The 45217-nt window shown below is 39.7% G+C and carries 39 protein-coding genes, 1 tRNA gene and 2 pseudogenes; 28 read left to right on the top strand and 14 right to left on the bottom strand.

Annotation, left to right across the window (positions count from 1 at the left end; translation table 11 throughout):
- Nucleotides 1-95: 95 nt before the first annotated feature.
- Nucleotides 96-171 (top strand) — tRNA-Val (locus AVJ20_RS13505).
- A gap of 97 nt (nucleotides 172-268) precedes the next feature.
- Nucleotides 269-730 (top strand): DUF2750 domain-containing protein, encoded by a 462-nt coding sequence (locus AVJ20_RS13500; RefSeq protein WP_111885580.1) that lies wholly within the window; start codon nucleotides 269-271, stop codon nucleotides 728-730.
- Nucleotides 731-782: 52 nt separating this feature from the next.
- Here AVJ20_RS13500 and AVJ20_RS13495 read toward each other — a convergent pair whose 3' ends face one another.
- The 4 genes and pseudogenes from AVJ20_RS13495 to yccS all read right to left on the bottom strand — a co-directional run bounded on the left by AVJ20_RS13495 (nucleotide 783) and on the right by yccS (nucleotide 7360).
- Nucleotides 783-1553, bottom strand: coding sequence for a YdcF family protein (locus AVJ20_RS13495; RefSeq protein ID WP_111885579.1), 771 nt, complete (start codon nucleotides 1551-1553; stop codon nucleotides 783-785).
- Nucleotides 1554-1657: 104 nt separating this feature from the next.
- Nucleotides 1658-4360, bottom strand: coding sequence for a PepSY domain-containing protein (locus tag AVJ20_RS13490; RefSeq protein ID WP_111885578.1), 2703 nt, complete (start codon nucleotides 4358-4360; stop codon nucleotides 1658-1660).
- Nucleotides 4361-4546: 186 nt separating this feature from the next.
- A pseudogene (locus AVJ20_RS13485) lies at nucleotides 4547-5106 on the bottom strand (YcxB family protein).
- Between the two features lie 85 nt (nucleotides 5107-5191).
- A complete protein-coding gene (gene yccS / locus AVJ20_RS13480; RefSeq protein ID WP_078191437.1) occupies nucleotides 5192-7360 on the bottom strand; it encodes a YccS family putative transporter in 2169 nt (722 codons plus the stop codon).
- A gap of 135 nt (nucleotides 7361-7495) precedes the next feature.
- Here yccS and AVJ20_RS13475 point away from each other — a divergent pair, with 135 nt between their 5' ends.
- From AVJ20_RS13475 to AVJ20_RS13435, 10 genes and pseudogenes are all read left to right on the top strand, one after another.
- Nucleotides 7496-8698, top strand: coding sequence for a multidrug effflux MFS transporter (locus tag AVJ20_RS13475; RefSeq protein WP_111885577.1), 1203 nt, complete (start codon nucleotides 7496-7498; stop codon nucleotides 8696-8698).
- A 640-nt stretch (nucleotides 8699-9338) separates the two neighbouring features.
- Entirely contained in the window at nucleotides 9339-10673 is a 1335-nt protein-coding gene (locus tag AVJ20_RS13470; protein ID WP_111885576.1) for a DcaP family trimeric outer membrane transporter, read from the top strand.
- A 628-nt stretch (nucleotides 10674-11301) separates the two neighbouring features.
- The gene (gene gltS / locus AVJ20_RS13465; RefSeq protein ID WP_078192244.1) at nucleotides 11302-12543 is read left to right on the top strand and encodes a sodium/glutamate symporter; all 1242 of its coding nucleotides are present in this window, start codon (nucleotides 11302-11304) and stop codon (nucleotides 12541-12543) included.
- A 63-nt stretch (nucleotides 12544-12606) separates the two neighbouring features.
- A pseudogene (locus AVJ20_RS13460) lies at nucleotides 12607-14081 on the top strand (alanine/glycine:cation symporter family protein).
- 242 nt (nucleotides 14082-14323) lie between these two features.
- Nucleotides 14324-15316: a patatin-like phospholipase family protein gene (locus tag AVJ20_RS13455; RefSeq protein WP_111885575.1), complete on the top strand. Its 993-nt coding sequence runs from the start codon at nucleotides 14324-14326 to the stop codon at nucleotides 15314-15316.
- Between the two features lie 386 nt (nucleotides 15317-15702).
- Nucleotides 15703-15879 (top strand): hypothetical protein, encoded by a 177-nt coding sequence (locus AVJ20_RS18435; RefSeq protein ID WP_171319286.1) that lies wholly within the window; start codon nucleotides 15703-15705, stop codon nucleotides 15877-15879.
- 280 nt (nucleotides 15880-16159) lie between these two features.
- Entirely contained in the window at nucleotides 16160-16681 is a 522-nt protein-coding gene (locus AVJ20_RS13450; protein ID WP_078192241.1) for an acyl-CoA thioesterase, read from the top strand.
- A 196-nt stretch (nucleotides 16682-16877) separates the two neighbouring features.
- Nucleotides 16878-17474, top strand: coding sequence for a TetR/AcrR family transcriptional regulator (locus AVJ20_RS13445; RefSeq protein ID WP_111885574.1), 597 nt, complete (start codon nucleotides 16878-16880; stop codon nucleotides 17472-17474).
- On the top strand, nucleotides 17471-18676 hold the full coding sequence (locus tag AVJ20_RS13440) for an MFS transporter (protein ID WP_111885573.1): 1206 nt from the start codon (nucleotides 17471-17473) through the stop codon (nucleotides 18674-18676). The genes AVJ20_RS13445 and AVJ20_RS13440 overlap by 4 nt, the downstream gene beginning before the upstream one ends.
- Nucleotides 18676-19569, top strand: a complete 894-nt coding sequence (locus tag AVJ20_RS13435; RefSeq protein ID WP_111885572.1) for a LysR substrate-binding domain-containing protein — start codon at nucleotides 18676-18678, stop codon at nucleotides 19567-19569. Before AVJ20_RS13440 ends, AVJ20_RS13435 begins: the two co-directional genes overlap by 1 nt.
- 120 nt (nucleotides 19570-19689) lie before the next feature.
- Here the strand turns inward: AVJ20_RS13435 and AVJ20_RS13430 are convergent, their stop codons facing one another.
- The gene (locus AVJ20_RS13430) at nucleotides 19690-20598 is read right to left on the bottom strand and encodes a DUF4349 domain-containing protein (RefSeq protein WP_111885571.1); all 909 of its coding nucleotides are present in this window, start codon (nucleotides 20596-20598) and stop codon (nucleotides 19690-19692) included.
- 215 nt (nucleotides 20599-20813) lie between these two features.
- On the opposite strand from AVJ20_RS13430, the gene AVJ20_RS13425 reads away from it, so the two are divergent.
- Complete coding sequence (locus AVJ20_RS13425) at nucleotides 20814-21422, top strand: glutathione S-transferase family protein (protein ID WP_111885582.1); 609 nt, start codon at nucleotides 20814-20816, stop codon at nucleotides 21420-21422.
- 176 nt (nucleotides 21423-21598) lie between these two features.
- On the opposite strand, the gene AVJ20_RS13420 is transcribed toward AVJ20_RS13425, so the two are convergent.
- The 3 genes from AVJ20_RS13420 to AVJ20_RS13410 all read right to left on the bottom strand — a co-directional run bounded on the left by AVJ20_RS13420 (nucleotide 21599) and on the right by AVJ20_RS13410 (nucleotide 24571).
- Nucleotides 21599-22102, bottom strand: coding sequence for a hypothetical protein (locus AVJ20_RS13420; RefSeq protein WP_162689769.1), 504 nt, complete (start codon nucleotides 22100-22102; stop codon nucleotides 21599-21601).
- 299 nt (nucleotides 22103-22401) lie between these two features.
- Nucleotides 22402-24006, bottom strand: coding sequence for a bifunctional 3-(3-hydroxy-phenyl)propionate/3-hydroxycinnamic acid hydroxylase (locus AVJ20_RS13415; RefSeq protein WP_111885569.1), 1605 nt, complete (start codon nucleotides 24004-24006; stop codon nucleotides 22402-22404).
- A gap of 343 nt (nucleotides 24007-24349) precedes the next feature.
- On the bottom strand, nucleotides 24350-24571 hold the full coding sequence (locus AVJ20_RS13410) for a hypothetical protein (protein ID WP_078191424.1): 222 nt from the start codon (nucleotides 24569-24571) through the stop codon (nucleotides 24350-24352).
- A gap of 568 nt (nucleotides 24572-25139) precedes the next feature.
- Here AVJ20_RS13410 and AVJ20_RS13405 point away from each other — a divergent pair.
- From AVJ20_RS13405 to AVJ20_RS13390, 4 genes are all read left to right on the top strand, one after another.
- Nucleotides 25140-26153, top strand: a complete 1014-nt coding sequence (locus AVJ20_RS13405) for a CobW family GTP-binding protein (protein WP_111885581.1) — start codon at nucleotides 25140-25142, stop codon at nucleotides 26151-26153.
- Nucleotides 26154-26218: 65 nt separating this feature from the next.
- Nucleotides 26219-26749, top strand: a complete 531-nt coding sequence (locus tag AVJ20_RS13400) for a YaeQ family protein (protein WP_111885568.1) — start codon at nucleotides 26219-26221, stop codon at nucleotides 26747-26749.
- A gap of 505 nt (nucleotides 26750-27254) precedes the next feature.
- The gene (locus tag AVJ20_RS13395) at nucleotides 27255-27593 is read left to right on the top strand and encodes an FKBP-type peptidyl-prolyl cis-trans isomerase (protein WP_078191421.1); all 339 of its coding nucleotides are present in this window, start codon (nucleotides 27255-27257) and stop codon (nucleotides 27591-27593) included.
- A gap of 187 nt (nucleotides 27594-27780) precedes the next feature.
- Complete coding sequence (locus tag AVJ20_RS13390) at nucleotides 27781-29577, top strand: diguanylate cyclase domain-containing protein (protein WP_111885567.1); 1797 nt, start codon at nucleotides 27781-27783, stop codon at nucleotides 29575-29577.
- A gap of 143 nt (nucleotides 29578-29720) precedes the next feature.
- On the opposite strand, the gene AVJ20_RS13385 is transcribed toward AVJ20_RS13390, so the two are convergent.
- A complete protein-coding gene (locus tag AVJ20_RS13385) occupies nucleotides 29721-30167 on the bottom strand; it encodes a GNAT family N-acetyltransferase (protein ID WP_078191420.1) in 447 nt (148 codons plus the stop codon).
- A gap of 435 nt (nucleotides 30168-30602) precedes the next feature.
- Between AVJ20_RS13385 and AVJ20_RS13380 the strand changes: the two genes are divergently transcribed.
- Nucleotides 30603-31091, top strand: coding sequence for a hypothetical protein (locus AVJ20_RS13380; RefSeq protein ID WP_111885566.1), 489 nt, complete (start codon nucleotides 30603-30605; stop codon nucleotides 31089-31091).
- Here the strand turns inward: AVJ20_RS13380 and AVJ20_RS13375 are convergent.
- From AVJ20_RS13375 to AVJ20_RS13365, 3 genes are read right to left on the bottom strand one after another with little or no spacing between them, the layout of a single operon-like run.
- Nucleotides 31073-31636 carry a TetR/AcrR family transcriptional regulator gene (locus AVJ20_RS13375; RefSeq protein ID WP_111885565.1) on the bottom strand — a complete coding sequence of 188 codons (564 nt, stop codon included), beginning with the start codon at nucleotides 31634-31636 and terminating at the stop codon, nucleotides 31073-31075. The genes AVJ20_RS13380 and AVJ20_RS13375 overlap by 19 nt on opposite strands.
- 50 nt (nucleotides 31637-31686) lie before the next feature.
- Nucleotides 31687-32577, bottom strand: coding sequence for an alpha/beta fold hydrolase (locus AVJ20_RS13370; protein WP_111885564.1), 891 nt, complete (start codon nucleotides 32575-32577; stop codon nucleotides 31687-31689).
- 54 nt (nucleotides 32578-32631) lie between these two features.
- Entirely contained in the window at nucleotides 32632-33417 is a 786-nt protein-coding gene (locus tag AVJ20_RS13365; RefSeq protein WP_111885563.1) for a crotonase/enoyl-CoA hydratase family protein, read from the bottom strand.
- A 222-nt stretch (nucleotides 33418-33639) separates the two neighbouring features.
- Here AVJ20_RS13365 and pnuC point away from each other — a divergent pair, with 222 nt between their 5' ends.
- The 4 genes from pnuC to AVJ20_RS13350 all read left to right on the top strand — a co-directional run bounded on the left by pnuC (nucleotide 33640) and on the right by AVJ20_RS13350 (nucleotide 35844).
- Nucleotides 33640-34230: a nicotinamide riboside transporter PnuC gene (gene pnuC / locus AVJ20_RS13360; protein ID WP_111885562.1), complete on the top strand. Its 591-nt coding sequence runs from the start codon at nucleotides 33640-33642 to the stop codon at nucleotides 34228-34230.
- Between the two features lie 263 nt (nucleotides 34231-34493).
- Nucleotides 34494-34793: a hypothetical protein gene (locus AVJ20_RS13355; RefSeq protein WP_111885561.1), complete on the top strand. Its 300-nt coding sequence runs from the start codon at nucleotides 34494-34496 to the stop codon at nucleotides 34791-34793.
- Between the two features lie 210 nt (nucleotides 34794-35003).
- Entirely contained in the window at nucleotides 35004-35180 is a 177-nt protein-coding gene (locus tag AVJ20_RS18375; RefSeq protein ID WP_162689768.1) for a hypothetical protein, read from the top strand.
- A gap of 166 nt (nucleotides 35181-35346) precedes the next feature.
- Nucleotides 35347-35844, top strand: coding sequence for a DUF2505 family protein (locus tag AVJ20_RS13350; protein WP_078192225.1), 498 nt, complete (start codon nucleotides 35347-35349; stop codon nucleotides 35842-35844).
- 406 nt (nucleotides 35845-36250) lie between these two features.
- Here the strand turns inward: AVJ20_RS13350 and AVJ20_RS13345 are convergent, their stop codons facing one another.
- A complete protein-coding gene (locus AVJ20_RS13345; protein ID WP_111885560.1) occupies nucleotides 36251-37531 on the bottom strand; it encodes an MFS transporter in 1281 nt (426 codons plus the stop codon).
- A gap of 378 nt (nucleotides 37532-37909) precedes the next feature.
- Here AVJ20_RS13345 and def point away from each other — a divergent pair, with 378 nt between their 5' ends.
- The 6 genes from def (at nucleotide 37910) to AVJ20_RS13315 (ending at nucleotide 43277) form a co-directional block, all read left to right on the top strand.
- Entirely contained in the window at nucleotides 37910-38392 is a 483-nt protein-coding gene (gene def / locus AVJ20_RS13340) for a peptide deformylase (RefSeq protein ID WP_111885559.1), read from the top strand.
- A gap of 188 nt (nucleotides 38393-38580) precedes the next feature.
- Nucleotides 38581-39792 (top strand): GGDEF domain-containing protein, encoded by a 1212-nt coding sequence (locus AVJ20_RS13335; RefSeq protein WP_111885558.1) that lies wholly within the window; start codon nucleotides 38581-38583, stop codon nucleotides 39790-39792.
- Between the two features lie 17 nt (nucleotides 39793-39809).
- Complete coding sequence (locus AVJ20_RS13330) at nucleotides 39810-40262, top strand: hypothetical protein (RefSeq protein WP_111885557.1); 453 nt, start codon at nucleotides 39810-39812, stop codon at nucleotides 40260-40262.
- 64 nt (nucleotides 40263-40326) lie between these two features.
- Nucleotides 40327-41604, top strand: a complete 1278-nt coding sequence (locus AVJ20_RS13325; RefSeq protein WP_111885556.1) for a glutaminase — start codon at nucleotides 40327-40329, stop codon at nucleotides 41602-41604.
- Nucleotides 41605-41694: 90 nt separating this feature from the next.
- Nucleotides 41695-42732, top strand: a complete 1038-nt coding sequence (locus AVJ20_RS13320; RefSeq protein ID WP_111885555.1) for a molecular chaperone DnaJ — start codon at nucleotides 41695-41697, stop codon at nucleotides 42730-42732.
- Between the two features lie 170 nt (nucleotides 42733-42902).
- Complete coding sequence (locus AVJ20_RS13315; RefSeq protein ID WP_111885554.1) at nucleotides 42903-43277, top strand: endonuclease domain-containing protein; 375 nt, start codon at nucleotides 42903-42905, stop codon at nucleotides 43275-43277.
- 100 nt (nucleotides 43278-43377) lie between these two features.
- Here AVJ20_RS13315 and AVJ20_RS13310 read toward each other — a convergent pair.
- Nucleotides 43378-45217 (bottom strand): ATP-dependent nuclease (locus tag AVJ20_RS13310; RefSeq protein ID WP_111885553.1); only part of this gene is annotated, 1840 nt, incomplete at its 5' end.

The raw sequence follows: 45217 nt of genomic DNA, 5'->3' as shown, positions 1-45217 counted from the left end.
ATCTTAAAAATCTCTGTTCAAGAGAATGCCTTTAGAAAAATCTTTGATTTTTCTCTTGCGCTCAGACAAGGCTTCGCTTTGTTACTCTTTGCTCAGGGCGCTTAGCTCAGTTGGTAGAGCGTCTGCCTTACAAGCAGAATGTCGGCGGTTCGATCCCGTCAGCGCCCACCATATTCTTCTATAGAAACTTCTTTATCCAAAAGCTTGCCTAAATTTTCTGATTTACATAGAATCCGCTCTATAATAATTTTAATATTGTATGTGATCTATGAGAAATCCATATCAGCGCAAGGCAGCGTCTAAAACTCAAACTACAAATTACAATCCTCAACAAACCTATAAACAATTTATTGAAAATATGGTCGCTCAAGGTGGCGTGATTGCGTTATATCAAGATGGTTGGGCACTTTGCGCGACACCTACAGGTCAACGTTCATTCGCCATTTGGCAAAACCGTGGTTTGGCACGTTTATTAATTAAAGACAATTGGTCCAATTATGAAATTCAGGAAATTTCATTAAAAGACTTTATCGAAAAAGTCATTCCGTTTTTACGCAGCGAGAGCACTACAGTATCTTTAGATTTAACCCCAGAAGGACAAAATATTTTGGTTGCACCTGAAAAGATGCTGTTAGATATTAAAAATTATTTATATCAAGTTTATCAACAGCGCCCAGAAGTCTTTGAAAACCTTAAAATTCCTTTGCCACGTAGTATTCGTTTAAATTAATGGTTTATTTACAGCATAAAAAAGCCCTTGTTTACTGATCAAACAAGCTTTTTTAATATTCATTGAGTACAAAACCACTCAAAAAGGCAAAATATTCACGTAACCAAGAGTTGTAGCGGATGTACAGCGGTGTAGGTGCTGCAATGGTATAAACCTGTGTATAGCCTAACTTTTGTGCAATTGCTTTTGCACGTGGAAGGTGAAAGTCACTACTGGCAATCGCAATGGGGGCATCAAGCGAAATATGATGTTGTTTTAAAATCATTTTACTATTGATCAGATTGAGTTCTGTACTGGTACTTTTACTTTCTTCATATATGCCTGCCGCTGAAATGTCATAGTGTTGAAGTAAATAGCGTTTCATGACGGAAGATTCGGTCATTTTTTCATTAAAGCCTAAACCACCGGTCATGATCACAATAGTATTGGGTTGTTGCAAGGCATACAGTGCTGCGGCATCGAGACGCGCCTTTAAGGTCGGAGAGGGTTGACCATTTTCAATACCACTACCCAAAACGATGATGGCTTGGACGGAAGTAAATGGCTTAGATTGCTGGCTATTGAAGTGTAAATACGCAAAAAACAGTAAAAGGCTCAATAGCCAAAGCCAAAACAACCACCATGTAGCACGCCAGAGCCTTTTGAGTTTAGGGTATTGATCTAAAATATTGTGGATTTGGGTTGTAAATAGTCCGGATATAAGAAAAATACACCCAATGACTAAGGGTAAAAGAATGCCTAAATGAATTTTATCTAATGTAAGCAACCAAATGGCATCTACACAGAGCAGCAAGCCTACACAAAGCAGTAGTATTCTTTTCATTCAAAAAATTAAAGCAGTATCCTTATTTGGCCTAAGTATAGCGTGAAAAAAACCAGACACGAGGTCTGGTTTTGAGTTGGGACTATTTATGAGTAAACATCTTATTAATAAACATCACGGCGGTAGCGCCCAGCTTGACGCAGTTCAGCAACAACGTCTTCACCTAATATATCAATCAGTGCGTGGTCAACGTCCGTTGCCATACCGTTGATACTACCGCAAACGTAGATCACGGCACCTTGTTCTACCCATGATTTTAATAAGGTCGCATGGTCACGTAGCTCATGATGCACATAGCGTTTCTCCGCTTGATCACGAGAGAAGGTGAGGTCTATGCGTTGAACTAAACCGGTGTTTTGCCATGCTTCAATGACGTCTTGATAAAAGAAATCATGTGCGCGTTGGCGCTCACCAAAAATCAGCCAGTTTTGCGTATAGTCTTGACGAACTCGTGTATGTAACAGGCTGAGTAAACCAGCAATACCTGTACCGTTACCAATACAAATCACAGGACGATTATCTGCAATCAGATGGAATGATTCATTGGTACGAATACGCAGTTGTAGTGTGCTATTGATCGCAGCATGTTGTGTTAACCAACCAGAGCCTAAACCAAGCTCACCATCCGCATTGGATTGCTGACGCACCACTAAGCGTAATACTTGCTGACTTGGAATACTGGCAATCGAGTATTCACGAGTTGGAAGCGGTGGAAGCTGTTCGAGCAAGTGATCAAGGTTGGCAAATGGTTCGACATCCGTATTTAGGTTACGATCCCATAATGCATCTTCAATGCGTTGCTGAGTAGAATCAACCACTTGCTGACTCTGAATCTGATACTTTTGCATGAAGTTTGCAATACGTTCAGCACTATTACCCGGCTGAATCTCTGCAATATCACCCGCTTGCCAATTGGCTTCATGTTGCGGTTTTAACTCAATATTAAATGCAGGTGCACCTAAACTGTTCGGGTTGAGTAAATCACGTTTGGTCAATGTCCATGCATCAAAAGTTTTTTCAATTTGCATGTACTGAAGTTCAAGTTTAGTCGCTTTGGCTAAAGCGCTATTCCATGCTTGAATGGCTTGGGTGTCGCCATTATTGACTTCAATCGTGTTAAACAGGGGCTTCGCCGCATTACTCTGCATCCAACGATGAATCGCATGACCAAAGCTACAGAAAGTATCAGGATATTCTTTAGAACCTAAAGCTAATACGGCAAACTGAACATGACTCAAATCGAGGCTTTGTGTCATCAGTTTACGTTCAAAGCTTAAAGCGAGGTCAGGTGCTTCGCCAGTGCCATAAGTACTTGCAACAAATAAAACCTGAGTGGCTTGCGTTAAGTCATCAGCAGAAAGTTGCTGAAAAGCTTTCACTGTGACGGGCTGACGAGCCTCTTGTAAGCTTGTTGCTGTACGCCATGCCAATTGTTCAGACTGACCTGTTTGTGATGCATAGCAAATTAACCAAGGCTGTGCGTTTGGGTCGATGGCAACAGGTGCTAAGCTTTGACGAGCTTGCTGTGTCAGTTTTTTCTGTTTACGACGTTTGAGATAGAGCATCCATCCAGTGACAAAGAACAGCGGCATCATGAGGGATGCAATAACCACAAAGAACTGATAAATCGGTCCGAAGAAACTACCACGATGCACAGGTAACATGCTGGTCATGATTTTTTCATTTAATTTTTTATCTTCGTATAACTCGATATCGGTGAGAGCAGACGTTTTGTAGTTATAAGTCGCTTTGTTGCGCGCACGTTCATGTTGAGGGACGGCATCCACAAAGTTAATTTCTAATTCACCATTGGCTTTTTTCGGAATATTAAAAGTGACACTTGAGTATTCACGACCAATATTTTGATTAAAGCCATTCCAACTTTGGGCAAGGGCAATATTCACTTGTTCTGGTTTTAGACCACGTTTTTCTCCGCGACCTTCAGCACCATGTTTGTTTTCTTGAGAGCCGTGTTCAGAGGGACTCGACGTTGCAGGGTTTCTTTCAGAACGTGCTTGGTGTTCGCCATGAGTTTGTTTTGCCTCAGTGGCTTGTTTTTCACCATCTTGCTTTGCACCCGCCTGTTCAGCAGATTGCCCATTCGGTTTTGGACCTTCTTGTAACTGGGGCTGTGGACGTTCAACGCCCATGACTTTAAACATGCCATTACGCCACCAATCATAAGACCAGTACAGACCTGTACATGCCAAAATGAGATAAAAAACAATCACCCATGTGCCGATGACTGCATGTAAATCCCATAGGAAATTACGTCCTTTGAGCTTCGGTTTTACTGCAAGCCATTGTTTTACAGAATGTCTTTTTGGCCAACGCAGATACAAACCACTCAATACAAAATAAATCAGCATCAGTGTACATGCGCCGGTAATTTGTTTACCAACAGGGCCAACAGTTAAATTACGGTGTAGCTGCTGTACAAACTGGAAGAATTTTTGACCTTTGATTTCAGGTAAAACTTCGGCTGTATAGGGGTTAACCATCATGTTATAGCCACGACGAGCACCTTCTTTGACAATATTCACGGTACTTGAGGCGGTCGCATCTGAGGCAATAGAGATGCTGTTAATTTTCATGTCAGGATCAGACTGACTAAAGTGCTGATAAAGCTCAGCAGGGGGTAGTTTAGGCTGCTGTTGAGCCTGAACCACATAACTGTCCTGATTGATTGCTTTAAGTATTTGCTGTTCATAGGAATAAATGGCACCTGTAACCCCCATGAGCGAGAGTATTAAGCCGGCACTAATCCCCAAGAACCAGTGAATCTGGAAAAGGGTTTTCTTAAACATGATGGATTTAATATTGATAAAAGGTTGCTGAATTGCGACGAATTATAAACGATGATGTAGTAGAGAATGTGGAAAAAGTAAGTAATATTCATTCTCATTATTGTAATTATCAATGATCATTCGAAAATTAAACAGATAAAAAACTCCAAAAAGCGGAGGTTTTTTATACATAAATGTCTGTTTGGCTTAAATTGCTTTAGCTGGGCCTACAGTTTCATTTAAGTGTTTACGAATGGTCGAAAATGGAAACTTCTTGCTATCCATACGTTTAGGCAAGATGTATGCGCCGTCTTGACCCTTTACTTTAAAGTTTAAAAGGATGAAGTCTTTAGTGTCATACCATTCATGAATGTCTTTCCAACCGACAGTCATCGTCCCCATGTTTGCGCCCATACGTTGCTGCATAGAGATCCCATGCGGCTGAACACCCATACGGATGCCTTTAATTTCTTGAACAGGGACTTCGTTCAGTTTGCGTTTCGCATACCACTCGATACCGAATTTACGCACAAGGAAGTAAATCACAACACAGACAATAGCTACCCAGCAAAATACTGTTGAATAGTTCTTAATAAAGATGAGGCCCAAGAGTGCCAGTGCAAGAATTGCACCCATAATTAGCCATGCTTTTTGCCAATTTTGAAGTTACTGCGAGACAGAACAAGTTGAGCATAACGTTGTTCTGCTTCAGAAATTTCATAAGCCACTGGCTCTAGCGTGTAGGCGTATAAATTTTTTGCGGTCATAGTGAAAGTAACAGATTTAAAACTGTAAAAAGTTTAGCATTATTTATACCAATTCAGTGAGTATATTGTTCCAAAATCATCCAAATTATAGCGAAGCCAGTTCAGTCGATGCTTGATCATGCTCATGACTGAGATTTTGTTTCAATTGGCTAAATTGGTTCAACACGTTAAACATCAACGAAAGCTGTTGTAGCACGATCAAGGATTTTTGATCTTCCTCACTATTTTGTGACAAACGCTGACGGATTTCTTGCAACATATTTTGCGCCGTTAAGTCAGGTACTTCGTCACGTAGTAATGCACCTTGAATGTCATCTGTGGCTTTATCCAATAAGGTTAAGACCTGTTGGTCTTGAATTTTTTCACGATGCGCACCCAAGGCTGCGATATAACTAATAAAGGTATGATTGAGACACAAAAACTCAAAGGCTAAAGCTTTTTGAGTCGGATCGGTATCGGGTTCGGTAGCTAAGGTGGAAATCAGTGAAGCTACTTCTGCATCGGTATTATGGGCTGCACGACGGACCACACGATAATTCAACCCGTTATTACGACCAGATTTGTATTGTTCAACCACTTCGGCCAAATAATCACACTGCGCTTGAATAGAGCGACTGATGGTCCGAGGTAGGCGACGGAACTTCCAGTCTGGGAAAATGAAACTCACACCAAACCATGCCAAGGCACAACCAATCAGTGTATCAATCATACGCGGCATAGCTGCGGCAAAACCCATGCCATCTAAGTTAAAGTTGATCAGCGCCAAAATGGTAATAAATGCAGTAGCTTGTGCATATTGCTTACTGCGTAATTCAAAAAACAGTACGCCACTTAAAATGAGCAGTAATAACTGACCTTCGACAGAAGGGACAAAATATAAAATCGCATAACCTAAAATAATCCCGACCAAGGTGCCAATGATACGTAAATAGAGACGGCGCTTGGTGGCGTTAAAGTTCGGCTGGCTGACAAACAGGGCGGTCAATAAAATCCAATAGCCATAACTGATATTGGTCACTTGGACAAAGATATAACCAATAAATAACACGGTCGATAAACGCACAGCATGACGGAACAGCACCGACTCAGGGCTCAAATGTTGTTTGAATCGAATGACGATGTCGTCCCAACCTTTTAAATCATCATCTTTTAAACGATTTTCAATCAGGGCTTGTCGGTCAATATAACGCTCGGTTTCGACATTACGTAATTGCGCATCGATGCCTTTTAGGTTTTGGTATAAAGCAAATAAAGAGTTGATCCAGACTTCATCGTATTTTTGTTCTTCACGCAGCTTTTCGAGTGACAATTTTAGATTGTGGAACGCATGTTTAAAACGTTGATTATGATGATAAGGTTTTCGCTGTAAGATGCTGATACTTAAATCTTTACAGGCTTTACCTTGAATCGAAAGCACACGTTGAAAGCGAAATAAAATATCACTATGTTCAAAAATACGGGTCAATTTTTGATAATCAATATGCGCGGAATCGGCACGTTCATGAATGTCTTGCGCGACAAAATAATATTGCAGGCTACGACGTGTATCTTTTTGTCCACGGTCACCTTTTAAACGTGTTAATAAGGCTGTTTTCATATCGTTGAAAATGCCAATTAATTTGCCATTTTCTAGCGATAGCTCAATCAAACTTTGCTGATAACTTTCTGGTGTCATATCGACATCAAACAAGTTAGATTTTGCAAATAAGAAGTCACCTAGGGACGAATAGCTTTGGGCCAATTTGTCCTGAACTTGACGCACAGGAAACAGCAGAAAGCTCAAAGTCGAAAGCAGTCCATACCACATCGCACCGATGACCAATAAACCTGCTTGTGTATACCAATTTTCAAAAAGTTCAACCCCTAGCATGGAATACACGGAGATCACCAGACAGCCATAAGAAATGGTGGCATAGCGACGACCCAATGAACCCAAAAGAATCCAACCGATACAAGACACAATCAGCCCCAATGCAAATAAGATCGGATGCGGGAACAACAGATAAATGGATACCGCAGTAACAAAGAACCCGATATAGGTATAAATTTGATTGAGCACACGGACTGAAAAGCGGTCATCGATATCACTTAGACCAGCGGCAACCACACCCAAGGTGAGGGGAATGGTCATCAATTGCTGATCTAAAAAATATGGGACAAAGGCTGTTCCTGCGAAGGCAATGACCATGCGCAAGTTATACATAAAGGTCGTGTTATAGGTTGCTTGTTTCAGTCGTGCGAGCCAGGCGTTCAAAATTTTTCCTTTGCTAAAGCGATGGGGCAGTAAGCAATGTGTATCGTGTGAATTTTCACATTGAAGCCAAGAAATAATACTATGTGCAGTGTAAACTTGTCTGCAAAACTTGCTTGCGATAAATGAATTATTCTTATGAAAAGCGTCGAATCACAAAAGGAATTTTCTCAACGCTGGATCGTCTTGTTGGCATTGCTGACTGCTTTAGGGCCACTTTCAATCGATATGTATTTGCCGGCTTTACCTCAAATGGCCGACGATTTTGGTGTCACAACCCAACAAGTGGCCAATAGTCTTCCAGCGTATTTCTTGGGTTTGGCGATTGGGCAGTTAATTTATGGGCCAGTCAGCGACCGTATTGGGCGTAAAACACCGCTATATTTCGGTTTGGTTTTATATATTTGTGCCGGTTTTCTGTGTGTCTTTGCCAATAGTGAATGGAGTTTGATCGCTGCTCGTGTTTTGCAAGCGTTGGGTGGCTGTGTCGGTGTAGTGATTGCCCGTGCTGCAATTCGTGATCGCTTAAGTATGCAAGCTTCTGCTCAAGCCTTTGCCAGCATGATGATCGTGACAACAATTGCACCAATCATTGCACCTACTTTAGGCGCGTGGGTGTTACAGGTGTTTGAATGGCAATACATATTTGCGGTATTGGTGCTTGTCGGTATTTTTTGTCTTTTCTGCGTACATTTTTTCTTTCAAGAAACCCTGCCTGTTGAGCGACGCTTAAAATTAAGTTTGAAACAAGTCTTAGGTTTATATGGTGCGATTTTACAGGACGAAACTTTCCGTAAACCGATGCTCACAGGCTGTTTTTCTGGCGCAATTTTATTTTGTTATATCAGTGGCTCATCTGCCATTTTAATGGATGGTTATGGTCTGAGCCAACAGCAATTTGCTTATGTATTTGGTGCGAATGCTTTAGGGATTATGGTGTTTTCGACCCTCAATAAGAAACTTGCAAATCGACTGGATGTTCGCCATCGTTTGCAATTGGGTAATGCACTTCAATTGTGTGGTGTGTTGATCTTATTGGCGGCAGGGTTATTTTATCTTTCCTCTATCATTGTTGTAATGTTTGGTATGTTCTTATGTGTTGCTTCAATCGGCTTCACTGGTCCAAATGCGATGGCATTGGCGATGTCTGAACAAGGCTCACGAGCTGGCACAGCCAGTGCAATCATGGGAAGTATGCAATTTGCCTGTGGTCTATTGGCCGGAGTGTTTTTGAACTTTTTAGTATGGTCAGCGCTGATCAATATGGCCCTGATTATGTTGCTATTTGTGGTTGTTGCAATGATTACTATACGTAGTTTAAAAGCTTCAGCCATGGGTTGAAAATGCAGGTGATGACGTTTAGCAGGTCTTACTTAAACGTCAGTCATCAACGTACTAGTATTATTGATCAAATATCCACGTCACTCATTATAAATGTTCATCATCCATAACTTTAGAAGAGGGCGCTATTTTCCCATTGTGAGGGCAGTATCTGTTTACTCGAAACTTATATCTAAACAATCATCCACTTGGAAATAATTAGTGATACGGTGGATCGCTGTTGTCTCACTCTAATGAAATAGAGCAACTGATAAATAAGTATTATTTGCATTAAATACATTACGTTATGCTGGATAAATACATTGTGAATGTCTCTATCGGTAATATGTCGGATTTTATCGTTTTTATTGCATACCTACAGAGTATGGATTTTTACCTTTAAGGTATGTGTGTTGAGCTATTTTGCCATCTGAATCGGCTAAGTCCGAATTTTAACTAAATATTTCAGTCTATTTTCAGTGATGGATTCAGCGTTTTTGCTTTTTGCTTTCAAGTATTTCGTTTTTGGGGGCTACAAGTTGGGGCTTTAATGCGACTAAAGCACGGATATGCAGCTTTAAATTTGTCCGCTCAAATAGGCGAATAACAAAGCGCCCAGAGTTAGGGCATACAACAATGACAGGACAATAGAGAGCTTAGGATGAAAACTCAAACTGTATTCCACCCAATGAAAACCCTTGTTGTTGCCATGAGTTTGGCAACGGTCTCAATGGCTCATGCAGGCAGCAATACTTCTGAAATTGAACAATTACGTGCAGAAGTTGCAGAACTGAAAAGTTTGATTAAAGCGCAGCAGCAAGTTCAACAACAGCAACAAACAGAGATTCAGCAAGTTAAAGCGCGTCCTGTTGCACCACCACCGCAACCAGCTACTCCAGCTGCAAGCTTAAAATCTAAAACAGGTGCAGATGTAAGTCTTTACGGTTTTGTTCGTGGTGATGCGAACTACATTATTGAAGGTGCGGATAACGACTTTAACAACGTACATACGTCTAAAGAAGAAGCACGAGATAAACTTCGCGCAACTGCAAAAACCACACGTTTTGGTTTAGATTTTACAGCACCCGTCGGTGGTGATGATAAAGTGGGCGGTAAAATCGAGGTCGATTTCAATGGAAGTGGCGAAACTATTCGTCTACGTCATGGTTATTTAACCTTTAACAACTGGTTATTTGGTCAGACCACATCAAACTTCTTGTCTAGCCATGCACCAGAAATGATTGATTTTGCTACTAACGTGGGCGGTGGTACAACTCGTTTGCCACAAGTGCGTTACAACGTAAAACTTGCACCGCAAACACAATTATTTGTAGCTGCTGAAGAAGGTGATAGTAAAGCTCAAGCACTGACTACCAAAACAGCGGGCACGCCTCCTGTAAGTAATACAACGCTTGAGGATTCAACAGTCAAATATAGCTTACCAGCGTTGACAGCTAAACTGACTCAAGGTTATGCGAATGGTAAGGGGAATGCATCTGCACGTGCGCTTGTGGAACATCATAAAGTTCAAAGCGGTAATGATGATGAATTAGGGTGGGGTTTGGCAGCTGGTACAACGTTTGATGTGACGAAACAGCTAAAAATTAATGGTGATGTATCTTATGTAGAAGGGAACAGCAACTATTTATATGGCTCAAATACCGCATATGTTGTTGATGCTAATGGGGATATTGAGCAGAATAAATTTACCGCAGTACAAATCGGTGCAACCTATAAGTTTAATGAAAAGTTGCGTTCAACTTTAGCTTATGGTGCATTATTTGCTGATGAAGATACAGATTATGCAAAAGCATTTAAAGATGTTGGAAATAACTCTGCAAACAAAGAAGTACAGCAAGCTTGGTTAAATGTGATTTATACACCAGTGAAACCAATTGATTTAGGTGTTGAATATGTGAATGGTAAACGTGAAGCGTTTACAGGGAAAACATATAAAGATAACCGCGTTGGCTTAATGGCTAAATATAGCTTCTAAGCTAAATCATCGAAAAGAATCGATCAAAAAAGCCTGACTCAGTTCAGGCTTTTTTTGTTTAAAAGGTGGATGTTTCAACGCAAATGAACTCACAGTACTAAGTAGATGGATTCACTAAATCGTCTGAGTCATGATGTCGTACTGGTTAAGGCAGGCGTTGAACCACGTCCTATAATGCATTATGTTCAAATCTTTAATATTTTATATAGATAAAAAATGCGAATACATTTTAGTAAAAACAAATAGATATAACTTTAAATTATAGCAAATAAAACTTTTTGTAATTAAAATTAATGAAATTTCTCTGTTCTCCACGCATAATGTGCGACTTTTCTAATCAGCATTTGATTTTATGTATTTCATCTATGATGTGAATATTGTAGTAAGTGTTGGTTTAGTAAGCATGAACTGCTTTTATGGATTTGTTTTGTCGAATTGAGTTTTCACTTTTTTTAACTCAGGCATACATATTTGAATCAGATGATGAATATTTATGATTGGCAATGAATAGCTGGTAGCCTGATTTATTGGTTAAATTTACAAATTGGAATTGTATTTTAATTAATAAACGCTACTAATTTCTATTAATTGGACTAATAAATATTCTAACCATTTTGGACAAATTATTATGGAATTTAGCTTTAACGCATTTTATACCTTAATTGCGGCGGTGATCGTTCTTTTATTAGGACGTTTTCTGGTAAATAAAATCAGTTTTTTGAGGCGTTACAATATTCCTGAGCCCGTAGCTGGTGGTTTGGTTGCTGCAATAATTTCATTGGTTGTACATAGCATTTGGGGTTATAGCATTACTACGAGTAGTGAATTACAAACCAGTTTTATGCTGATTTTCTTCGCATCCATTGGTTTAAGCGCAAACTTTGCCAAATTGAAAGAAGGCGGAATTGGTCTTGTTATTTTTCTGGTAGCCGTTGCTTCTTTCATTGTTGTGCAGGATGTCGTTGGTATCAGTCTTGCCACTTTATTGGGTATTGATCCACTGATTGGTTTGATTGCAGGTTCAATTACGTTGACAGGTGGTCATGGTACAGCTGGTGCATGGGGTGAAATTCTTGAAGTTGAACACGGTATACAAGGTGCATTAGCTTTAGGTATGGCAAGTGCAACTTTTGGTTTAATCATTGGTGGTATTATTGGTGGACCATTAGCTAAGTTGCTAATTAATCGTTATCACCTAGCAACTCCGCGCACGAATGAGCAAATTGAGCGTAGTGATAACACACCACTAGCTGATATTAATTCAACAGAATATGTACCTTTTGAATATCCACATCGTGTTCGTTTAATTACCGCAGATAATGCAATTACGACTTTGGGCTTATTTGCTGGCTGTTTAGCATTTGCTGATTTTATGACGGCTTTCAGTAAAGGTACGATGTTTGAATTACCGACATTTGTATGGGCTTTAGCTGGTGGTGTCATTTTACGTAATGTATTAGAAGGTATTTTCCGCGTACAAATATTTGATCGTGCAATTGATGTATTTGGTAATGCTTCATTATCACTGTACTTAGCAATGGCACTATTATCGTTGAAACTATGGCAGCTATCAGATCTTGCAGGACCATTAGTTGTGATTTTGGGAGCCCAAACATTAACAATGGCACTATATGCTGCGTTTATCACTTTCCGTGTAATGGGCAAAAATTATGATGCTGCTGTTTTAGCGGCGGGTCATTGTGGTTTTGGTATGGGGGCAACACCTACCGCAGTCGCAAATATGCAAGCCATTACCAATATGTATGGTCCATCTCATAAGGCTTTCTTAATCGTTCCTTTATGTGGCGCATTTTTTGTTGATTTGATTAACGCAACAGTTATTCAATTAATTCTTAAATTCTTTGCTTAATTTAGAAAGGCTCTTCAAAAAAGAGCCTTTTATACTTTTGACCATTTAAAACTAGGGTTGAATATGAATGAACAATTAAACGAAACCCTGATGAGCTGGGTCAAAGTTTTTAATGATCCGCTTTGGGATTTCTTAGTCGTATTTTTAGTGGCGGTTGGTATTTTTTATACCTTAATCACTGGTGCAGTTCAGATTCGTCTATTTTTTCATAGTATTAAAGTGATGAAATCTAGCCGTAAAGAAGGCGATGATGAGCATGGGATTACACCATTCCAAGCCTTTGTGACTGGACTGGCAAGTCGTGTCGGTGTGGGTAATGTCGCAGGTGTTGCAATTGCGATTGCAATTGGTGGGCCGGGTGCAGTGTTCTGGATGTGGTTTACCGCATTTTTAGGCATGAGTTCTGCATTTGTGGAGTCTTCACTTGCACAGCTCTTTAAAGTGCGTGATACGCAAAATCAGCAATTCCGTGGTGGACCAGCTTATTACATTACCCAAGGCTTAAAACAAAAATGGTTGGGTGTAGTATTTGCGATTGCCCTGATTTCAACCTATGGCTTTGTGTTTAATGCAGTACAAGCCAATGCCATTACGGGTGCAACTTCACATGCTTGGGGTTGGGATAAAGCCAATCTAGTATTGAGTTTGGGCAGTTTTAGTTTTGAATTTCATGGGTAGGGTTATTCCTTGTCTTTATAACAGCGCTGATTATTTTTGGTGGTATTAAGCGTATTGCAAAAGTGGCAGAACGTTTTGTTCCATTTATGGCATTACTTTATTTGGCAGTCGCGCTATATATCGCTTTTGCTAACTTTGCAATCTTGCCTGATATCTTCCAGTTAATATTCAGCAAAGCATTTGAGTTTGATGCTGCGGCTGGTGGTTTCTTCGGTGCTATGGTTTCTATGGCGATGATGCAAGGCATTAAGCGTGGATTATTCTCAAACGAAGCGGGTATGGGTTCTGCTCCGAATGCTGCGGCAGCATCAGATGTTAAACACCCGGTCAATCAAGGCCTGGTTCAGATGCTCGGTGTCTTTGTCGATACATTTGTGGTGTGTACCTGTACGGCGATCATTATTTTGGCATCTGGCTTGTATGAAAATGCAGGCTTTGAGGGTGTTGCTTTGACGCAAATGGCGCTTGAAAGCCAGATTGGCGCATGGGGAGATGACTTCCTTGCCATAATCTTGTTCTTATTCGCTTATTCTTCAGTAATCGGTAACTATGCTTATGCTGAAGGTAATGTGCAGTTTATCAATAACAATCCTAAGGTCATGTTTATATTCCGCGTAGTCGTCCTCATGATGGTGTACTTTGGCTCAATCATGAGTGTGCCACTGATTTGGAACTTAGCGGATCTCTTCATGGGCGTGATGGCGAGTATTAACCTCTTTGCGATTTTATTGCTGACGCCATTCTTATTGATGCTGATGAAAGACTACACCTCACAGTTAAAACGGGGTGTAAAAGAGCCAGTATTTAAGATGGATGAACATCCAAAATATAAGGATCGCGTTAATTCCGATATTTGGTAAAGTCAAAAATTAACTTTAAAAAGCTCCGTTATCGGGGCTTTTTTTGCTAGACAATGTTTTGGATCTTGATGTGGAAATTCTGCTAGACACTGAAATTTTGACAGCCAATGACTTTCTAGGTTGTATGTCAATATAATGTGCATCGGTCAGAGGCATTAACGAATAATAACAGTGACGTGAATGTGGACTGATTAGACTACTTTTTCTCTTCAAATCTCGAGTTGCATTTGGAATATCTCTCAATGAAAAGCATAACTGTTTTGATGACTGCATTCGCAATCAGCCTTGTAGGTTGTCAAAGTGTGGGCTCAAAAAAGGTCAGCGATGAAACAACATCACAAATTCGAACTTATACAGCAGCACCTGCTCAAGTGGCGAATAACCGCATTGACTTTAAAAAAGTGAAAAAGCAGGAAAAGCGTCCGATTGTTGCTTTGGTTTTAGGGAGTGGTGGGGCACGTGGTTATGCACACATAGGCGCCATTCAGATACTTGAACAGCAGGGAATACACCCAGATTTTATTGTTGGAACCAGTGCGGGTAGCATTGTGGGTTCAATCTATGCTTCAGGTAAAAGTGCCAATGAGTTAAGAGATATCGCCTTAAATATGAAAGCCAATGATGTTCGAGAAATACGTTTGGACAAAAAAGGCTTTTTTGACGGTAAAAAAGTTGAAGATTATATTAATGAGCAAGTTGATGATGTGCCTTTAGAGTTGCTAAAAACCCCAATGTATGTGGTGGCAACCGAGTTAAAGGATGGCAAAAAAGTCGTGTTCAATTATGGTAATACGGGGCAGGCCGTTCGTGCTTCGGTGTCGATTCCGAGTATGTTTATTCCAACGATTATTGAAGACACTGAATATGTCGATGGTGGCTTGGTCAGTCCTGTTCCTGTGGACGTTGCACGCGATTTAGGGGCAGATATTATTATTGCGGTGGATATTTTGGCACGACCGATTCATACCGAAACGTCGAATGTTTGGGGCTTGTTTAACCAAAATATCAATATTATGCAAAATCGTTTAGCTCAAGAAGAGCTCAAGCGAGCAGACATTGTGATTCAACCTGATTTACGTGAAAAAGCACATATATTTGATGTGAAAGGGCGTGAAGCGACGATGCTTGCAGGTGAAGAGGCAACCTTGGAAAAACTTGGAGAGATTTCTCGGGTTTATGCTGAACATCAATATAGCAAGGGACATCATATTCCTTATTTGGCAGCCAAAGACTAGGCTGATACGATTCGCAAATTTAAACGCATCCTGTTCACCTCTCAGGGTGCATTTTTATTTCAGCAAAGCATTTTAATTTTTGCTCTCAGCTTTTCCCATGCTCAATAGTATCTAGTAATCATTAATATCTTGGATGTTGATTGGTTTTAGGTCTTAATCAAAAGATTTGCCAAATATAAAAATCTTAATAATACGAAAATATACAGTTAATTATTTGAAATTAATTAAAAAAATCATATTAATTGGTTTTACGTAGATTTTAAGAGTATATACCTATATTAGCGTTTTTATTCATGTGCTTACATTTACCAATACTGTTGAAGTGTTTAGAATATCATCAGGTTATTAATACTTAAAACCAATAAATATTTTAAAGGTAGCTGTAGATGAAAACGCTTGATGTAGGACAAAAAGTAAAGCTTGCGATGATGGAAGAGAGGGTATTTATTGTCACTCATGTACATGTAGATAATTCTTACACGCTAGAAAGTACCAATGATTTTGGGCAAAAAACCAGCTATGACAATGTATCTTTCGAGATGTTAAAAGTCTTAGAAGATTAAGTTTAATGCCGTGCTATGTTGAATCGATGAACAACGCGTTTTAATGAATATGTTTTAAATATAAAACACAGCATAGCTTTGATCAAAAAACTGATAGATAGCGTGATAAATACTTGTTTATCGGGTGTATATCGTTATCGATATATATTTTACTGAATGATGGTGTGATCACTATAAATAATAATGATGGTTTTTTTGCCGATTTGAACATTTAATTTTGATTAAAATCTATATAATAATCACATTAATCATTGTTATATCACGAGTCTAGAGAAACAAGATGTCCCCATTAGATCAAATTGCGAATGCACTAGACGACCAGTCAGAATTATCGATGTCAGTTTTAATGACTCCTGACATGGCGAATTTTTCGGGTAATGTGCATGGTGGAACGATTCTAAAATTGTTAGACCAAGTCGCGTATGCTTGTGCAAGTCGCTATTCTGGTAGCTACGTGGTGACACTATCAGTCGATAAAGTGAATTTTAAAGAACCAATTCACGTGGGTGAGTTAGTGACTTTCCTTGCAAGTGTGAACCATGTTGGTCGTACTTCAATGGAAATTGGTATTCGTGTTGAAGCGCAGAACATTCAAAAACGTACAGTACGTCATACCAATAGTTGCTATTTCACAATGGTCGCTGTTGATGATCAAGGTAAACCGAAACAAATTCCAGCATTGAATCTAGATAATGACTGGAAACGTTGTCGTTTCGAAGCTGCGGAACAACGTAAAGTGGCACGTTTACAGGAAAATCATCATCCTTCTTGCAGTATTTATAAAAAGTCGACACAAAGCTAATCACTTTGGTGGCTGAATATTTGAAAAGATCGCTTAGGCGATCTTTTTTGTATTCTGAAATTCGTCTGGAGAGTGCAGTTGAGATTTGAGTTCCGAGTGTGCGACTAAAGTTTATTCTTCGAAGCTCAGTTAAAGATAGTCATTCAGTCCAATACTGTTTAATATAAAACGATACGTAGCGTTTCGTTTTTAAATTATGAGTGAAACTGAAAAAACTTCTCGGCGTAAGCAATGTATCTTACAAGCGGTCACAGATGCTTTGGCGGAAAGTGATTATCGAAGCATGACCATTGAAGACATTGCGGCTCGCGCAGGCGTTGGAAAATCGACGATTTACCGTTGGTGGAAGCATAAGTCCGATCTGGTTTTCGATGCTTTTAAAGCGCACACCGCGTCGGTGTTTGAACTCGATTTATCACAAAGTTTAGAGTTCAATCTAAATCAACAATTGCTCAAACTATCACGGGCTTTAAATCAGCACGTAGGTCGAGCATTGCTGGTTGTATTGGCGGAGCATCGTGAAGCAGCGGGTGAGTTTTTTAAACAGTATTTATTACCTCGACGAGAAGCCACACGTGAGCTGATTCAATTGGCCATTCAACGAGGAGAAATTCGCGCAGATTATCCTTTCGAACTCATGTTGGACATGTTGTACGGCCCGATTCATTATCAGATCATTTTCTTTAATACCCAGCCAGATGAAGACTATATCAAGCGACTGGTGCAGTTGGCGCTAAACCCGATTTTTATGCAGTCCCAAGCCACGCGTAGCAGCGAGACAATGACCTCATGACTACTCAACATCAGGCATCGCTATGGAACAAGTCTTTCGTTTTTTGTCTGTGTAATAACTTGTTTTTATTTAGCTATTACTTTGCGCTGCTGACCATATTGCCCATTTATATTATGAAAGAATTGGGTGGTTCGATTCAGCAAGCGGGTATGGCTTTAACGCTGTTTTTGGTGTCATCCATTGCGATTCGTCCCTTTTCCGGCATGATCATTGAGCGTTTTGGTAAAGCCAATTCTGTGCGTATTTCAGGCTTTATCTTTGTCGTTTTTGCGCTGAGTTATTTGTGGATTGACAGCATGTGGTCGTTGTTGGTCATTCGTTTTTTACATGGTTTTTGGTTCAGTATATTAACCACGGTCAATGTTCCCATCGTAAATGATTACATCCCAGATCATCGAAAAGGCGAAGGCATGGGTTACTTTGTCATGTCGACCAACTTAGGCGTGGTGATCGGGCCATTTTTAGCGCTGAGTATGATTCAATTCAGCAGTTTTAGTACCTTATTTGCAGTATTAGCCTTATTGGTTGTAGTGGGCTATATTTTTACGTGGTTAGTTCAAATACAAGAACACGTACAGCATAAATCAAGTGATCAAGCGAGCCAATCCGCAGCCATCCAATGGCGTGATGTGATAGAAACACGGGTACTTGCCATCAGTTTTGTGGCATTGCTGACCGCATTTGCATATTCGAGTGTGATGAGTTTTATCACCGCTTATGCAGAGTTGAAGCATTTACTCGCTTATACCAGTATCTTTTTTATTGTCTTTGCTGTGTCGATGTTGCTCGTCCGTCCTTGGGTTGGCAAAGTTTATGATCGCAAAGGCCCGAGTGCAGTCATCTATCCATCCTTTATTTGCTTTGCCATTGGTTTGGTGGTTGTGAGTTTTCTCACGAATCAATGGGTGCTTTGGATATCGGCAGTTTTTATGGGCATCGGCTACGGTTCAGTGTTCCCATGCCTGCAAACGGTCGCGATTCAAACGGTAGAAAAAGCCCGAATAGGACATGCAATATCCACCTTTTTTGCCTTGTTTGATATTGGCCTTGCTGTCGGTTCGGTCATTATGGGTGTGCTGATTGCATACTTTGGATTTCAGGCAACCTATTTATTTTGTGCGGTGATGGTGCTGTTCACTTTGTGGATGTATCGTCTATTCGTGGCAAACCAATTCAAACGCAGTGCTTTAGGAGCTGAATAATGGAATTACGACATCTACGATATTTTGTTGCGGTTGCCGAAGAGCTAAATTTTACCAAGGCTGCGCAGCGAATGTGTACTGTGCAACCTTCTTTAAGTCAGCAAATTAAAGACCTAGAACAGGAAGTTGGGGTGCAATTATTGATGCGAACCAACCGAAAAGTTGAACTGACTGCAGAAGGTCACGCCTTTTTAAAAGAAGCGCGTTTGAGTTTAGAGCATGCTGAAAAAGCCATGATAGATGCGCGTCAAATCGCGCAGCTCAGTAAAGAACAACTGAATATCGGCTTTGTTCCTGTGGCTGAAATGAAGGTCTTTCCTTATATCATGCCAAATATTCGAGCTCAGTTTCCTGAGTTAAAAATTCATTTTCATAGTTTAATGGATGTCGATCAGATCAGTGCAGTGCGTAAGGGAGAGATTGATATTGCCTTTACCCGTTATGTCGAAGAAAGCCCTGATATAGAATCTGTTCAGATCTTTACTGAGCCTTTGGCGCTGATTGTACCGAAAAATTCGCCTGTTGCAGAACAGCGGCATATCAGCATTAAAAACATGAATAATCAGGATTTTATTATTAGTGATGAACATTCATCACCTGAGCTATACCGAATTATTCAAGATTTCTTTAAGCAAAATAAACTGAATGTGAACTTGGTACAGCACTCGACCAATATTTTGTTAAATGTCAATTTGGTCGGTATGGGCGTGGGATGGAGTTTGGTGCCGTCTTATGTCATTCCATTGCTCGGTGATAAAATATTGGTTAAAAGTACAGTTGAACCCTTGCCGACCATTGGTCTGTATGCGAGCTATCGAAAAGATCGTAAAAATGATGCGATCGAGTTGATTTTAAAAGTATTAAAAGAGCAGTTCTATATGGGCTTTTTCTAAGCCTTTAAATATTGCCCTAAGATTTAAATGAAAAAATCCCGAATTAAGCGCTTCGGGATTTTTTTAGTTATCGTATTTTTAATCAAAGACTCAATGAGACATAGTCATTGTCACTCTGATTTATTTAAACCACTTTTGTAAATAAGGTTTCATCACACGGTAGGCAATCAAACCGATAATAATAATCATATAGATTGGCCAAATCGTAATGAGAATAACCAGCAGGCTCAACACAAATTGCCAACCTTTTTGAATACCGTACCACGCTCTTTGCCAGAAACTATCGCCATTTAACTGCGCAATAGCATCAAGGTTAATATCGATATGTTCACGGACAGTGGCAGGTTGAGTAAAGCCAATCAAAATCGTGCTATAGCGGACACGATCTTGAACTTCTAAGCGAGTCAGGCGTGAGATTTCATTGATTTGTGCTGCTGCAACATGGTCGGGCACGACCTGTGTTTGCGACATTTTTTCTTCGAGTAGTTTTAGCTCATAGCGTTTTGCCGAATATTGCTGACGGTTCAAAAAATGCATAAGGGGCAACAGTTGATTAACGAAATGTGCAGCTTTTTCACTTGGCACACGAATGATCATTTCCGCTTGCGGATTTACTTTTTCAAAGATTTTAATTTTGCCGTCAGCAATCGGGTAGGATCGACTCTCTTGCACCACAAAGTCGATATTTTTCTGTTCAATAAAGCCGCCTAAACTTAGCGTCAGTTTTTCAATTTCTAAGGCCGTTTTAACGACATCTTTCGACTCAAAACTGACATTGGCTTCTCGTACCATTTTACGAGAGGCTTCGGCTGGGTTGACCTGCTCATTTAAAATAGTTTCAGGTTTTTGTGTTGTTGCAGGCGTGGTAGACGGCTCATTGGAAGTGCTTTCCGCTGCTTGATCTTGCTGTGTGCTGACTTGAGCAGGTTGTGCATCTGCGCTGGCTTCAGTTGCCATTTCTTCGGTTTTCTTGGAACAGCCTGAAATTAAAATCACCGTAAACATGGCAATTAAATATTTATTTTTCATCGATGTAGAGCTCAATTGTTTGATTATCAGAAAGTCAGAGTAAATACTTTTTGCTTTAAATATAAATTCAAATTTAGCGTAATTATTAGTCGGGCGTATTGTATCGGAAAGTGTTTAAAGCACGGATGAACGCAACATAATTCTACATAAAGCCGCGTATAGTAATAGACAGAACAACAAGGATGAAAATAAGGATATCTACAATGAACCCAGCAATGAAACTCTACAGCAATCCACGCTCACGCAGTAATACCATTCTGCCTTTATTGAAAGAATTAGACATCGAGTCAGAAGTTGAGATTATTGAAGTGCCATATGAAGAGATGCATCAAGCGGCATATCTCAAGATTAACCCCATGGGCAAAGTTCCCTGCTTGGTCGATGGTATTGTCGTGATTAGTGAGACCGCAGCCATCTTTAGTTATTTAGCCGATAAATTCAGTGACAAAGGTTTGGCACCCGCATTGGATGATCCCAAACGTGGTGAATATTTGAAATGGATGTTTTTCTGTCATGGTCCGCTGACTGAATACATGGACATGAAAAATGTCGGCATTAGCACTGAGTTGATGGATGAGAAACGTGGCAGTTTGAGTTTTGGTAATGAAAAAATACTTTTAGATTTTATTAAAACAGGGCTTGCGCAGGCCCAGCCATATCTGTTGGGGGATAAAATTAGCGCAGCAGATTTATATTTGGCTTATTGGATGGTGTATGCCATTTCATTCAAAATATTGCCATATTTAGATGAATTTAAACCTTTTATTCAGCAGATTCAGCAACGTGAATCGGTAAAAGATGTGCATTGGTTTCAGTCGGTTTAACTTGGATGCTTATTTGATTGTTGGCTGAACTTGGTATTGCTATATGTCTATTCATATAACTCTTTCTTTGAGAACTAAAAAGAAAGAGTTTTAAATATCAATCACTAAGATGATAAAGCGATTTTAATTATTGCCATAAATAATGTATGGCATATATTGCGCTAAATTAAATAGACTCAATCGTTGTTGGGTCTATTTAAAAAATCATGGGCTTCATCATCAGATAGAGGTGGGCCTAAATCTCTTTCAAGTTTGGCATATATTTCGAGTAGTCTTTTTTGTTGAGGATCGATATCTAAGGCACGATGCTGCTGATATGTTAATTGATCTTCAATCCAATCATAATGCTGAACCGCAGCCCCTGCGAAACTGGTTTTCAAATGGAGTTTGTAATAACCAGAAAATTTATGTTTCTTGGTATCTAGACAGAGATACGCGAAGGTAGACCAACCACTTTCGGGAAATTTAAGGCGAGCTCGGCAGGGCTTCTTTTCTAGTGTAAATATGGGTGAATAGACTTGGCCTTTTAGAATGATATTTTTATCTTGACCAAAATATTGAGTTTGTAATGCAAATAAAGCAAGAATCACTGTGGTGAGAAAAAAGCTGGCAATGACTGAATAAAAAAATGAAATGTATAAATGGAAGGACAAAAAATTAGATTCTTCGTTTTTGTTCACATCTTTTTCTAAGCGTAATAAATAGCAATTCAAAGAAATAAGAAAACAGAGGCAAAAAACGAAAATAGGTAACCAACTATTGGCATGAAAATGATGTATCTCTACGAAAATGAGTGAACAGATAAAAATAAAACCTAACAAACTATAAATGAATAATTTCTGAAATCTTTTTTGCATTTTGCGAAGCTTATAATTATGTATTGAACGATTATAGCATCTGATGTTTATAGTGATTGTAGAAAAAAATCACCATGCTTTATGCATGGTGATTTTTAATTCTTGCAGATCTATTTGCATTATTAAGCATGCAATTTTGCAAACAATTGTTGGCTCACGCTGTCTAAAGTTTGTGGAATTGCAATCGCTGCAACAAAACGGTCTGGGCGAAGAATCGTAATAGATTCAGTGGTTTTACCAAACCAACCACGAATATCGGTACCAATATCACCAATCGTGATCACATTGTCGTACTTCGTGCGATTTTCATTGCTAAGTTGAACAGCAGGCAATACTTGGATAAATTTAACGCCCAATTTTTGCCACTTTTTCATGGTCGCATCTGACAGACCCCATTTCGGATCGACGCCCCAAGCAATGATTGCAAAGTCGTTACCGATGACTTCATCAAGTAGGACTTTCTCACCAGATTCAAGTTGAACATGTGGTTGAATGAACATTTTACCCACAGGTGAATCTTTAACACCGTTATTGATCAACGCACCGTCGTTGTACTTCGGCATTGGCTTGAAGCGCATTTCCAATAGATATTGCTTGATCGGTTTGATGTAATTGAGCGCATACGCGATACCATCTCGCACGAAACCTTGCCATTTTTTTGGTGGCGCAAGGACATGACCCGCCATTACAGAAAGATCAATCATCGCTTTGGCATGATCTTTACGTTCAACTTGGTATGTATCTAAAAGCGCAGGGCCAGCTTTGCCTTGTACAACCATTGCAACTTTCCACGCAAGGTTGAATGCATCACGCATACCACTGTTATAGCCTTGACCTTGCCAAACTGGCATGATGTGCGCAGCATCGCCTGCAAGTAAAATACGGTCTACACGGAATTTATCTGCAATACGGGCATTGTGGGTATAAACGCGCTGACGAATCACTTCAATACCATCGGTCGTTGGAAGCACTTTCGACAATAATTTGGCAATGTTTTCAGGTTTGCTTAATTCTTCTTGAGTCTCCCCAGGCATCACCATAAATTCGAAACGACGAATACCGTGTGGAAGAGCAGCAGATACATAAGGACGCACAGGGTCACAGCATAGGTAAATGTGTGGCGTTGCAAGTGGGTCATTATTGATGTCGATCACGATCCATTGGTTCGGTGCAGTTTTACCATCGAAGCCGATGTTGAGGGTACGACGTACCACAGAGTTACCACCATCACAAGCAATCAAATACTGCGCTTGAATTATTTCAGCTTCACCGTCTTTATTTTGAATATTGAGCGTTACACCATTGGCATCTTGGCTAAAATCAGACAATTGACGAGAGAATAAAACATTTGTGGTTTCGTACTGTTTTAAACCTTGTAGCAGTACATTATCGACTTGTGGTTGAATAAAGGCATTACGACGTGAGAAACCAAATTCACGAGTGAGCGGTTGAATGTCTGCGAAACAACGGCCTTTAGGGGTTAAGAAACGCATCGCGTGGTTCGGTGTCGTATGCGGTAACACTTGGTCCACTAAACCTAATGATTGGATGGTACGTAATGATTCATCATCAATACCAATCGCACGTGGGTAGTCAATCAGGCTGTCTAGTTGTTCAATCACAGTGACTTTGACACCTTGCTTACTTAAGTAGTTTGCAATGGTTAAGCCGACAGGACCTGCGCCCAGAATGGCAACTTCCGTTGTGTAATTTGCTTTATTGCTCATGCGTAAACATCCAATCACTTCACATATGCCACTATTAAGTTCTAAAGCTAGGCTTTCAACAAGCTAGGCATAAGTCGAAACGATGAATCGAATTGTCGTGTTTTTTGCAGGGTTTTATTTTAAGTGAATGATATATATTTATTTATATGAAAATCATCAATCATTTTGAATGATTTATCGATCATTAAAATCTATCAATCAGTGGCTTTGAGCATAAAAAAGCCGAACCATTTTTCAATGATCCGGCGACTTTAATTCATTTAGCACAACATTTTATTAGTGAGGGATAAATGTTGAGCAGCAGACTAAATGAATTTAGCGTGTGGAGTACGCTATTCGTCTATTACTGAGCAGGTTGAGCTGGTGCAGAACCTTCAGCATTTGCTTCTGAAGCAGGTTGAGCAGCAGTACCTTCAGCAGCAGTTGTTTCAGTCGCTGGCTGTTCTTGAGTGCTAACCACTACTTTTTCTTGTTCAGGCGCTTCTTGTTTATCTTTGCTCGCAGCAAAACTTGTTGCAGCTGCAGCAGCTAGAGTAGAAGCAAGTAAAATTTGAGTTAATTTCATTTTGAGCATCCTTATATATTTTAGTAAGTCCTGAAAAGATCATCACGTCCATCAGGAGAGAACTCATGCTAAATCGAGAAAACCGAGTGATCAATGCGAGCAACAAAGTGAAACAGACTGGTTAACTGGATGAATACATAACCTTCCATCCTGTGTTTTAAATGTAAAAAAATATCGGAATCTTCATTTAACTTTGCAAGAAAAAATGACCAAATCGACTTCATGATTCATTCATTGTTTACATGATGATTACATCGATGTCGTAAATAAGCAGAATCCAGAAATTTCACTAAAATCCAAATGTAAGGATTCTTTTCGAGATAACCATTTTTTAAAATATAAGAGTTAACTTTGCCAATAAAGTGTGACCAGATATGTCATGCATTCATGCAAATGGAATAAACAGGCTGTTTAACAGCCAGATTATCATTCAATGCCTCGGATACTAGGCTGATCTATGCTTTAGGAAAATGAAGACGGAGAAATGAAGACTAGGCTTGCAGCATTTTTTTGAAATCATTATGGTAAAGGCCATCAATCATTGGCTATTTATTTGAGTGATTCACTTTTGAAATTAGTTTCTACCCACGGTGCGATTCCTGTTCATATTATTTCTGGCTTTTTAGGTGCGGGTAAAACCACAGTTTTACAGCAGCTATTAAAGCAAAAGCCAGCGGGTGAAACTTGGGCCGTACTGATGAATGAGTTTGGGCAAATTGGGGTCGATCAACAGATGTTGCCGCAAGATCAAGGTTTTGCGGTGAAGGAACTATTGGGTGGTTGTCTATGTTGTAGCAGCCAACTGCCGATGCAAATTGCGTTGTCACGATTATTGTCAGAGGTGAAACCCGACCGACTGTTTATTGAGCCGACAGGTTTGGGGCATCCAGGACAACTATTGGAGCAATTGACCGAGCCACATTGGCATCCGCATTTAGCCATGCGAGCATTGGTGACCGTGGTCGATGGCTCACGCTTACACGATCAAGATTGGACGTCGCAAAACCTGTATGCCGATCAACTCAAAGTGGCACAAATCGTTGTGGTATCGCATGTTGATTGTATGAGTGATGCCGATCAAGCTGGTTTGGAACGACTCAAACAAGCGTATTTACCGTATCAGCAGCAATGGATCAATGTTGTCAAAGGTGATTTAAAACTGACAAATATTGATCTTGCCTATATGGGAAGTCCGCGTAAAATTCAGCCCTTATTGGCGATACAAAAGCAAACGCTGGTCGATGTACCCACAGAAATTAAACAGTTGCCTTATCATTATGTTGAATCCGCTCAGGGTTATAGTGTCGCAGGTTGGAAACTCCCAAAACGATGGACCTTCGATTTTTTTGAGCTGTTAGATTTACTCTGTGAGCAGCAAGATTGGCTACGGATCAAAGGTATTTTTCAGACCGACCAAGGGTGGAAAACCTTTAACTTTAATCCCGATCAGTTTAATTATCAGTCGAGCGAGGAAAGTATCGATAATCGTGTCGAAATTATTTACCAAACTGAACGTGAATGGCTCGAATTTGAAGATCGTTTAATGCAGTGTCGTATCGATGCCGAGAAAGCTGCGAAATAAGTAAATCAACGCAGCAAAAGCTTGCTAAATCTTATATGCTAGGCGCCAAATTTGAGGACTTTACCATGGCGCTAAAAGCTACAATTTATAAAGCAGATTTGAACATTGCCAATATGGATGTACACCAATATGGTGATTATCAATTGACAATGGCTTTGCATCCTTCTGAAACGATTGAACGTTTGATGGTACGTGTCTTGGCATATGCACGCTATGCAGATGAAGCATTAGAATTTACCAAAGATCTTTTCGAAACAGACGAACCAGCGCTGTGGGAAAAAGATTTAACAGGTCAATTGGTGAAATGGATTGAAGTCGGTTGCCCTGACGAAGACAAAGTCAAAAAAGCCAGTGCTCGTTGCCCACAAGTTGCTGTGATTACATATGGTTCTTCAGTAGACGAATGGTATAAACGCAACAGCAAACTGAAAACATTGAAGAATGTTGAAATTTGGCAATTATCTGAAGCGAGTACAGTTGCCATTCAAGAGTTATGCGAACGAACCATGTCTTTACAATTAAACGTAATGGACGGCGAATGGACTTTGATTGGTGATAAAGCTCAAGCGGTGATTGAATGGACACAATTGCAATAAGCGCATGATTTGATTTAACTCATGATGATGGATGCGAGTTTAGGCTTGCATCCTTGTTGCTATAACTATTTTTCAGCTAATACAATTCTGTTAATTTAACTGTCGATTTAAAACTCAGTTGACCTAAAACCAAAATAAAAATTTAATTCGGGAAAATTTCTAGCCCCCCATTTATGTAATGCTCATGGATGAATCCTCTTTATTATCTTTGTAAATAGCGTTGTTTATAGCGCTTAAACTTCTTCATTCAATGAACGTTCAAACTTTTAGAGCGCTTTAAATTTTTTATTCGTTTCTTCCCATTGCATCTTAGTGATAACGGAATACTCCTAAATGTTTCAAGACATGTGAGCTTTACTAGTAAATGTTTATTTGCATACTGATCTAAATCATTGTGTTCTCAACTTTGAGTCGGTAAGTTCTAACGCATTCAAGGGCATCATGTTCAGACTGATTCTGTTTATAATAGTGCTTTATTTAGATTGCGGCATTTGAGGTTGAGAACATGAGCACGGAATTAGAAATTATTGACTTAGTGGTAGGTGAAGGTAAAGAAGCGGTTAAAGGCGCTTTGATTACAACACACTATACAGGCTGGTTAGAAGACGGTACAAAATTTGATTCATCACTGGATCGTGGTAATTATTTTGAAACAGTGATTGGTACTGGCCGTGTAATTAAAGGATGGGATCAGGGCATCATGGGGATGAAAGTCGGTGGTAAACGTAAGTTAATCGTGCCATCACATTTGGCTTATGGTGAACGTAAAATGGGTAATGTAATTCCTGCCAATTCAAATCTTATTTTTGAGATTGAATTGTATGATGTAAAAACTCGCGATTAATACAGTGACTGTTTTAGATCAGTGACATGGAAGTTATTGATCAATTTGATAAAATAGTAGTTGTTATTTTTGTCTTTTACCTTAGATTAGAATAATTGCTCGAGTATAAACGCAGGAATCAAAGCCGTTGTCTTTACAGTTGCCTTGCACCAGATTGTTCTGGGTTCTTACCTTTATTATTTTTACATTGGCATTCACTGTATCGACTGCTCAAGCACAGTATGAAACTGCTCCTAAATCGTTTTATTTAAAACATCAAAACGAAGTTAACCAAATCTACTTCACGGAAGACACCAGTAGCCTCTTACAAGGCAAATGGTTGTTTTATCCAAATCAATTTTTAACGTCTCCGAGTTCAGTTCTAGTCGGTCAAACGGTCTATCTGCCTGCTTCATTTAAAGATATTACAGGGGACAGTAAAGGTTTTGGGACATACACTGGGCATTTCCAAATTCCCAAACAATTTATTGGCCGACGTATCGCGGTATTGATTCCAAATCAGTACGGTGCATATCGGGTATTTTTAAATGGTGATGTGATCGTTCGTTTGGGAGAAGTTGGGCGTACTGAAGCAGAACAAAAAACGGAGAATGCGCCGCGAATTGCCTATTTTGTGGCACAAGATGAATATTTCACTTTAACCATTCAGGCTTCAAGTTTTAACAGTATGCATGGCGGGTTTGAAAACCCAATGCGTATTGGTATCGCCAAGACAGTAAACCGCCAATTCCAACAACAAATGATGAGTATTGGAATGGTGTCTGGCGCCGTCTTGGGTGTGGGACTATTTACGATCCTATTTTCTGTTTTCCGAGGTTTACGCGGTCGCAATAGCCGAAGTAATTTGGTGTTTGGCTTATTTATTGTCTTTTTAGCACTCCATAATTTATTTTCAGCCCCTTATGCCTATACAACTTTTACCGATATTAATTGGTTGTGGGGCACGCGATTAGAATACTTATTTACCTATTTGGCATCGATTTTCTTTTTAAGTTATATCCACTTGCTCAGTCGTCGCTATTTATTTACCTTAAATTATCAGATCGCGATGTTGCTATTGTCTTTGAATATTTCAGTGACTTTTGTTTCGACGCCTGAGATTTTTCAGCCTTTGGCAACCTACAGCTTTGCCTATGTGATCGTTGTTCTGAGTAATTTTGCTTATGGTTTTTACGTAACACTGAAAAAGAAAGAACCGTATTCAAAATTAAATTTAATCGCGGTTATTTTCCTATGCATTACTTTTTTAAACGACTTTTTGCTGATGATGAATTTGATTGATTCCGTCAATTTATCGTTCATTTCAACCAGTTTGTATGCCTTGTTGATCATGTTTCAGCAATCGCACCATTATGCACAGCAGTCGATGCATACCGAGCAGTTAAATAATAGTCTGCTTGAGCTAAACAGTTCACTCGATCAGAAAGTCAAAGAGCGCACCTTACAGCTCCATGAGCTGAATAAAAAATTAGAGCTACAAATTCGTATTGATGCCTTAACGGGGGCATTCAACCGTCGTGCTTTGAATGCCGAAATTCAACGTTTATATTCAGAAGTCCGTTTTCATAGTCATCGAACATTGGTCTTTGCCATGCTAGATGTTGATTATTTTAAAAATTATAATGACCACTATGGGCATCTCAAAGGCGATGAGGTGTTACAGCAGATCGTGAAAACCATGCAAAATACCCTGCCAAGTTCAGCCTATGTGGCTCGCTACGGTGGAGAGGAGTTTGCCATATTGATGCATGATGTTCCGTATGCGATTGCCCAAGAGCAATTACAATTGGTACTCGAAGCCATGCGTAATGAAAAGCTTGAACATGTTAATCGGGGTGATGACAAAAATTACGTCACACTGAGTTTGGGCATGGCATGGATGGATAAGCAAAACGATTTCGACAGTATCGAAGCCTTAATGAAGCATGCAGACCATTATTTATATATGGCCAAACAGGCAGGACGCGATCAACTTAAGCCATGATACCTAGTTATAAACGGTGAAAACTTTGCGGTGCTATCGCTAGTATCCTTTGCCAATACTTATTTAGATTGATCTCTTTTTAAATTCACCTATCATAATCATCCTATTTGAAAATCTATCTTTTTATGAGGTTTGCCTCTCTACTAACAGAGCTGTTTGACCAATTTGAGCGGAACATCGGCAGGCTCAAAATCCTGATGTGCGACAAAGCCATATTTTTGGTAAAAGGCGAGTGCCGTATGAGTACTTTCTAGACTGATCTCGGTAATATTCTTTTTCCGGACGCAGTGCATCATGTTTAACAATAATGCCTTACCAATGCCTTGGTACTGACGTTCAGGGCAAATATAGTTCAGTAAAATTTGTCCCTGATCACTGACTAAAATAAAGCCGACCACTCGATTGTCACTGACGTAGACCCAACTATCGTTGTAAAGCATCCACATTAAGATATTTGATTGATTTGCCTCCTCAAGCCAAGTTTGAATCACACTTTCATTACGTTGATGGTCCTGGATACATGAACGAATGCTGTTGTGAATCACGTGAATAATTTCGGGTATATCCTGAATTTGTGCTTCGCGTATCATAATTTTTTCTTTTTATAGAAAACTCCAACAGCCTGTCATTTCAGAAGATATCGCCTTGTGCTTAAAGAGGCTTCTTGTTGCGTTTTATGTTTTTTTGCAGCCATTGCGCCGTTGGGTTGGGTTTTTATTTCAAAATTGTTGCAAAATTTACAAATGTATATTTATAAATTAATCGTTAAATACGGATAAATAACCACATAAATGCATCTAACTATACTGTTTTTAAAGTTATAATAGATTTTTTAGAAATGTATACATACTCAATGATTTCAGCAGGTGTAATAGTTTGAAATAAATCAGCAAAGAAAATAGGCAAGATTTCAGCATTAAAATAATTTTGTATGAATTTTAAACGTTATTGTGCGTTATATTAGTCCATAAAAATATTCGGTGATTCAAGATGTGCATGCGCGTCATCGGCAGTAGGTTGTGATTATGGTTAATTTTCTCATTGTGATGTGTATTCTGATTGCGTTGTCTGCAGCAGGAATTGTGGTCAAAAAAATAATAAAAACAGAAAAATATCGTCAAAAATATACGCGTTACCAAGCACCAAAAAAATCGAACAGTATCTCTCTAGCATCAAATGATGATGCTATACGCCAAGTCGATCAGGTGATTGAAGTAGATGAATATGAACAGCAACTTTTTGATGATATCGCGGAAATTTTCTTTCAACAACAATACAAACTAGATTCGCTACAGGCAGCCGAACAGTTACAAGAAGTTTTTTTACGTCGCATGCCAGTCAATTGTAAAACTCAAATTCGCCAATTAGATCTGAATGAATGGTCGATTTATTGGAGTTTTTACAATCAATCGCTCGAGTATTATTTAGGCCGATACGGTGAGTTTTATACACATGTCGACCGTTTTGGCGAAGAACATAAAATTGAATATCGCTATCAAGACTCCGCAAGTTGAAGCAAAATGCGATCTTGGACTAAATCGAGATAACTCAAATCATCGGTTATTCGGGCCATTAAAATCGCGCCTTCATAATCCGCCAAGCTGACTTTGGCAAGTTGAGCGGCATGTTCGATGCTCATGCATCGCTGAAAAAACACTTCAAAGGCCAGTTGCCACTCCTGAAAGATGGACTGTAATTTTGCAAAAATCTCGGTAGGCAAATGTTGACGTTCCATACTTAATATCCCGACTAAACAACCTAATCCACCTTGGCTAAAAAACTGGATGGCCAGTTGATGGATGTGCGGGTAAGTCTGTTGAGGTGAGGTAGTAGTTTGCTGTAATTGCTGAAAAATACTGTGCTGTAACTTTACATGCGTCAGGTTTAAAATTTCCATCAGTAAAGCGTCTTTATTCGGATAGTCGTAATAAAAAGCAGCTTTTGAAAGTCCACAGGCTTCAGCCAATTTCCCCATGCTGCAGCCCATATAGCCATAGCGTTTAAAGGAGTGTGCTGACTGTAGCAATAGGTGTTCTGAGGTGTTTTTCCGTGGACGCATGTATCTCTCTATCCGAATAAATCAATGTGATGTGTATGAAATAAATCGGTCTAGGCGACTAATAGTTCGTCAAACCTTCCAATGACTTCCTGCCATAAGGGTTCAGCACCTTTGCGGAAATATCCCATATGACCAATATGTTTTAGACCATAATCTTGCGCTTCAATATTGATATATTGCATTGATGCTTGCGCATAATGTTGCATAAAAGCATGTCGTGAATTGGGTAATGCCCAGTCATCATCGAGTGCAGCGACCGCATAAATCGGCATTTGAACTGCAGCATATTGTTGAGATAGCTCACTCAGCTCAGGGTCGGCAAAGAAATAGGTTGGGTTTTTACACCAACGACGCCATTGCTTATAGACATCGACAGGGAGGTCAGCGCCCATATTGAGTTTGCTCCAAGGCAAATACCCTTTGACGGCAACCATCGGCGGAAAAACGATATTCCACATCACATGAACCTTCATTTTTTCCTTAAATGGCATATAGCCATGCCAGCCTGCGCCCGTGCCAAAACAATACATGGCACGAATCTGATCATGATTTGAGGTGAGGCCTAGTGCTTGACCGCCATAGGAGTGTCCCACTAGAAAAGTTTGCAGGCCGTGTTGTTGCATATAAGCTATGGCACCAGAAAGGTCATAACGTCCCCAGTCAAGATAAGACATCTTAAAGCCTTTAAGTTTTGACGGTGCAGAACGTCCTATACCACGATAATCAAAAGTCAGTACTTGATAACCGAGTCCTGCGGCATACTCGGCAAAACGACGGTAAAATTGTTGAGGTACACCTGTCGCACTTGAAATAATAATATTGGCCTTAGAGGCAGTATTAGGCCGATATTCAACGCCTGAAAGCGTATAACCATCGGTTGCAGGGAAACTCACGGGTGTAATACGTATTTCTTGCGTTGCTTGTTCTAAATCCGTTGGCATAATTTTTCTCTGGATGGGCAGGACGGAAAGGGTTTACTCAGTTTAAATAAAGGCTTACTTGCCCTGAAAATTGGCTGGGCGACGTTGTAGCATGGCCATCACACCTTCTTGTACATCTTGTGTTTTTAGTAATGGTTGTAAGTGCTGATCCAATTGAGCAAATGCAGCATCGGCTCCCAAATGCACCCCTTGCTGTGCTGCAGCGAGTGTTGCCTGAACTGCCAATGGTGCAGCCTGTGCAATCTGTTCTGCAAGTTCAATTGCACGAGATAAGGGCGCTTGCTCAGAGATTTCAGTCACCAAGTTCATGTCATATGCCGTTTGCGCATTGAAACGTTCACCTGTGAGTAAATAGCGCATGGCTTTATTCCAACCCGCTGCTTGCACAAAGCGAACTGTTGCACCACCAAAAGGAAGAATGCCACGTTGCACTTCCATTTGAGCGAACTCTGTCTGACGCTGTGCGATCACGACATCGGCATTCAGCATGAGTTCAATACCCGCTGTAAAACAGAACCCTTGTACCGCGACCACAACTGGTTTTTTTCGTTGTCGTGAGTTGGTTCCCCACGGATTAATTTGCTGATCAGGAAAATTAAATAGTCCACTGCCAAGTTTGGGTTGTAGTTCGACCAGATCTAGACCCGCAGTAAAATGATCGCCATGAGCAAAAATCACCGCACAGCGTAAATTTAGATCATCTTCATATTCAGTGAGCGCCAGTGAAAGGTCATGAATTAAATGACTGTCAAACGCATTTCGTTTATCTGCACGGTCCAAACCGATCAAATAAAGATGACCACGGATTTCTCGACTTACACGACCTTGTTGTTCTGACATTTTAATAATTCCTTCTGATTATTCTTTAGGCATAGATAGGTTTTTAAACGATTGTTAGAAAACTGTCAAAACTGATGCGTTCAAAACATCAAAATCATCGTCTGGTGGATGAGTGGTTTGATTTAAAATTTACAGAGTTGATATGAAATAGTGTGGGATATAGCTTGCCTTTGGGCTGATTTTTTCCATAATAGCTGCAGCTTTTTTAAGGCCCAATCAACCATGTCGAACTTAGAAATATTTGCAGTCATTATTAGCTTAATCGGGGTGACTTTAACCATAAAGCGAAATATGTGGTGTTGGTGGTTTAACTTTGCAGCTTTTTTGCTGTATGCCTACTTGTTTTATACCTACAAACTTTATGGCGAAACCATTTTGCAGTTTTTCTTTGTGGTGGTGAACTTCTACGGTTTTTATCACTGGTTGAAGGGCAAACAACAAGATCATGACATCCGTATTGAACCGATTGCGACCAAAATTGTGATCTTTCAAATGCTCTTAGCTGCGGTGGGCGGTTTGATTTTTGGTTTAAGCCTGCACTATTTTACCGATGCAGCCGTACCAATTTTGGATGCACAATTGGCCGCGTTTAGCTTACTCGCAACGTATTGGACCAGCCGGAAACATATTGCTACTTGGGTGCTTTGGGTATTTGTCGATATTATCTATGTGGGTATGTTTATATACAAAGACCTGTATCTCACTGCGGCGTTGTATGCAGGTTTTGTGGGCTTGGCGGCATTTGGTTGGTGGCAATGGACACAAGTCAAAAATAAACAGCAGCAACAGGCGATGAAAGCTTTATCCATTTAGCCCACAGATGTTTTTTTCATTCCCAATTTGACAATTTATAAAAATATATTTACTTATGTAACCATAAAGGGCATTTCATAATCGGGCTTCACCCCGATGAGAAGTGCCTTTTTTATGCCTTAAGAAATGTGGCTGTGTTCATTTGAGTCTAAGACATGTCATAAAATCCTCTGTGAATTTATCAGCAAAATTGGGTGTCTGCGAAGCTTGATTTTAATAGCCGATGATCCGATCCCGATGAATAAGTAAAGAGCATGCATGTCATGATTATCGACTTTCAACATGAGCAGCAACTGCGTTTTGACCGACAAGCTGCATTTCTACTGCAGCAAAAGGCGAGCTTTTTTCAGTTTGAGCAAATTGCTGATGTGTATAACGCTGAATGGCTCAACGCATTTCCACAAGGGACGCAATGTAGCATCAGCGGTTTGGATGATGGTGCAGATGAATACGGCATCCAAATCAGTTATAAACACCAAAGTTTCTTGATCGATTATTCACAACCGATCAAATTGGTACACCGTGATCGAGATGGTGTGGTGCATAGCATGCGGTTAAAATAACTAAAATTTTTAAAATCAGCTCTATAAAGATTCGTTTTATAAAGATAAAAATAAGCGCAGGAAGAAATGAAAAGATATGGAATGTTATAAAAAAATGACGCAACTTGATCCCAAAAGATTCAACATTTAAAATTTTTAATCAGCTATGTTTCAAACTTTTTCATGATTATGGCTCGCACTGCACGTCTTTTGAACCAAGCGCTTTGATACATGCAAAACCAATGCAACAGCTTCCTGAACAAGCCAGCTTTTATTTTTAGCCTCGACTTTGGTCATTGGTACGCAAAGTTGTCCTATGCAGGGATGTATTTAAAAATTGATGCGGGCTGGGAATTTCAGCTCGAGTTTAAAGATCAGCATGGGCAAATCTATCAAAAAGTCCTTTAAGCCAGAGTCCCTATGAATTTCAGTATGGCAATTCTGTTTTTCTAGCTTGGTTTCAGGTCAATGACAGCCACAGCGCTTTCCGATTTAATCCAAAGCACAGTTTTAGCAACTGTAGACTGGGCGAAATAAAACAATAAAACCAATATTGACCTGAAGGATTACGAGAATGGCACATCAATTTACCGTCAATGCCACAATTCATGGCGTTTCACTGGAAGATTTTAAACGACTAGCCGCAGATATCAGCTTGCATGAAGCGGTGTGCAAACGCATACCGGGTGAAAATCTAGAAATTTTAGAATCAAAAAAAACAGGTGATATGTATACCTTAAAACGTGCCTATAACTTGGATGTAAATATTCCAGATATTGCCAAGAAGTTTTTAAAAGATGCGTTTCGTCTGAAACGTACGGATATTAGTAATTTGGCGGCATTAACCTCTGACGTCAAACTAGATCCGAACCTACCGCTCGAAGCCAGTTGTAAACGAAGTGTCAGTGGTGATGCAACACAAGTGAGTTTCAATTTGGATTGGACGGTGAAAGTCAAAGTTCCACTGATTGGTGGATTACTTGAAAAACATGCAGAAGGTGAAATTCGTCGTTTTAGTCAGCTTGAGATTGAAATTGTAGAAGATGAATTGCGTAAAAATTTAAAAGCCTGAATTGATTTGAAAGAGATTTAAAAAAAGCGGTCATTGACCGCTTTTTTTAGGGACTGATGTTACGCACGTAAAAGTAATTTCACAATTTTTAAATGATATTTAAGTCTATTCGACGGGGTCTTACATCTATGGATTGAATAAAGGGATTAGCCTTCGGCTGGAGGTACTCTTACGAAACAATGTTTCTCATTAGGCAAAATGAGAAGCGAAGCTTCGTAAGGAAACCATCTTGCGGAGCAATGCTCCTCACCGCAAAACTCGTTCACTAGCGTCAAATTTTTCAAAGTATTGCAAAAACAATTTTGATTAAAAGTAGTCCTGTCTCAAACACTTGCGGATGACCTTAGCGCGTATCGTTCATTTATTTGAATCAAATTGCGCTGCTGATGTTACTTCGTAACATCAGTTAGCGAGATGTTTTTTCAAAACGTTGACGATAAAGCATCGCAGTAAAGAAGGTCACCAAACAGACAGTCCATATATAATACATGGCGCCAATGTTGCTGTATAAACTCAACCATTGAACCAATGGCAAGGTGATACCACCCGCGATGGCATAAGCCAAATTGTATGAAAATGAAATGCCCGAGAAACGAATCTGTGCAGGGAACATTTTCACCATACTATAAGACACCATGCCGACCGTACCTGATGCCAAACCGAGCAGCATATAGAGCGTAAACACGGTCGATGCTGCCACATGGCCCAAGCTGTTATAGAACACGCCCGCGATTATCGCGACAAGGAGGGAACCGAACAGCATCACTTTGCCCGCACCGAAGCGATCTGCCAAAAGACCAGCCAAGATACAACCGACCATTTGCATCACAATAGCGGCACTTTGCATTTTAAAGGCATCTGCACGTTCAAAACCAAAGGTGCTCGTGAGTAGATTTGGCATCGCTAAAATCAATACAACAACGCAGCCAGTTAAGAACCATGTAAACAGCATACCAATCACAACGCCTGTTTTGTGCTGTTGCAGCACTTGTTTCACTGGAAGTTCTTTAGCCAATTGTTTCTTTTCTTGCATGGCTTTAAATACAGGCGTTTCTTTTAAATAACTGCGGAGATAGAGCGCAATAAAACCAAAGATCCCGCCTAAAATAAATGGAATCCGCCATGCCCAATCATGGATTTCTGACTCTGTAAATTGTAATGAAATAAACAAAGACATCAGTGCGCCCAATAAGATACCCAAAGATAAGCCAGCAGTGAGTAGGCCGTTGGCGATACCAATTTTTTGCTCAGGCACATGCTCTGAAACAAAAGTCCATGCAGCAGGGATTTCACCACCAATCGCGATGCCTTGAATCACACGCATCAGTAGGAGCAAAAGTGGTGCTGCATAACCAATACTTTCAAAAGTCGGCATCACACCAATCATCAGTGTAGGCAGAGCCATGAGTAAAATAGACAAACTAAATAAACGCTTACGACCAATCAAATCGCCAAAATGCGCCATTACGACACCACCCAATGGGCGGAAAAAATATCCTGCTGCAAAAATACCGTAGGTATTCAACATCGCCCAAAATGGACTGAGGCCAGTGGGGAAAAACAGTTCCGAAATAATTTTGGCGTAAAACACATAAATGACAAAGTCATAAAACTCAAGTGCGCCACCGAGGGATGACAGTCCGAGGGTGCGTTTATCTTGACGAGTCAGGCGTGGCTGAGCTTCCATGCAAATATTTTCCAACAGCAAATAGCATTTGACGATTTTAGTGATTCAAATTTTTATTGAATAATCAAACTTTGTTGCCTTATTAAAAACTTATAGTTATGAAAATATTATTAATTAAGAACAAAATAATATAGATAAAGTGGTATTAACTAAAAGAATGATTGGTAATAGATAATGGCGTACCTTGATGTATAAATGATAAATATTAATGGTATAGGGTAGTATGATCTACTATTTTACTTTGTGCTCTATATAAACCACAAAAGATTCAAAGCCATAGCACGCTGTTGTTTTATACTCAGAACCGATAATAATGAATATTGCATGGTTGTTTTTTTAAAGTGATTTCAGCCCGCTAGACTTAAAAAGGATAAAAACATGAGTAATGTTGCTGCTGTTGCACAGCGTGGTGAAGCGATTTTGACGCTCACTGCCGCAGAGGTACAAGCATCTGAAATAGGTTCTGCATGGTTAACTGCACTAAGTGAAACACTGCATGCCACTATGCTTGAGCGTCAAGGCGTAGGCATTGCCGCGCCGCAAATTTATGTTTCAAAGCGGGTGATTATCGTGGCTTCACGTACAAATTTACGCTATCCCGATGCGCCTGAAATGGAGGCGATCGTGATGGTCAATCCAGTGATTACATCTCGATCTACGACCACGGTTTTGGGTGAAGAAGGCTGCTTAAGTGTGCCGAATGCACGAGGACAAGTCCCGAGAGCCGAGCAAATTCACGTGCGATATTTGACCCTTCAAGGTGAAGTCAAAGAGAAAACCCTGAATGGCTTTCCTGCACGGATCGTGCAACATGAGGTCGATCATCTGAACGGGATCTTATTCACCGAGCGTTTAGAATAATAAACCATGCTATTTCAAAATATAAAAATGACCAATTGAGCTAAAAAATAGCGGAAAAGTAATTTGAATAGTGGTGCAAGTGAAGTTTAAAGGCTTCAAATGTTGCACTTATAACTGTGAAATAGGCTTTCTTTTTGAAGCTAAAACCTTGTATAACTAGCGAAATAATAAAATAAAAAAGAAGATTAATGGGGAAAAATTGGGGCAATGCTGTCTGTACGAAATGGGGCGTACAATGGCGTAAGTTGAAGCATCTTTTATTTGAATCGGACTATCTCATCATCAATTGGTCTGACTATGATAAAGGGCGTTTACTTCTCATCTTTGGCATGCTGAGTCAAGTTAGCGTGTTGAAGTGGTGCATCATGAATTTTTATTATTCGACCAATCGGATTTGGTTTAATCCGAGTGAACTCAAGTTCAGGATCATCGTCGCTTGTATAGTCCTACTCAGTTATGGCGTATTGGCAGTACTCAGTCTTTATTTCAAAAAATATTTAAATTTTAGACTGTTTTTTAGCTATTTTGCGCCCGTCCTGTTTGGGATCGGCATGATCTATGGTGGCTATATGATCGGGATCTATAGTCCTGCCACTATGGCGGGGACGGTCAATCTGCTGATGGTCGGTTTGGTTTTTTATCGTCCTGCGATTATGCTCAGTATTACATTTCCGATCACACTGTTTATTGGCTACATTTGCTATCAAACTTCGATTGACTATCTAGAATATGCACCGATTTTCAGCCCGGCTTTAAAACAGAGTGAGTTTTACGACAATGCCTTTTGGCTGATGAGTATGGCGGAGTTGTATTTACCTATATTGATCGTCAGTGCAGTATTTTTTCAGATTTTGCTTTTACAGTGGCGACACCGTGAACAAAAGATGGAAGTCCTCAGCCGTGTCGATGGGCTGACCAATGTGTTTAACCGACGTTATGTTAGTCATGAACTTGATACACTCAGCAAACAGACACAGCCTGAATTTGCAGTGGTTTTACTTGATTTCGACCATTTTAAACTGATCAATGACCAATATGGACATGATGCAGGAGATGCCGTTTTACAACGTGTTGCTCAAATTTTAAATGACAATACTCGTGTACAAGATGTGGTTGGACGTTATGGCGGTGAAGAATTTATTTTAATTTTAAAAAATCAGAGTTTAGAGCAGGCGATAGAGGTCGCTGAACGCTGTCGATTGGCCATTTCTGAAGCTGAAACTATGATAGCCAACCATCAAATGTTGAAGATTAGTGCAAGTTTCGGTGCAGCAACTGCGATTGAGGGGACACCGTCTGCTGTGGTCACGCGTATGGCCGATCAAGCGCTGTACACGGCAAAGCAACAAGGTCGTAACCAAGTGCGTAGCTTTCGTGAGGTAAACTTTGCAGAAGATTAAAAACTTAAAAGATAGCGATGCAGCAATTACAATTTCAGCTCGGATTAGCGCAGCTCGACTTTCAGACCGAGCAACAGAATATTCATTTTGATCATGGCTTAGCGGCTTTGGTGCAAAAATGTGTCCGACATCAGCGCTTCGATGCTTTAGCGATTGAATATTTGATCTATGAAATTGAAGAAATTTTAGAACGAGTACAGCTTAATTATCAGACGCAGCGCTACGCTCAGTCGAATGATGCGATGCTGCATCTATTGGCGCAAACCTTTTTTGAACATGCGCCCCGCATTGACCGACAAAGCTTTGAACATGGCTTTAATGAAATGATTGAACATACCGAATATTATCAAAATCTATTTGGTGAGCAGGCAATCACTCAACTCAGTTATTTCGTCTTTATACGAGAAATGATGCACCATTTAAACCTACAGCACATACAAGTTTTAGCTCAGAATGCGTCTTCACCATAAGGACTTATACAGATGCAGCTCAATTTGTTATAAATAAAAAAGCGCACAACAAAAAATAACCTTTATGAAAACGCCTGTTCCAGATTATTTACAGCATGTCCTCAATGCCTGCGATGCCAATCAGCACGGAGCTTTGGCAGATTATATTCCTGAGTTAGCTAACGCCAATCCAAATAGACTGGCTTTGGCACTGTCTACCGTAGATGGCACAATTTATTCCACGGGTGATGACGAAGTCGAGTTCACCATTCAGTCGATGTCTAAACCTTTTGCTTATGCCTTAGCGATTCGTCATCTTGGTCTAGACAGCGTTTTACAAAAGGTCGGTGTCGAGCCATCGGGAGAGGCGTTTAATCAAATTGCACTCGATCCACAAAGCAATACCCCGAAAAACCCGATGATCAATTCGGGAGCAATCACCACACATTCACTTTTACCGCATGACGAGCACAGCACTCGAGCTGAAAAACTCCGTGAATTTTTAAGTGAACTGGCAGGGCGTGAGTTAAGTTTTGATGAAGCGGTTTACCAGTCTGAAGTGAAGACGGCTTTTCGAAATTTATCGATCGGTTACATGCTGCGCACAGTCGGTGTGCTTGAAGAAGACCCTGAAGATGTGGTGAATGGCTATATTCGTCAGTGTGCAATATTAGTGACGGTTAAAGATTTGGCAAAAATGGCCAGTGTGCTTGCCAATGGTGGCGTGCAAGCAGCCACAGGAAAACGGTTGCTGTCACGTTCGGTGGTGCGCCAAGTGTTGAGTGTGATGATGACTTGCGGCATGTATGATGCTGCGGGGGATTGGCTGACAACGGTCGGTATTCCTGCCAAAAGCGGTGTGGCCGGTGGCATTATGGGGGCTTTGCCGGGGCAGGTTGGGCTGGCTGTCTTTAGTCCGAAACTGGATACACATGGGAATAGTGTTCGAGGCGTCGAAATATTTGAACGACTGTCTAAGGACATGGGACTGCATGTCATGGAGGGAACACCTTCAGCGCAAACGATCGTCCAGAGTCGCTATACCTGCGGGATAGATCGTTCGGTGGTGGTGTATGAACTGCGCGGCGTATTGCAATTTACTGAGTCGGAAATGTTACTGCGGATCTTAGAGGATGAACCTGTTGCGAATAACCATATCGTTTTAGACCTGACCAATATTTCTTTGATACACGCTGTTGGTGTCCGAATGCTCTTTGAAGGCGTAGATCGTTTAATTGCGGATGGTCATCGCGTGGTAGTGATCGACTCAGAGCATCTCTTGGAACAACGTCGAAGTCATGCAGGACATGAGGTGGTTGTTCGGGAAGAGTTGAGTCAATATTTACAACGATTTGAGCGTTAATTGATAAAACGTCATTTTTGATTTAGGCAAAGTGCTCATAAGTTTAGTGCTTAGATCGGCTATAATTTTCTTTTTGCGTTAAATTTGCTTATGTCTTTTGAGTTAAAAGTCAGTTTACTCCCGAGTGCTGAAGCTTTATCCACACAGCATAAAAAGCTGAATAAACTGATTGAGCAAATCGAACAGCAAAAGCTGGATTTAGATCTTTGGCAAAATGCCAAAAGTGAGATTCAGAGTTATATTCAGTTAAAACTTGTGCCGATTTATCGTGATTTGCATGCGGTGTATTTTCGTCAGCTTGCACAGCTTTGGCAGCATCTACAGCAAGAAGACTTTGCCAAAGCAGATTTAGCACAGCTCGATGCCAAACTCACGAAATTGGCAAAGCAGCTGAAAAAATCCAACTATTTAAATACATCAGAACTTGAAAAAGTCGCAGAGGTCGATGCCTTTTATCAGCAGCATCATGCACACAATCAAAAGCCGAATAAAAAAGCCAAGTTGGCCCAAACTGAACAGAGCAAAGTAGAAGGTCAAGTTGATATAGAAAAAGAAACAGAACAATATGAGTCATATGAAGAGTGGGACAGCGAACAATATCAACGTGAGAAAGAAGATCATCAGCGGAAACGCTTAGCGCAAAAGCGTGAACAAGCTGAAAAGTTAGTAAACCAATCACTGAAAACCGTGTATTTAAAAATCACTGCCATGATTCATCCAGACCGTGAGCCTGATGAAGCTAAAAAAGCGGAAAAAACCGAGTTGCTACAAGTGGTGAACCAAGCTCATGAAGCACAGGATTTGTTTTATTTATTAAAGTTGCAATTACGGCTAGAAACCAATAAAGGCAAAAGCCCTAAAGCCTTAACCGATGAACATTTAAAGTTTTATAAAATGGCGCTTGAGGCACAAAGCCAACGCCTCGCCAATCAAATAGATGACATTACGGATAGCTTTCATTGGAGTGAAAAACCGAAGCCCAAAAATATGCAGGTGAAAGATGTGTATAAGGTGATTGATGGTGATGTTTCAGTGCTAAAAGAACAAGTGAAGTGGGAAAAAGAACGGCTGAAATATATGGAGAAGGTGAAGGGGCTGGAAGTGTTGTTGGAGAATGGGGTTTTATAAAAGCACCTCTCCCTAACCCTCTCCTAGGAGGAGAGGGGATTTCCATTATTGATTGAATTTTGGGTAAAATTTAGCTGTTATATTTTTTAAATTTGATAATTTAAATTAAGTGATGTCACAATGAATGTTCCCTCTCCCTATGGGAGAGGGCTAGGGAGAGGGAAATAAAAATTAAAATTGACCCTGCATTATTAGAATTCGCCAAATCCATGCGTCATACCGCCACTGATGCAGAAAATCTGATGTGGCAACTCATACGTGCCAAGCGTTTTATGAATCTTAAATTTCGCCGTCAGCATGTGATCAAACCTTATATTGTGGATTTTTACTGTCATGAAATTGGTTTAGTGATTGAGTTGGATGGTAGTCAGCATGGAATTGATGATGCTATTGAATATGATGCTGAGCGGACGAAATTTTTAGAGGCTTTAGGTTTAAAGGTGGTGCGGTATTGGAATCATGATGTGTTAGGTCGAACGGATGTGGTATTGGAGGATTTGTGGAAAGTGTGCTTTGAGCTTAAAAGCAAAAACACCTCTCCCTAACCCTCTCCTAAAAGGAGAGGGAATATTCATTACTAAACTCACGCAAGCATAAGATCAAATGATGCTCCCTCTCCCAATGGGAGAGGGTTGGGGAGAGGGTCTATGAAAAAATTTTATTCATAATTAGGCTTAACTCACAATGTTGAGTTTCTCTATAAGTTATTCGGGGGAGATAACTTATATTTGATTCTTCAATAATTTTTAAAGCATTTAGGGCTTTAGATGGTTTATCTTCACCTGAAGTGAGCTCAGGGTAATAAGCTTCAATTGCTCCTAAATTTAATACAAAATACCCTAAATCATATAACCGATTTATGAGTTGGATCTTTTCATCTAAATAGAAGGTTTCAGATAATTTTAAAGCTTCGCGGCGCTTGTTATTGGTTTCAAATTCAAAAAGCTCATCAATTTCTTGTAGTTCAATGTCTTCAATCTCTTCTTTATTTTTGACTTTATAGGCTAATTCTTTTAATCGAGTATATTTTTCTTGCCACGAACGTTTTTTGACATGCTCTGAAATCATCGAGCCTTTGATTCTACTTTCAATATCTTGTTTTTCACAAATCTGATCAAGTTTATTTAAGAGATTATTTCTTAAATCCTGAAGTTCAGAACTGTTTTCCCCTAGCTCTAGCTTATCAAATCCATCAATTAAAATATCTAAATCTAAGAGGGTAAATACCTCTATATCAAAATGTTTATAGAAATCATAAAACCTTTTTGTGTTCATTTTCCCATTTATTCTAATGATTGGAATATTTGTTTTTTCGAAACAATAAGATTCATTAATGAATTTTGATAATCCTTTCAAAAATATCAAATCTGAATCACCTTCTACTAAAAGAACCTTTTTAGAAAAAAAAGCTGGCGTGCTGTTTTCATAACATATAATTTGGAAGGCATCCTTATAAGAACCATTTTGAACAAAATTAATTTCTTTTGCTTTAGAACTAGGAGGTGTACAAGAAAAGTCTTTATAAATTTTAATAAAACATGTTTCTTTAGCCGTAGCAGAAAAAAAGTTTGGGGAATGTGTTGTGACGAATACTTGATCTTTTAAGGATAATTTTTCAAGAACGTTATAGAGGATTCTCTGACCATTAGGATGGAGGTACAATTCCGGTTCTTCAAAAAGAAAAATGTAGTCTGTGTTTTGGTTATCAGAATTAAGCTTTTCAACATAAGTTCTAAGTATAGAAAACACTAGAGTACGTTTAACACCATCGCCTTTATAATCAATAGTAGTTTTTATACCATCATCTATTAAAATTTGAGTGCTATTAAAAATTTGTTTTACTTCTGGATTGGGAATCTCTAGCTCTAATTTAATTTGTGAAAAGCTTTCTTGAAAAACCTTTTCTATTTCAGCTTCTAATAATTTAAGGCTAGGTAATCGTTCGTCAAGAGTACTTTCAGTGCCATCCTCATCTTTGATAAGCTGGCGATTTAGCATTTTATTGAGCTTTTCAAAAGAGTTTTTGATGTCTAGAAATTCAGGAGATTGTTCAATTTGTTTGAATAAAATTTTTATTAATTTACCAAAGCTTGTACTTTCTTTAGTTTTTGTTTCATCACTAAAATCTTTTACAGCTGGAATATAAATAGGTTCAGGAAACATTGGTGTAACTGTGTTACTGAATCCAGTTGGTAAATTTTCCCAACCATACTGGAATTTATCCTCGGGTAGATTTTCAATTAGCTCTTCAATTTTTTCTCTTGCACCTGTTTGCGTGGAAATTGAACTAGCTATATCTGGTGGTAATTGGTACGTATCTCTCATCAAGGCTTTTATTTCTGCTGATTTTTTGCCTTTAAGTTCATTAGTTATCCAGTTAGCATTATAAATTGTATCGATAGGTATTTTTTTGTAGCAAAGTAAATCACTTGTGAAATCTAGTTTATATTTCCTACGAAAGCTGATTGTATTATTTTTAATAATA

The organism is Acinetobacter sp. CFCC 11171 (genome assembly GCF_003268405.1).
In the GTDB taxonomy this organism is placed as follows: Bacteria; Pseudomonadota; Gammaproteobacteria; order Pseudomonadales; family Moraxellaceae; genus Acinetobacter; species Acinetobacter amyesii.
Note: the sequence above shows the minus strand (reverse complement) of the source record. Positions and strands in the feature narration are given on the sequence as shown.

Bases quoted from the DNA above. Each gene is read 5' to 3' on its own strand.
- AVJ20_RS13500 (WP_111885580.1), top strand. From the start codon at position 269: ATGAGAAATCCATATCAGCGCAAGGCAGCGTCTAAAACTCAAACTACA.
- AVJ20_RS13495 (WP_111885579.1), bottom strand. From the start codon at position 1,553: ATGAAAAGAATACTACTGCTTTGTGTAGGCTTGCTGCTCTGTGTAGAT.
- AVJ20_RS13490 (WP_111885578.1), bottom strand. From the start codon at position 4,360: ATGTTTAAGAAAACCCTTTTCCAGATTCACTGGTTCTTGGGGATTAGT.
- AVJ20_RS13475 (WP_111885577.1), top strand. From the start codon at position 7,496: ATGAAAAGCGTCGAATCACAAAAGGAATTTTCTCAACGCTGGATCGTC.
- AVJ20_RS13470 (WP_111885576.1), top strand. From the start codon at position 9,339: ATGAAAACTCAAACTGTATTCCACCCAATGAAAACCCTTGTTGTTGCC.
- gltS (WP_078192244.1), top strand. From the start codon at position 11,302: ATGGAATTTAGCTTTAACGCATTTTATACCTTAATTGCGGCGGTGATC.
- AVJ20_RS13455 (WP_111885575.1), top strand. From the start codon at position 14,324: ATGAAAAGCATAACTGTTTTGATGACTGCATTCGCAATCAGCCTTGTA.
- AVJ20_RS18435 (WP_171319286.1), top strand. From the start codon at position 15,703: ATGAAAACGCTTGATGTAGGACAAAAAGTAAAGCTTGCGATGATGGAA.
- AVJ20_RS13450 (WP_078192241.1), top strand. From the start codon at position 16,160: ATGTCCCCATTAGATCAAATTGCGAATGCACTAGACGACCAGTCAGAA.
- AVJ20_RS13445 (WP_111885574.1), top strand. From the start codon at position 16,878: ATGAGTGAAACTGAAAAAACTTCTCGGCGTAAGCAATGTATCTTACAA.
- AVJ20_RS13440 (WP_111885573.1), top strand. From the start codon at position 17,471: ATGACTACTCAACATCAGGCATCGCTATGGAACAAGTCTTTCGTTTTT.
- AVJ20_RS13435 (WP_111885572.1), top strand. From the start codon at position 18,676: ATGGAATTACGACATCTACGATATTTTGTTGCGGTTGCCGAAGAGCTA.
- AVJ20_RS13430 (WP_111885571.1), bottom strand. From the start codon at position 20,598: ATGAAAAATAAATATTTAATTGCCATGTTTACGGTGATTTTAATTTCA.
- AVJ20_RS13425 (WP_111885582.1), top strand. From the start codon at position 20,814: ATGAAACTCTACAGCAATCCACGCTCACGCAGTAATACCATTCTGCCT.
- AVJ20_RS13415 (WP_111885569.1), bottom strand. From the start codon at position 24,006: ATGAGCAATAAAGCAAATTACACAACGGAAGTTGCCATTCTGGGCGCA.
- AVJ20_RS13410 (WP_078191424.1), bottom strand. From the start codon at position 24,571: ATGAAATTAACTCAAATTTTACTTGCTTCTACTCTAGCTGCTGCAGCT.
- AVJ20_RS13400 (WP_111885568.1), top strand. From the start codon at position 26,219: ATGGCGCTAAAAGCTACAATTTATAAAGCAGATTTGAACATTGCCAAT.
- AVJ20_RS13395 (WP_078191421.1), top strand. From the start codon at position 27,255: ATGAGCACGGAATTAGAAATTATTGACTTAGTGGTAGGTGAAGGTAAA.
- AVJ20_RS13385 (WP_078191420.1), bottom strand. From the start codon at position 30,167: ATGATACGCGAAGCACAAATTCAGGATATACCCGAAATTATTCACGTG.
- AVJ20_RS13380 (WP_111885566.1), top strand. From the start codon at position 30,603: ATGGTTAATTTTCTCATTGTGATGTGTATTCTGATTGCGTTGTCTGCA.
- AVJ20_RS13375 (WP_111885565.1), bottom strand. From the start codon at position 31,636: ATGCGTCCACGGAAAAACACCTCAGAACACCTATTGCTACAGTCAGCA.
- AVJ20_RS13370 (WP_111885564.1), bottom strand. From the start codon at position 32,577: ATGCCAACGGATTTAGAACAAGCAACGCAAGAAATACGTATTACACCC.
- AVJ20_RS13365 (WP_111885563.1), bottom strand. From the start codon at position 33,417: ATGTCAGAACAACAAGGTCGTGTAAGTCGAGAAATCCGTGGTCATCTT.
- pnuC (WP_111885562.1), top strand. From the start codon at position 33,640: ATGTCGAACTTAGAAATATTTGCAGTCATTATTAGCTTAATCGGGGTG.
- AVJ20_RS13355 (WP_111885561.1), top strand. From the start codon at position 34,494: ATGATTATCGACTTTCAACATGAGCAGCAACTGCGTTTTGACCGACAA.
- AVJ20_RS18375 (WP_162689768.1), top strand. From the start codon at position 35,004: ATGCAAAACCAATGCAACAGCTTCCTGAACAAGCCAGCTTTTATTTTT.
- AVJ20_RS13350 (WP_078192225.1), top strand. From the start codon at position 35,347: ATGGCACATCAATTTACCGTCAATGCCACAATTCATGGCGTTTCACTG.
- AVJ20_RS13345 (WP_111885560.1), bottom strand. From the start codon at position 37,531: ATGGAAGCTCAGCCACGCCTGACTCGTCAAGATAAACGCACCCTCGGA.
- def (WP_111885559.1), top strand. From the start codon at position 37,910: ATGAGTAATGTTGCTGCTGTTGCACAGCGTGGTGAAGCGATTTTGACG.
- AVJ20_RS13335 (WP_111885558.1), top strand. From the start codon at position 38,581: ATGGGGAAAAATTGGGGCAATGCTGTCTGTACGAAATGGGGCGTACAA.
- AVJ20_RS13330 (WP_111885557.1), top strand. From the start codon at position 39,810: ATGCAGCAATTACAATTTCAGCTCGGATTAGCGCAGCTCGACTTTCAG.
- AVJ20_RS13325 (WP_111885556.1), top strand. From the start codon at position 40,327: ATGAAAACGCCTGTTCCAGATTATTTACAGCATGTCCTCAATGCCTGC.
- AVJ20_RS13320 (WP_111885555.1), top strand. From the start codon at position 41,695: ATGTCTTTTGAGTTAAAAGTCAGTTTACTCCCGAGTGCTGAAGCTTTA.